This window comes from Microbacterium sp. B19 (genome assembly GCF_000333395.1).
Taxonomy (GTDB): Bacteria; Actinomycetota; Actinomycetes; order Actinomycetales; family Microbacteriaceae; genus Microbacterium.
This window is the reverse complement of record NZ_BADA01000026.1, coordinates 1-40,613: the sequence shown is the minus strand read 5'-3', so window position 1 is coordinate 40,613 and position 40,613 is coordinate 1. Positions and strand designations below refer to the sequence as shown.

At 70.2% G+C, this 40,613-nt stretch carries 43 protein-coding genes and 1 tRNA gene; 21 read left to right on the top strand and 23 right to left on the bottom strand.

Translation table 11 applies throughout. The features are described from left to right. Positions 1 to 721: 721 nt before the first annotated feature. The 3 genes from I5G_RS00905 to I5G_RS19805 are packed head-to-tail and all read left to right on the top strand — an operon-like array spanning position 722 to position 3,578. Positions 722 to 1,627 carry a DMT family transporter gene (locus I5G_RS00905; RefSeq protein ID WP_022877370.1) on the top strand — a complete coding sequence of 302 codons (906 nt, stop codon included), beginning with the start codon at positions 722 to 724 and terminating at the stop codon, positions 1,625 to 1,627. Between the two features lie 19 nt (positions 1,628 to 1,646). Further along, positions 1,647 to 2,366 (top strand): GntR family transcriptional regulator, encoded by a 720-nt coding sequence (locus I5G_RS19810; RefSeq protein WP_239642463.1) that lies wholly within the window; start codon positions 1,647 to 1,649, stop codon positions 2,364 to 2,366. A 42-nt stretch (positions 2,367 to 2,408) separates the two neighbouring features. Continuing rightward, positions 2,409 to 3,578 (top strand): Mur ligase family protein, encoded by a 1,170-nt coding sequence (locus I5G_RS19805; RefSeq protein ID WP_022877368.1) that lies wholly within the window; start codon positions 2,409 to 2,411, stop codon positions 3,576 to 3,578. Positions 3,579 to 3,593: 15 nt separating this feature from the next. Here I5G_RS19805 and I5G_RS25630 read toward each other — a convergent pair whose 3' ends face one another. After that, positions 3,594 to 3,833, bottom strand: a complete 240-nt coding sequence (locus tag I5G_RS25630) for a hypothetical protein (protein WP_022877367.1) — start codon at positions 3,831 to 3,833, stop codon at positions 3,594 to 3,596. 164 nt (positions 3,834 to 3,997) lie between these two features. Between I5G_RS25630 and I5G_RS25015 the strand changes: the two genes are divergently transcribed. The 4 genes from I5G_RS25015 (at position 3,998) to I5G_RS00875 (ending at position 6,643) form a co-directional block, all read left to right on the top strand. Then, positions 3,998 to 4,073, top strand: a tRNA-Met gene (locus I5G_RS25015). A 24-nt stretch (positions 4,074 to 4,097) separates the two neighbouring features. Then, positions 4,098 to 4,961 (top strand): helix-turn-helix domain-containing protein, encoded by an 864-nt coding sequence (locus I5G_RS00885; protein ID WP_022877366.1) that lies wholly within the window; start codon positions 4,098 to 4,100, stop codon positions 4,959 to 4,961. An 18-nt stretch (positions 4,962 to 4,979) separates the two neighbouring features. Continuing rightward, the gene (locus tag I5G_RS00880; RefSeq protein ID WP_022877365.1) at positions 4,980 to 5,774 is read left to right on the top strand and encodes an SDR family NAD(P)-dependent oxidoreductase; all 795 of its coding nucleotides are present in this window, start codon (positions 4,980 to 4,982) and stop codon (positions 5,772 to 5,774) included. Positions 5,775 to 5,812: 38 nt separating this feature from the next. Further along, positions 5,813 to 6,643: an alpha/beta hydrolase gene (locus tag I5G_RS00875; RefSeq protein ID WP_022877364.1), complete on the top strand. Its 831-nt coding sequence runs from the start codon at positions 5,813 to 5,815 to the stop codon at positions 6,641 to 6,643. A gap of 43 nt (positions 6,644 to 6,686) precedes the next feature. Here I5G_RS00875 and I5G_RS19800 read toward each other — a convergent pair whose 3' ends face one another. The 3 genes from I5G_RS19800 to I5G_RS00860 all read right to left on the bottom strand — a co-directional run bounded on the left by I5G_RS19800 (position 6,687) and on the right by I5G_RS00860 (position 9,004). After that, positions 6,687 to 7,967, bottom strand: a complete 1,281-nt coding sequence (locus tag I5G_RS19800) for a Fic family protein (RefSeq protein ID WP_022877363.1) — start codon at positions 7,965 to 7,967, stop codon at positions 6,687 to 6,689. A gap of 84 nt (positions 7,968 to 8,051) precedes the next feature. Further along, positions 8,052 to 8,567 (bottom strand): MarR family winged helix-turn-helix transcriptional regulator, encoded by a 516-nt coding sequence (locus tag I5G_RS00865; protein WP_022877362.1) that lies wholly within the window; start codon positions 8,565 to 8,567, stop codon positions 8,052 to 8,054. Positions 8,568 to 8,644: 77 nt separating this feature from the next. Beyond that, positions 8,645 to 9,004, bottom strand: coding sequence for a nuclear transport factor 2 family protein (locus tag I5G_RS00860; RefSeq protein ID WP_022877361.1), 360 nt, complete (start codon positions 9,002 to 9,004; stop codon positions 8,645 to 8,647). Positions 9,005 to 9,106: 102 nt separating this feature from the next. Here I5G_RS00860 and I5G_RS00855 point away from each other — a divergent pair, with 102 nt between their 5' ends. The 3 genes from I5G_RS00855 (at position 9,107) to I5G_RS26265 (ending at position 11,654) form a co-directional block, all read left to right on the top strand. Then, a complete protein-coding gene (locus I5G_RS00855; RefSeq protein WP_022877360.1) occupies positions 9,107 to 9,559 on the top strand; it encodes a nuclear transport factor 2 family protein in 453 nt (150 codons plus the stop codon). A gap of 312 nt (positions 9,560 to 9,871) precedes the next feature. Continuing rightward, entirely contained in the window at positions 9,872 to 10,828 is a 957-nt protein-coding gene (locus tag I5G_RS26110; protein WP_022877359.1) for a thermonuclease family protein, read from the top strand. Continuing rightward, complete coding sequence (locus I5G_RS26265; protein ID WP_022877358.1) at positions 10,818 to 11,654, top strand: HNH endonuclease; 837 nt, start codon at positions 10,818 to 10,820, stop codon at positions 11,652 to 11,654. Before I5G_RS26110 ends, I5G_RS26265 begins: the two co-directional genes overlap by 11 nt. Before the next feature lie 86 nt (positions 11,655 to 11,740). Here I5G_RS26265 and I5G_RS00840 read toward each other — a convergent pair whose 3' ends face one another. The 3 genes from I5G_RS00840 to ykgO form a co-directional block, all read right to left on the bottom strand. Then, positions 11,741 to 12,037: a hypothetical protein gene (locus I5G_RS00840; protein ID WP_022877357.1), complete on the bottom strand. Its 297-nt coding sequence runs from the start codon at positions 12,035 to 12,037 to the stop codon at positions 11,741 to 11,743. Then, the gene (locus I5G_RS00835) at positions 12,034 to 12,342 is read right to left on the bottom strand and encodes a helix-turn-helix transcriptional regulator (RefSeq protein WP_022877356.1); all 309 of its coding nucleotides are present in this window, start codon (positions 12,340 to 12,342) and stop codon (positions 12,034 to 12,036) included. Before I5G_RS00835 ends, I5G_RS00840 begins: the two co-directional genes overlap by 4 nt. A 71-nt stretch (positions 12,343 to 12,413) precedes the next feature. After that, the gene (gene ykgO / locus I5G_RS00830) at positions 12,414 to 12,536 is read right to left on the bottom strand and encodes a type B 50S ribosomal protein L36 (RefSeq protein WP_022877355.1); all 123 of its coding nucleotides are present in this window, start codon (positions 12,534 to 12,536) and stop codon (positions 12,414 to 12,416) included. A gap of 78 nt (positions 12,537 to 12,614) precedes the next feature. Here ykgO and I5G_RS00825 point away from each other — a divergent pair, with 78 nt between their 5' ends. The 4 genes from I5G_RS00825 to I5G_RS00810 all read left to right on the top strand — a co-directional run bounded on the left by I5G_RS00825 (position 12,615) and on the right by I5G_RS00810 (position 15,537). After that, a complete protein-coding gene (locus I5G_RS00825; RefSeq protein ID WP_022877354.1) occupies positions 12,615 to 13,607 on the top strand; it encodes a GTP-binding protein in 993 nt (330 codons plus the stop codon). 51 nt (positions 13,608 to 13,658) lie between these two features. Beyond that, positions 13,659 to 14,441, top strand: coding sequence for a hypothetical protein (locus I5G_RS00820; protein WP_022877353.1), 783 nt, complete (start codon positions 13,659 to 13,661; stop codon positions 14,439 to 14,441). A gap of 86 nt (positions 14,442 to 14,527) precedes the next feature. Further along, positions 14,528 to 14,728: a hypothetical protein gene (locus I5G_RS19790; RefSeq protein ID WP_022877352.1), complete on the top strand. Its 201-nt coding sequence runs from the start codon at positions 14,528 to 14,530 to the stop codon at positions 14,726 to 14,728. Beyond that, positions 14,725 to 15,537, top strand: coding sequence for a DUF72 domain-containing protein (locus tag I5G_RS00810; protein WP_026095548.1), 813 nt, complete (start codon positions 14,725 to 14,727; stop codon positions 15,535 to 15,537). Before I5G_RS19790 ends, I5G_RS00810 begins: the two co-directional genes overlap by 4 nt. A gap of 3 nt (positions 15,538 to 15,540) precedes the next feature. Here I5G_RS00810 and I5G_RS00805 read toward each other — a convergent pair whose 3' ends face one another. Genes I5G_RS00805 through I5G_RS00790 form a run of 4 tightly spaced genes read right to left on the bottom strand, consistent with a single transcriptional unit; the run spans position 15,541 to position 19,601 of the window. Beyond that, positions 15,541 to 16,620 carry an ABC transporter permease gene (locus I5G_RS00805; protein WP_022877350.1) on the bottom strand — a complete coding sequence of 360 codons (1,080 nt, stop codon included), beginning with the start codon at positions 16,618 to 16,620 and terminating at the stop codon, positions 15,541 to 15,543. After that, positions 16,617 to 17,582, bottom strand: coding sequence for an ABC transporter ATP-binding protein (locus I5G_RS00800; RefSeq protein WP_051038554.1), 966 nt, complete (start codon positions 17,580 to 17,582; stop codon positions 16,617 to 16,619). Before I5G_RS00800 ends, I5G_RS00805 begins: the two co-directional genes overlap by 4 nt. Before the next feature lie 53 nt (positions 17,583 to 17,635). Beyond that, complete coding sequence (locus I5G_RS00795; protein ID WP_022877348.1) at positions 17,636 to 18,565, bottom strand: NAD(P)/FAD-dependent oxidoreductase; 930 nt, start codon at positions 18,563 to 18,565, stop codon at positions 17,636 to 17,638. 46 nt (positions 18,566 to 18,611) lie between these two features. After that, positions 18,612 to 19,601 carry a glycerophosphodiester phosphodiesterase family protein gene (locus tag I5G_RS00790; RefSeq protein ID WP_022877347.1) on the bottom strand — a complete coding sequence of 330 codons (990 nt, stop codon included), beginning with the start codon at positions 19,599 to 19,601 and terminating at the stop codon, positions 18,612 to 18,614. A 144-nt stretch (positions 19,602 to 19,745) separates the two neighbouring features. On the opposite strand from I5G_RS00790, the gene I5G_RS00785 reads away from it, so the two are divergent. Continuing rightward, on the top strand, positions 19,746 to 20,633 hold the full coding sequence (locus I5G_RS00785; RefSeq protein ID WP_022877346.1) for a Bax inhibitor-1/YccA family protein: 888 nt from the start codon (positions 19,746 to 19,748) through the stop codon (positions 20,631 to 20,633). Positions 20,634 to 20,842: 209 nt separating this feature from the next. Beyond that, the gene (ligD, locus tag I5G_RS00780) at positions 20,843 to 22,066 is read left to right on the top strand and encodes a non-homologous end-joining DNA ligase (protein ID WP_022877345.1); all 1,224 of its coding nucleotides are present in this window, start codon (positions 20,843 to 20,845) and stop codon (positions 22,064 to 22,066) included. Positions 22,067 to 22,159: 93 nt separating this feature from the next. Here the strand turns inward: ligD and I5G_RS00775 are convergent, their stop codons facing one another. The 8 genes from I5G_RS00775 to I5G_RS19785 all read right to left on the bottom strand — a co-directional run bounded on the left by I5G_RS00775 (position 22,160) and on the right by I5G_RS19785 (position 30,260). Then, positions 22,160 to 23,512, bottom strand: a complete 1,353-nt coding sequence (locus I5G_RS00775; protein ID WP_022877344.1) for a glycosyltransferase — start codon at positions 23,510 to 23,512, stop codon at positions 22,160 to 22,162. After that, a complete protein-coding gene (locus tag I5G_RS00770; RefSeq protein WP_022877343.1) occupies positions 23,509 to 23,961 on the bottom strand; it encodes a nitroreductase family deazaflavin-dependent oxidoreductase in 453 nt (150 codons plus the stop codon). The genes I5G_RS00775 and I5G_RS00770 overlap by 4 nt, the downstream gene beginning before the upstream one ends. A 26-nt stretch (positions 23,962 to 23,987) precedes the next feature. Continuing rightward, positions 23,988 to 25,130 (bottom strand): MFS transporter, encoded by a 1,143-nt coding sequence (locus I5G_RS00765; RefSeq protein WP_368843829.1) that lies wholly within the window; start codon positions 25,128 to 25,130, stop codon positions 23,988 to 23,990. 350 nt (positions 25,131 to 25,480) lie between these two features. After that, a complete protein-coding gene (gene guaA, locus I5G_RS00760) occupies positions 25,481 to 27,061 on the bottom strand; it encodes a glutamine-hydrolyzing GMP synthase (RefSeq protein ID WP_022877342.1) in 1,581 nt (526 codons plus the stop codon). After that, on the bottom strand, positions 27,058 to 27,579 hold the full coding sequence (locus tag I5G_RS00755) for a DUF3817 domain-containing protein (protein ID WP_022877341.1): 522 nt from the start codon (positions 27,577 to 27,579) through the stop codon (positions 27,058 to 27,060). Before I5G_RS00755 ends, guaA begins: the two co-directional genes overlap by 4 nt. Positions 27,580 to 27,589: 10 nt before the next feature. Continuing rightward, positions 27,590 to 28,459, bottom strand: coding sequence for an SURF1 family protein (locus tag I5G_RS00750; protein WP_022877340.1), 870 nt, complete (start codon positions 28,457 to 28,459; stop codon positions 27,590 to 27,592). 12 nt (positions 28,460 to 28,471) lie between these two features. Continuing rightward, the gene (locus tag I5G_RS00745; RefSeq protein WP_026095545.1) at positions 28,472 to 29,587 is read right to left on the bottom strand and encodes a GuaB3 family IMP dehydrogenase-related protein; all 1,116 of its coding nucleotides are present in this window, start codon (positions 29,585 to 29,587) and stop codon (positions 28,472 to 28,474) included. A 58-nt stretch (positions 29,588 to 29,645) separates the two neighbouring features. After that, a complete protein-coding gene (locus I5G_RS19785) occupies positions 29,646 to 30,260 on the bottom strand; it encodes a TetR/AcrR family transcriptional regulator (RefSeq protein WP_022877338.1) in 615 nt (204 codons plus the stop codon). Positions 30,261 to 30,332: 72 nt separating this feature from the next. Between I5G_RS19785 and I5G_RS19780 the strand changes: the two genes are divergently transcribed. Continuing rightward, entirely contained in the window at positions 30,333 to 31,763 is a 1,431-nt protein-coding gene (locus I5G_RS19780; protein WP_022877337.1) for an MFS transporter, read from the top strand. A gap of 9 nt (positions 31,764 to 31,772) precedes the next feature. Here the strand turns inward: I5G_RS19780 and I5G_RS19775 are convergent, their stop codons facing one another. Beyond that, a complete protein-coding gene (locus I5G_RS19775) occupies positions 31,773 to 32,468 on the bottom strand; it encodes a TMEM175 family protein (RefSeq protein WP_022877336.1) in 696 nt (231 codons plus the stop codon). Positions 32,469 to 32,542: 74 nt separating this feature from the next. After that, positions 32,543 to 34,045, bottom strand: coding sequence for an IMP dehydrogenase (gene guaB, locus I5G_RS00725; protein WP_022877335.1), 1,503 nt, complete (start codon positions 34,043 to 34,045; stop codon positions 32,543 to 32,545). A 300-nt stretch (positions 34,046 to 34,345) separates the two neighbouring features. Between guaB and I5G_RS00720 the strand changes: the two genes are divergently transcribed. Genes I5G_RS00720 through I5G_RS00705 form a run of 4 tightly spaced genes read left to right on the top strand, consistent with a single transcriptional unit; the run spans position 34,346 to position 38,416 of the window. Beyond that, positions 34,346 to 35,677 (top strand): branched-chain amino acid ABC transporter permease, encoded by a 1,332-nt coding sequence (locus I5G_RS00720; protein ID WP_022877334.1) that lies wholly within the window; start codon positions 34,346 to 34,348, stop codon positions 35,675 to 35,677. Between the two features lie 3 nt (positions 35,678 to 35,680). Continuing rightward, positions 35,681 to 36,664, top strand: a complete 984-nt coding sequence (locus I5G_RS00715) for a branched-chain amino acid ABC transporter permease (RefSeq protein ID WP_022877333.1) — start codon at positions 35,681 to 35,683, stop codon at positions 36,662 to 36,664. After that, the gene (locus tag I5G_RS00710) at positions 36,657 to 37,664 is read left to right on the top strand and encodes an ABC transporter ATP-binding protein (RefSeq protein ID WP_022877332.1); all 1,008 of its coding nucleotides are present in this window, start codon (positions 36,657 to 36,659) and stop codon (positions 37,662 to 37,664) included. Before I5G_RS00715 ends, I5G_RS00710 begins: the two co-directional genes overlap by 8 nt. Further along, entirely contained in the window at positions 37,661 to 38,416 is a 756-nt protein-coding gene (locus I5G_RS00705; protein WP_022877331.1) for an ABC transporter ATP-binding protein, read from the top strand. Before I5G_RS00710 ends, I5G_RS00705 begins: the two co-directional genes overlap by 4 nt. Positions 38,417 to 38,765: 349 nt before the next feature. On the opposite strand, the gene I5G_RS00700 is transcribed toward I5G_RS00705, so the two are convergent. Both I5G_RS00700 and I5G_RS23810 read right to left on the bottom strand, forming a co-directional pair. Next, positions 38,766 to 40,076, bottom strand: a complete 1,311-nt coding sequence (locus I5G_RS00700) for an ABC transporter substrate-binding protein (protein ID WP_022877330.1) — start codon at positions 40,074 to 40,076, stop codon at positions 38,766 to 38,768. 182 nt (positions 40,077 to 40,258) lie between these two features. Next, positions 40,259 to 40,495, bottom strand: coding sequence for a hypothetical protein (locus tag I5G_RS23810; protein WP_239642464.1), 237 nt, complete (start codon positions 40,493 to 40,495; stop codon positions 40,259 to 40,261). Between the last annotated feature and the right edge of the window lie 118 nt (positions 40,496 to 40,613).

Genomic DNA, 40,613 nt, shown 5'->3' with positions numbered 1-40,613 from the left:
GCGTCCCGCGCGTCGGGGGCGAACGATGCGGTCGACTGACCGTCTCCCGCGAACGTGCCGTTCGTCGCCGTGAAGTTGTACGACGACACGTNGCCGTAACGGACGGGCACGAGTACTGCTGCCACGAGACCTGGATGGTGCTGCCGGCGGTGACCGAGGATCCCGGGAGAGTCGGCGTGCCCGGCTTGTCGAGCGGAGTCTCCTCACCGAACACGCGGAGCGTGATGATCGTCCCGGCGGGGACGCTGCCGGTCGGGCTCACGGTGTCGACCTTCCCGACCTGGTCGGGGCTGGTCGCCGCGTTGCCCGGCTCGCAGTTGGCGCCGAGCTTGTTGGTGCTGAGGATCGTGCTGGCTTCGTCGCAGGTCTTACCGGGCAGCCCGAGCGAGTTCACGTCGACGAGCTGCTGCGAGGTCTGCGTCGGGGTCGGGGACGCACTCGCGCTCCGCGAGGGCGCGGCCGAACTCGGGGCGTCGCTGGAGGGGGCGGCATCCGGGGTCTTCTGGTTGCTGAGGACCGCGAACAGCGTGCCGCCCAGCACCAGCAGGAGGAGCAGGATCAGCGCCACGAGCGGCCACGTCCAGGGGCTGCGCTTCTTCTGCGGACGCGTGTCCTCCTCGACGTGTTCCTCCGTGAGGAGCGACGGCGCGGGCGTCGGGAGCGATGGTGCAGGCACTTCGCGAAGGATGACGCGGGAGGCGGATTGTGTAACAATCTCCCCATGCTTCCCGCCCTCGCCGTCCTCGCCGCCGCGCTCTGCTTCGCCACGACCGGCACGGCGCAAGCGCTCGCCGGCGTCGACGCCTCCCCTCTCGCGGTCGGCGCCGCGCGGATCGTGGTGGGCGGCGGCATCCTGGGCCTCATCGCCCTCGCGCGTGCGCGCCCGCGCGCGAAGATCCCCGCGGCGAAGGGACCAACGGCGCTGCTGATCGCGCTCGGAGCGGTCGGCGTCCTCGCCTACCAGCCGCTGTTCTTCCTCGGCACGCGCGAGAACGGAGTGGCGATCGGCACCGTCGTCGCGCTCGGCTCCGCCCCCATCGCGACCGGAATCGTGGATGCCATCCGCTCACGGCGCACACCCTCGGGCCGGTGGATGCTCGCCACCGCCGTCGCCCTCGCCGGGGTCGTGCTGGTGTCCGGCATCACGGGCGGCGCGGTCGCCCTCGCCCCCGGCGGGCTCTTCGCCTCGGCGGGCGCGGGAATGTCGTACGCCCTCTATACGGTGTGCGGCAAGGCGCTCATCGAGAGGGGGTGGGACTCCACGCGCGTCATGGGAACCGTGTTCGGTGTGGCGGCCGTCGCCAGTGTCCCCGTGCTGCTCGTCGCGGGAACGTCGTGGCTGCTCACCCCGAACGGTCTCGCGCTCACGCTCTGGCTCGGGATCGTGACGACCGCCCTGGCCTACCTCCTGTTCGGGTGGGGTCTGGCGCGCCTCACCGCCGTGACCGTATCGACGCTGACACTCGCCGAGCCGCTCGGCGCCACGATCCTCGGGCTCCTCGTGCTGCACGAGCAGCTCACGGCCGTGAGCGCGATCGGCCTCGCGCTCATCGCGGTCGGCCTCGCCGTGGTTTCGGCTCCGTCCCGTCGCCATCAGGAGGTTCCGGATGCCACGGCCCCGGCGTGATCCCCCGATGCTGCCGCCCGTGCAGCCCCCCGCGTCCGGTACAGCCGAGCCGGCCGCGGCACGCGCAGCGCACAAGGCTGCTGCACCTCCCGCGGAAACGCCCGCGCGGGGCGGCACTCCCGGCCCCCGCACGGCCGACGTCGTCGCGGAGGCTGTGCGCGGCGCGATCCTCTCCGGCGAGCTCGCCCCCGGCACCCCGCTCCGCGAAGAGGAACTGAGCGCGACCCACAGCGTCTCGCGCCACACCGCGCGCACCGCGCTCGCGACCCTCACCGCCGAGCGGCTTGTCACCGCGGAGCCGTACCGCGGCGTCCGGGTGTCGGTTCTCGACGACGCGGCCCTCATCGCCCTGCAGGAGCTGCGCTGCGCCCTCGAGACCGAAGCGCTGCGGATCGTCCGGGGGCGTGGCATCCATCCGCCCGACGTCGACGCCGCCCTCGACGCGCTGGCCGCCGCCGAGGCATCCGGGGACTGGCCCGCCACGCTCGACGCGCACGCCCGCGTTCACCGCGCCCTCGTGGATGCCGCGGACTCGCCGCGCATCGCGGAGGAGTACCGGCGCCTCGACTCCGAGATGCATCTGCTGCTCACGCACGTCCGACCCGCGTACGCCCCCGGTGCACTGACCACCGAGCACCGCGCGTACGTCGAGGCGGCGCTCGCCGATCCCGAGCACGCGGTCCGGGAGCACCTGGAGCACTCGACGCGCATGATCGTGGAGGGACGGCGGACGAACTGACCCGGGTGACATGATGACCGGAAAGGGAGCGGTGGGGGCACCATGACTTTTCACATCCAGCCTCCGGTGGGGCGGCCGATCGTCACGGCGGTCACCGGCACGAACGGTAAGACCACCGTCGCGACGGCGACGCGGCAGCTGATGACCCTGATCGGGTGGCGGGCCGCCGGTTACGACTCCACCGGGGTGACCGAGGTCGACGGGACCCTCCGCGAGAGCCGGGTGCGACGATCCCCGGACTACCTGCCGGAGTTGATCGAGGCGCAGGCGCGGGCCGGCGCGGAGGCGGTGTCCCTCGAGGCGTTCGTCGGCATCCTGGCGGACGGGTTGTTCGAGCGGGTGCCGGTGGACGTCGCCGTCTCGACCGGGCTCGAGCGCGACCACATCGATGTGCACCGCAGCGTCGAGGGGTACTGGAACGCGAAGCTCCGACTCTTCCGCGAGTATCTCGCCCCGGGCGGAATCGCCATCGTCGCGAGCGGATCCGCGCAAGGTGACCTCGTCCGTGAGGCCGTGACGAGTCGTGGCATCCGGCTGGTCACCGTGGGCGAGGGCGGCGACCTCTCGGCGACGGACCTCGACGAGCGCGCGGGCCGCCTGGAGGGAACCCTCCGCGTCGAGGGGCAGAACCACCGCCTCTCGCTGCCCACGGTGCATTCCGTGGCGGTGACCAATCTGCTCCTCGCCGCGACCGTCGTCATCGCGGCCGGAGGCGATCCCGCGGCCGTGGCCGATGCGCTGTCGCGCGTCGAGCCCCCGCCCGGTCGACTGCAGCTGATCGGTGAGAAGGGCGGCGTGACCGCGATGGTCGACACCGCGCACAACCCGGGTGCACTGCGGGTCGCGTTGACCGCGGTCCGAGCGCGGACCACCGGCCGGGTCATCCTCGTCTTCGGAGCGGGCGGCGAGCGCGACCGCGGCAAGCGGGCTCCGATGGGCGCGATCGCCGCCGAGCTGGCGGACGTCGCGATCCTCACCGATGACAATCCGCGACGCGAACCGCCCGAGCGCATCCGGGCCGAGGTGCGGGCCGGCATCCCGGACTGCATCGAGATCCCCTCACGAGTGGATGCCATCCACGCGGCGCTCCACATGGCACGGCCGGGCGACCTCGTCCTCGTCGCCGGCAAGGGCGACGAGGACACTCAGCTCGTGGGCACGACCAAGGTCCCGCACGACGATCGTGAGATCCTCCGGCGGGCGCTCGCCTGAGCGAACGACGTGCGGTCAGGCGCCGCCGTCGGGGTCGTAGCCCCCGTCCGGGTCGTACCCGCCATCCGGGTCATAGCCCCCGTCCGGGTCGTACCCGCCATCCGGGTCATAGCCCCCGTCCGGGTCGTACCCGCCATCCGGGTCGTACCCACCATCCGGGTCGTAACCCCCGTCCGGGTCGTACCCACCATCCGGGTCGTAACCCCCGTCCGGGTCGTACCCGCCATCCGGGTCGTAGGTCGCCGCGTCACTCATGATGCCCCCAAGGTTTCGACTGCGTGTGCCACCGATTGAACGCCTCGCGGGCGGCCCAGCGCAACCACCGAAATGAAGGGACTGCGCCTCGCGGCGACACATCCCGTCATGTCTCGCAACGCCCGTTGGCGGCATCCGTCGTCCGGGTTAGCGTGGGGGCACATCGCGGCGATCCGGGCGGTCCCGGGCCTCGGTTCATAACCGAAGGCGTGGCGGGTTCGACTCCCGCCGTCGCGTCCACTTCCCCGGTCGATACAATGCGGCATGCCCGCCGGCCACCCCCTCGGAGATTACCTGCGCGCCCGTCGCGCACTGCTCCAGCCTGCCGATGTGGGGCTGGATGCCGGACCGGGTCATCGACGGGTCGACGGGCTGCGCCGATCCGAAGTCGCTCAGATCGCGGGCATCAGCACCGAGTACTACGTGAAGCTCGAGCAGGGGCAGGAGACCCGGCCGACCGACCAGGTCGTCGAGGCGTTGTCGCGGGCATTGCGTCTGGACGTGAATGCGACCATCTACCTCCACGCGCTGGCGCGGATGGGGCCGAGCCCCGCGGCCGGTCTGCCGACGACGGCCGTCGAGCGCACGCGATGGTTGATCGATTCGTGGCCCATGACACCGGCTCTCATCCTCGATCGCCATTTCGACATCGTGGCGATGAATCACGTCATGTCCCGGTTGATCGATTCGTACCGGGTGGGACTGAACGTCACGGTCGTGCTGCTCACGCGACCGGCCATGCGGCAGCTGTACACCGAGTGGGAGGCGCTGAGCGCCCGCACGATCGGGCTCTTCCGCGCGCGGGTGGGCCCGCACCCCGACGATCCGCGCACTCAGGAACTGATCGACGAGATGACCCGTGACAGCGCCCGTTTCCGCGACCTGTGGAACCGGCACGACATCGCGGGGATGAGCGAGGGTGCGCACGCCATGCGCCACCCCGTCGAGGGTGTGCTGACCCTGCACTACCAACATCTTCCGCTGATCGGCTCGGACGATCACACGATCTTCGTCTACTACGCCGCCCCCGGATCGTCGAGCGAGGCCACCCTCGCGCGCATCGCCGCCCTGGATGAGGGAGGTAGCCCCGCTACTAGTCAGGACGCGGGCACGCGCGATCCGGACTGAAGTCCTACCGTCAGCGCCATGGAACTGGGTCTGGCGGGAAAAGTGGCGGTCGTCACGGGGGCGAGCAAAGGCATCGGCCTCGCGATAGCGACGGCGCTCGTGGGGGAAGGCGTGCGGGTCGTCGCCGGCGCCCGATCGTCCACCCCCGAACTCGACGACCTGGCGTCCACCGGGAACGTGCTCTTCGAGAGCGTCGACCTATCCGACCCCGATGCGCCGTCGCGCCTCGTCAGTCGCGCGAGGGAGTTCGGCGGACTCGACATCCTGGTCAACAACGTGGGGGCCGTCACTCTGCGCACCGACGGCTTCCTGGCGATCAGCGATGAGGAGTGGCTCGCCACGATCACGCTCAGTTTCCTGGCGGCGGTGCGTACGACCCGCGCGGCGATCCCCCTCCTGATCGAGCGCGGCGGAGGAAACGTCGTCACGATCGGATCGGTCAACGCGTTCCTCCCCGACCCCGGCGTCATCGACTACTCAGCTGCAAAAGCGGCGGTCTGGAATCTGTCCAAATCGCTGTCGAAGGAGTACGGTGCCGAGCACATCCGCTTCAACACGATCAGCCCGGGCCCGGTGGCCACACAGCTGTGGCTCGGCGACAACGGCGTCGCAGCGACAGCCGCGCGGAACATGGGCGTCGACTTCGCCACGGCACGCGACCGGGTCGTCGCGAGCCAGGGCGGATTCTCCACCGGTCGTTTCACTCAACCGTCCGAGGTGGCCGACCTCGCCCTGCTCCTCGCCAGCGATCGCGCGGGGAACGTGACCGGCGCCGACTTCCTCATCGACGGCGGCCTCGTCAAAACGCTGTGAGTTCTGGCATCCACATCATCATCCGAAAAGGAGTCCTCATGTCCACTCACGTTCTCTTCATCCACGGCCTCTGGATCCACGCGAGCGCGTGGCGTCCCTGGCAGGACCTGTTCGAGGAGCGCGGGTACTCGACGTCGGCACCGGGATGGCCCGGCGACCTCGAGACCGTCGCCGCCACCCGCGCGAATCCGGAGGGTCTGAACGACGTCGGAATCTCGCAGATCTGCCATCACTACGCCGACATCATCGAGGGCTGGGACGAAAAGCCCCTCGTCGTCGGCCACTCGTTCGGTGGTCTCATCGCCCAGGAGCTGATCGCCAACGACCTCGTCGCAGCGGCCGTCGCCATCGACCCGGCCCCCGTCAAGGGCGTGAAGGTGCTCCCGTTCTCGCAGCTGAAGTCCGGGCTCCCGGTGCTCGGCAACCCCGCGAACAAGTCACGCACCGTGGCGCTCACCCCGAAGCAGTTCAAGTACGCCTTCGGCAACGCGATCACCGACGAGGAGTCGGATGCGCTGCACGCCGCATGGACGATCCCCGGGCCGGGTCGGCCGCTGTTCGAAGACGCGACGGCGAACTTCGTGCGCAACTCCCCCGCGGCCGTGGACACCCACACCGCCGTGCGCGGGCCGCTCCTGCTCACCTCGGGAACCGAGGACCACACCGTCCCGCGGTCGGTGACGCTCGCCGTGGCGAAGCTCTACGCCGACAACACGGCATCAGTGACCGAGTACCACGAGTACGAGGGCAAGGGCCATTCCCTGACCCTGGATGCCGGGTGGACGGACGTCGCGGAGGACGTACTCGCGTGGCTCGCCGCGCAGGGCTTCGCTCCCGCCGGTGCACAGGGAGCCGCCGCGGCGGGGTAGCGAGGTTCAGGCCTCGCCGTGGCACCACTTCGTCGCCGGGGTCCTACAGCTCGCGCCCGCGCAACCTCCCGACCTGGTCGATATCCGGTGCCGCCGGCGCGTTGCGCGTACTCTGGCCCGCGGTGTCCCCCGCACCGACGCGATTGCTGCGCTCCGTCAGCGCGACGAGGCCGAGGTGCTGGTCGGCGCTCCAGCACACGGTGCGGCCGCGCTGATCTTTCGTACGGGCCAGGATGCCGGCATCCTGGAGCTCGGAAAGCGCTCGGTGCGCCGCCGTCGTCGAAACCGCGTATCTTTCGGCGACGCTGCGAAGAGTGACGACCGGCTCGGTCGCGAACCGATTCAGAACCTTCCGCACCACCGCATCGCTTCGAGGAATCACCGGGGTCGTTCCCCGTTCCCGGCGGTGGTCGAGCAATCTCTGGAACGTCCGTTCGTCGAGTTCAGCGACGTCCTCAGCGAGGCGAACAGCGTTCTCCGCCGCCAGTTCGCTCGCGTGTGCGAACGAGACGACCCATTCGTCGAGTCGCCCGGCGCGGTAGGCGGTCAGCCCCGAGATGTACGCGCCCGTGTCGCCGGCGAAGACCGTGCTGATCGGAATCAGGATCGATCGCAACGCATCCGACCGGCGGAGCACGGTGTGGATCAGCGCTCGTCCCGTGCGCCCGTTGCCGTCGATGAACGGGTGGATCGCCTCGAACTGCGCGTGCGCGATCGCCGCGCGGATGACGGGGTTGCCCTCGGTCCGAGACACGAACGCCGCGAGATCGGCGACGAGCCGGCCCACTTCCGTCTCGGGAGGGGGAACGAACTCGGCGCGGATCGGACTCCAGCCCGAACCTCCCACCCAGTTCTGCTCCGTGCGCAGCCCCCGCGGGAGCGAGGGTTCGATGAGGTGCTGAAGGTTCACGATGTCATCGACGGAGATCGGGCGATCGCGGTCCGCGAGCGCGGCGACGGCATCCTCCGTGGCGCGGACGTTGGCGATGACATCCAGGGCGACGCGCGAACCGTGATGGAGAGACTCCGCGATCGCGAGGCGCTTGGGAGTGACGCGATTGCCCTCGATCCACGACGACGAGATGCTCTCGGAGCGGACGAGCAGGTGCGAGAGGTAGGCAGCCCGCGTCCCCAAGCGTTCGTCCGCGCGCGCCAGCGCCACGAGCGCGTCAGCTGCGGCGCTCCGCGCCTTTTCCCCCACGCTGGGGAGATCCGCCCCGAGCTCGTCGGGAATGTAGGCGAGGTAACGTCCGGGCGCGCGATCACGCCTACTGAGCTGCCCTCCGTCGGAGGGTGCCCACGTTCGCTCCTCGTACGTTGCCACCACCGCCTCCGTTATTAACTTTGACGGCAATAGAGTTATTAACGGCATTGTCGTCTGCACGTTGTGCGACGGGCACGGGTGCGCCTACGGGTGGTCCGCCGGCCGAGGCAGGGTCCCGTGCGCGATGAGCAGCTCGTACACCCTCTCGAACGCCTCGGACAGCGCGGCGCTGCTCTCGCCGTCGAGCGCGTCGAAGAACACCTTGCGGACGAACGCGATGTGCCCCGGCGACGCCCGCCGGAGAAGTTCACGCCCGGCCGGAGTCAGTGTCACGTCGGTGGCGCGCCGGTCGTTCGCATTGGATGCCAGCTCGACGAGGCCCTCCTCGGCGAGACGGCGCGTCTGGTGCGACACCCGGCTGCGCTCGGCGCCGATCCGGATCGCCAGGTCGGACACCGTCATCGTGCCGCTCGGCTCGCTCGTCAACGCCACGAGCACGTCGTAGTCGACCAGCGAGATCCCGCTGTCATCGCGCAGTTGCCGGTTCATCTCGTAGCGCAGACGCAGCTGCACCTTCATGAACGCGAACCATGCGCGAACGTCGGCGTCGTCCTCGAGGAACGCGTAGGGCGACTCGGCGGGGACGTCGTATCGACTCATGGGCTCTCCGTCCGTCGGCGCTCCCGTCCCGGCATCCGAGCGGGCCGCCCCCAGGCTAATCGCGCCCCCGCCGTCGCTCATGTGAAGAGCACGGTGTAGACCTTCGCGAGGAGGCCGTCGCGCAGGATGCCCATGTCGGCGCCGTGCAGCACCGGCGCCCCCTCCGGACCGAAGGCCCACGCGAGGTAGCCGAGGTCCTGCACCTGGTAGAACGGCCCGTCGGGTACGAAGACGAAGTCGGGACCCGCACCGTCGAGGATCTCCTGCGCCTTGGCGTCGAGCGCGTCGTGGCCCTGCACCTCGGCATCTGGATCCGCGAAGACGACGTCCTCCGTGTACGTGCGGCGGATGGCTTCGCGGCGCGCCTCGCGATCGCGCTCACCGAACACCTCCCGCAGGTTGGCTTCCATCAGTGCCTTCAGATCGCCGTGCGACATGCCACTCCCACCCACTTACGTGAACTTTCACCTAAAGTAGAACGAGGGGATGCCACGGTCAAGGTAGAACGCCGACCGACCGCGCTCCACCGGGAGGACGCCATGAACGTCGACGACGTGGCCGACCAGCTCGCCCTGCGGGACCTGGTCGCCCGATACGCCCATCACGCCGATCGGAAGCAGCCGGCGGAGCAGGCCGCGGTGTTCGCGGTCGACGGGCGGGTCCGCCTCTACGACGGGGATCCCGACACGACCGAGCCGATCGACATGGTCACGGGGCGCGCGGCGCTCGAGCGCACGTTCGCCGAGCTCATCGCGCGCTACGAGGTCACGACGTACCTGAACGGCCAATCGCTGATCGACGTCGACGGAGACACCGCGACCGGCGAGACGTACTGCCTCGCGATGCACGTGCTCGACGAGGGCGCCGGCCGCGAGCTGCTCACGATGTCGATCCGGTACCTCGACGCGTTCGTCCGCACGCCCGAGGGGTGGCTGATCGCCGACCGGCGCCTCGTCTTCGACTGGGTCGACAGCCGACCCTCGCACGCGTGATGTCCAGGCTCACCACTCCCTTCGGCCCCCGCACGACCGCCCGCGAGATCCTCGAGGGCGTCGAGCTCGACGGCCAACGCTTCATCGTCACCGGCGGCGCATCGGGCATCGGCGCCGAGACGGCGCGGCTGCGGCACGGGTCTGCAATTACCGCGGCATCAGTGACGCCTCCCGGCGCGCTATTGTTCGTTCTTATTGGGGATTCCGTCCCCCGCGTCGGGGGGCGCATTCATGACTCGTTCGAACGTGCGCGCAGGCGCAGAATTTCCATCGTCCGCGGCCGCAAACCGTCGGGGCAAGAGGCGCATTCCGGTGTGGTTGTGGGTAATCCTCGGCATCCTGCTGGCGATCGTCGTGCTGCTCCTGTCGCCAATTTTCGCCGTCGTCTTCCTGGCCATTCTCATCACGGGAATCGTCGCGCTCGCGAAGAACAGCCGGACGTGGTTGCGCTTTCGTAGCCGCAAAGCCGCTGCGTGGGTCACGGCCGTCGCCGCGGTGGGCTTCCTCGCCACGGCAGGAATCACGAACGCCGCCGTCGTCAACAGCCCGCCGAAGACGCCCGTCGCTCTGGTCGCCTCACCGGTGAGCGCCGCCACACCGGCAGCGTCGGCGACGCCTCGCCCGACTCCCACTCCCACCCCGACTCAGACTCCGACTCCGACTCCGACTCCGACACCCGTTCAGATCGTTTCCGTCATCGACGGCGACACGATCGACACGAACATCGGCAAGGTGCGCCTGATCGGAATCGACGCTCCCGAGTCGGGCTCCTGGGGATACGACCAGGCGACCACCGAGCTGACCTCGTTCCTCGCCCCCGGCGGCGCGGTCCTCGTCTCAGTTCCCGGCCGCGACGACAAGGACCAGTACGGGCGCCTCCTCCGATACGTCCAGGTCAACGGCGAGGATGCCGGCACGCACATGCTTCGCAGCGGCTGGGCGATCGCCCGGTACGACGGCCGCGACGGATACGGCTCGCACCCGCTGCAGGCGACCTACATCAGCGTGGACGACTCTGCTCCGATGCCGGCCGAGCCGGCGCCCGCCCCCGCGGAGCCGGCACCCGCGCAGCCTGCGCCGGCGGACCCCGCACCCCAGCCCGCCCAGCCCGAGCCCGCACCGGCGGACCCGGCTCCGGCGAACGATCCGCGCTTCAAGACGTGCAAGGAAGCCATCGCCAACGGCTACGGCCCGTATCAGAGCGGCGTGGACCCGGAATACGACTGGTACCGGGATGCCGACCACGACGGGTGGGACTGTGAGCGCTGAGCTCGTCTTCGTCATCGGAACCGGCGCGCTCCTCGTCCTCGCGGCCGCCGGTATCCCGCTCGGGCTCGCCTATCGGGCACGACGGATCGTCGAAGGGACCAGCGCTGCCCTCGCCGGACTCACCGAGGTGAACGCGCGATACGCCGAGTCGGTGATGCCTCTCCCCGTCCTCACCCGCCGCTATCACGCCACAACAACGTCGAAGTCGGCGTTCGACCGCTTTCAGCTCCGCACATTCCTCATGGACGCCGTTCTCGACGAGGAGGCACGACTCGCGTTCGACATCGAGGCGCGGCTCGAACGAATGCAGCGGTACTCCTCCTACACCAACGCCGTGACCGAACTCGGGAGCCGGTCGATCGGACGCTCGACAGACGAGCGAATACGAACCGATAGATACGCGACGATCGAGCGGCGCCTCTTCCACAATCGAATCCTGAGCGCTCCCACACCCCTGGCGACCGTGACGGCAGTCGTCAGCTATACGAGTCCACAGGGACGCAATTCCTACCGCAAACACCTCGACTGGAGCTTCGCGGAGCTGCGCGTGGGACTCGACGACGCACGACGTCAGCGTGCCGCGAAGTCCACCACGGAGTACCTCCGCCGTCGCGAACGCAGCCTGCTCACGCCGAAGATGCGGACCGATATCCTCCGCCGCGATGGTTCTCGATGCCGCATGTGCGGAGCGTCCGCATCGACCGGCGCAGTTCTGCACGTGGACCACATCGTGCCGGTGAGCCACGGTGGACGAACAGAACTCGGAAACCTCCAGACGCTCTGCCAGTCCTGCAATCTCGGCAAGAGCAACCGCTTCGTCGGCTGAAGACTCTGGCCTCTCAGCGAAGATGACCCGCCCTTCCCCAAAGGGAGGGACGGGTCATCGCCTGTATCCGCGCAGCGACGTGGGCGTCAGTGCTCGTCGTAGTGGTCGGCGTGCGCCGCGTGACGGTGACCGTCGTGGACGTAGTCCACGTGGTCGTCGTGCGCGACGGGCTCGTGTCCGCAGTCGTCGCCGTGTGCGTGGTCATCGACGCCGTGCTCGGCCTTCGACTCGTGCTCGTCGTAGTGATCGCCGTGGAGGGCGTGGTGGTGCGTCCCGTGCACGTAGTCCACGTGGTCGCCGTGCTCGATCTTCTGGTGGCCGCACTCGTCGCCGTGCGCGTGCTCGTCGACGGTGTGTTCCGCGTGCGTCTCGGTGGTGCTCATTGCTGGTTCCCCTGCTCGTTCGGTTCCTGGACGTGGGCGATCGCGTCGAGCACGACGTGAGCGACGTGCTGATCGGCGAGGGCGTATCGGATCTCCTTGCCCTCCCGCTCCGAGGTCACCAGCCCGGCCTGCCGCAATGTCCGGAGGTGCTGAGACACCAACGGTTGCGACAGCCCGGCCTTGTCGGCGAGTGCGCCGACGGTGAGCGGTCCCGTGCTCAGCAACCAGACGAGCGCAAGGCGCGACTCGTTACCGAGAACCTTGAACAGCTCCGCGGCGGCGGCGAGCCCGGCGATCTTGTCCACTCATCAAGAAGACCAGACACATAAGGGAATTGCAATGTGTCTACGTATTCGGGAATGGTTCTCGTTCGCGCTCAGCCCTGGCGGCCCTTCCACCGCGGGTTCAGCTTGTTGATCACGAACACGCGTCCGCGGCGGCGGACCACCTGCGCACCGGGCTGGTTCTTCAGCGACTTGATCGAGTTGCGGACCTTCATGGCATCCTCCTGTTGATAACCGTTCTCAATAACAAGATAGGCTGTCCCCCGATTCCCGACAAACGAAGGGCGGATGCCATGAAGACGACGATCGTGACGATGGGCGTGTGCGCACCCGAACGCCGCGCCTACGCCGAGCGCGCGGCCGTCGCCCTGGGCCGGCCGCTCCACGCGGTCGTCCGAAGCGCCGCGCACCCGCTCCCCCACCCGCGCTCCCGGATCGACGGCGAGCGCGTCGTCGTGGATCTCGGCACCGACGTCGACCTGATCCACGCGATCGCCGCGCGCGGAGGGGTCGAGGTCGAGGCGGTCTGCGTCGTCGACGCCCGGCACATGATGGGCGACCTCCTCGACGACGCTCCGCTCGTGGCATCCACCGCTCCGGGCGACCCCCGCGGCGACGTCGGCGCCCGTGCACGTCAGGCGGCCGTGGCGCTCGAGATCGCCACGCGCATCGTCTGGGTGAATTGGGAGCTGGTGCCGACGGCCGCGCTGGCCTTGCAGATGGCTCTCGCGTCGCACCTCAATCCCGGCGCGACGCTCCGACTCACCCGGGATGCCCGCGCCGACCTCTCCGCCACCGCCCCGCGCGAACACGAGACCGAGGTGCTCGAACGCGCCGGGTGGGTCCGCGCGCTCAACGACGAGCACGACCCGTACATGCGCGACAACCGCGTCAGCACGCTCCGCTACGACCAGGTGCGGCCGTTCCACCCCGCCCGCCTGCAGACCGCCCTCGACCGTCTCGACCACGGCGCGGCGGGGCGCCTGGTCCGGTCCGCCGGGTTCTGCCGACTCGCCTCGCGCCCCGGCATCCTCGCCCGGTGGGAGCACGTCGGTTCGGCGATGTGGATCGAACCGCTCCGCGCGGACGACGGAAACCTCGGCGTCGGGCAGGAGATCGCCTTCACCGGACTCGACATCTCGGCGCCGCGACTGCGGCACATCCTCGACCTCGCAGCGCTGACCGACGACGAGCTCGCCGCCGGGCCCGACGCGTGGGCCGCGTTCGACGACCCGCTCCCGGCCTGGCCGACGGTCGACCTGACGATCCCGGATGCCACCGACTGACGGCATCCGCTGGCGCAGCGGAAGTCCTGCACTCTCTGCCAGGATCGACCCGTGTCCGACGACATCGAGATCTGGGTGACAGGGCCGCTCGATCCTGCCGCCATCCGCGACGTCATCGGGAACACCCGCGGCTTGCACGTCGCTCGCCGAAGCGAAGAGACGATGGTGGTGACGCGCGGCCTTCTCCGGCGTCCTTCCTTCTCGATTCACGGCCCGGAGGCGGCGGACTTTGCCGACCACTATCCGCATCTCATCGTCACCGGTCTGGCGGGGACCCACCGTTACCTCCTCTCGCGTGACGCGGGATCGCCCGTCGACGACCAGAGCGCCAGCGAGGTGGCGCGCCGCGTGTCGGTGTCCGCGAACGGCTTCACCATCGACTCCCGCGACGGCGGGATCTGGCCGGCACCGCGCGTTGCGCACGTCGGTGTCGAGACGCCGACACGACGATCGACCTGGAGCCCCGAGGTGCTCGAAGCCCTCCGCGGCGTACCCCGATTCTTCGTCACCGTGTCTGAAACACAGATCGCGCGGAGCCTCTGGGACTACGCCGAGGACGCGCTCGCCGAGCGCGCCCTGGCGATGACGAGAACGGAACTGCTCGCAATCCGCCGGATCTGTGCTGTCTTCGAGAATCCGAGCTACCCCCTGCCCATCGAGGGACAGAACATCACCCATAACCACGTGTCGGCTATGGCCGCGATCGCCCTGTTCGAGGGCGGAATACGCCCCCTCGCACGCACCCGCCGTCGCCCGCAGAAACAGCGACCCGGGCGATTCACGCCGATCCCGTCGCCCTTCTCCGACAGCATCGGCGAACCCGACTGGTACTGACTGCCCTGACAGCGAGCTCCGGACGACATGTCATCCGTCCTGTCAAGCCACTCGCCGGGACGGTGCCCCTCCGGCACCGTGGCCGCATGAGCACTCCTGATCTCCCCTCCCGCCACGCCGACGATGCCCGCGCCGACAGCGGTGCCCCCACGGATGCCGTCACCGACGACGTCCGCGAGGATGCCGCCGAAGCCGAAGAGAACGTCGACCTCGACGACCACACGGGCGACGCCCTCGCCGACGGCGCGGCCGACGACGACGCCCCCGCCGCGGAGGGCCACGCCTGAGCGGCCGGGCCTTCGTCGGCACGTCGGGCTGGCGATACCCGAGGTGGAGGGGGGATTTCTATCCGCCGGGCCTCGTCCAGCGGCGCGAGCTCGAGTACCTCGCGGAGCGCCTGCCGAGCGCCGAACTCAACGGGTCGTTCTACTCGCTGCAGCGGCCGGAGAGCTACCGACGCTGGCGTGACGCGGTACCCGACGGCTTCGTCTTCGCCGTCAAGGGCTCGCGGTACGTCAGTCACATGCTGCGGCTGACGAACGCGCACGTCGCGCTCGCCAACTTCTTCGCCTCGGGGGTTCTCGCTCTCGGGCCGACGCTCGGACCGATCCTGTGGCAGCTTCCCGAGCGTCTGGAGTTCGACCCCGACGTCCTCGAGGCGTTCCTCGGCGACCTCCCCCGCACCACCGCCGCGGCGCTCGCGCTCGCCCGTCACCACGACGCGCGCCTCGACGGACGCGCCTGGCTGGAGACCGAGGCCGACGTCCCCCTGCGCTACGCGCTCGAGCCGCGGTCGGAATCCTTCCGCGACCCCCGCGCCGCTGAGATCCTCCGCGCGCACGGCGTGGCCCTGGTTCTCGCCGACACGGCCGGGCGCTGGCCCGCGTTCGACACGGTCACCGCCGACCACGTCTACGTCCGGCTCCACGGTTCCACCGAGTTGTACGCGAGCGGGTACACCGACTCGGAGTTGGACGGGTGGGCCGAACGCGTGCGCGGCTGGCTCGAGGACAGGGACGTGTACGTCTACTTCGACAACGACGCACGCGGCCGCGCCCCGCATGATGCCGTGGCGCTCGACGCGCGGCTGCGCTGAAGCTCAGGCGATCCGCGTCCCCGGCGGCAGCCGCCGCGCCGGCGTCCGCGTGCGGGCGATGCCCCACGCCAGAAGACCGGCGCTCAGCAGCAGTTGCAGGAAGAGCCCGACGAACCAGCTCGGGACTGTGCCGGCGATCTGATCCTCGGTCGACTCTCCCGGCATCGACGCGTTCGTACACGAGTCGTAGGAGACCGTGGCGTCGGGCGAGATCTGCGCGAGCCGCACGCCCGTCGCGATCTGCGAGAACAGATCGGACGGGTTGCCGTACTCGTCGTAGGTCGGCGGCGTAGCGTCGGCGAGGATCACGAACGGGTTCGCCGCGAGCACGCCCCACACGCGGTCGAACCGCGGCATCTCGCTCGTGTAGGACGAGGTCGTGCACCCGATCTCATCGAGCCGCGGGCACTCGGTCGCGTCGTTCTGGAGGTACGGGTCGCACCCGACCGGGACCGCGTTCCAGTCGACCTCCCGCGTCGTCACCGTCTGCTCCGACCGCAGGGCCGACCCGCCGAGGCCGAACGCGATCACCGTCCCGAGCGTCAGCGCCGCCACGATCAGGTACGTCGTCGCCACGGAGAAGACGGGACGCGCCACGATCGCACTCACACCGACCCCGATCGCCGCCACGACGCCGACTTCGAGGACCAGGATGCCGAGCGACGAAGCGATGACCGCGGGGTTGAGCTCGCCCGCGAACGTCGCGACCACGAGGAAGGGCAGCGCGACCACGAGGAATGCGAGCCCCGAGATCCACGCCGCCAGGAACTTCCCGAGCACGATCTCGGCCGTCGTCACCAGCGTCACCTGCACGGGGGCCAGGGTCGCGGCATCCCGGTCGCCGTTGACGGCACTGCCGCTCAACGTCGGCGACACCAGCAGCACGAGCAGCAGCACGAACATGATGACGAGCGAGTAGAACCAGCCGTTGCCGCCGTTGTTCAGCGAGAACGACGAGAGCGAGAGCGTGAGGAGCGCGAGGAGGATCACCGCGAAGATCCCGAGCAGCACGTACCACCCCACCGACCGCACGCGCTGGCGCAGATCGATGCCGATCACCGTGCCGAGCCGCCGGGCGTTCATTCGGGGCTCCCCTCGGTCGCGGCGTTCCCTCGCAGGTCGAGGAACGCGTGCTCGAGGTCTCCCACCGCGGGGGCGTACTCGACGACCGGGATGCCCGCTCCCACGAGGGCCCGCAGGCCTGCGACCGCGGCTCCCTCGTCGGCGAACGGCACCAGCAGGTCACGGCGATCGACGCCCACGTCGTCCGGAGCGCGTCCGAGCGCCGCCGCGACGGCCTCGCGGTCGAAGGCCGTTCCCCGGGAGGCGTCGGCCGCCACCCGCACCCGCCAGACCCGGACGCGGGTCGTCGCGGCGGCGACGCGATCACGATCGACCGTGCGGCCGTCGAGCAGGAAGACGGCGTCGTCGACGACCTCCTCCAGTTCGGACAGCACATGGCTGGAGATGAGAACCGTGCGGCCGTCGTCGGCGAGCCGCCGCAGCAGCACGCGCAGATCGATCCGCGCCTGGGGGTCGAGACCGGACGCGGGTTCGTCGAGCAACAGCACGCGCGGCTCGTGCACGAGAGCGCGCGCGAGCGCCAAGCGCTGCTTCTGCCCGCGGGACAGCACCCGCGCGGCGGAGCCGGCGAGCGGCACGAGATCGACGAGTTCGAGCAGCCGGTCCGCGCGTGCCCGCGCCTCGGCGCGGGAGAGGTCGTAGAGCTGCGCCGTCGCGACCAGCACCTCGCGCGCGGTCAGCGTCGGCCACGCGCCCAGGGAGTCCGGCATCCATCCGAGAAGTCGCCGTGCACCCGCCGGGTCGGCCACGGGGTCGACCCCGCCGATCCGGATCTCGCCCGCGTCGGGTCGCAGCAGCGACGCCAGCATCAGCAGCAGCGTCGTCTTGCCCGATCCGTTCGGCCCGACGAGGCCCGTGACCCGGCCCGGTTCGGCCGTGAACGTCACGTCCGCCACCGCCGTGACGGCGCCGAACGCCCTCTTGACCTGCACTGCTTCGATGCCCGCGCCCCCTGCGTCCATGCCCCCACCCTATGCGCGGCCTCCGACACGCCCCGGGGTTTGGGGGCGACCGTTCAGGATGCCGCGAGCGCGCGGCCGAGGGAATCGCCCGACGCCCACGCCGTGCGGACGGCGGGCGACTCGCCCCACGCGTCCCCGCACAGCGACAGCCCCGGTGAGCGGAAGAACGGCTCCCCGGTCGCGCGGAGCGGGCGCGCGAACGTCCACCGGTGGACGTGCGTCGCGACGGGTTCGGCGTCGATCCGGAGCAGTCGCCGCGTGGCCGCCACGACCGGTGCGATCGCGGCGTCCGGGTCGTCGAGGGACCGTCGCGCGGCATCACCGGTGGTGTGCACCACGAGAACCGGCGCGCCGTCGCCGCGACGGTCACCGTCGTCCGCGATGAACGCGACGTCGGGGTCACCGTTCACGAAGGCGCCGTGCAGATCGGCGGGCCAGCGCCGCTCCTCCCAGCGCAGCACCACGGCGATCACCGGCTCCCAGTCCTGCGGAGCGACCGGGATGCCATCCCCCAGGCGCCGCGCCTGCGGTTCCGGGATCGCGAGCACCACCTCGCCGGCATCCTTCCCGTCGACCCGGTAGGGAGCCACGCGCTCGACCTCCCGCCCCGACTCGACGTCGACGCCGTCGGCCAGGTCGAGGACGAGCGAGCGCGACCCGGCCGGCGCCGACCACCGCATCGGCCCGGTCTTGCGGGCTTCGGTTCCGTCGGCGTCGAACGCGGAGAACGTGTCGGTCCACGGCCGCGCGACGCCGCGCGCCTCCCAGTCCGCGACAACCCGCGCGAACCGCTCGTCATCGCCGACGACGAAGTACGACGCCCCGAGGTCGACCGCGCGCCCGTCGATGGTGCGGCTCGACAGCCGCCCGCCCGGTCGGCGCCCGCGGTCGATCACGCGCGAAGTCCCACCGGCATCCTGCACCGCCCGCGCACACGCGAGGCCCGAGATGCCGCCGCCGACCACCGTCACGTCCACCGTCATCCCGCCATCCTCCCGGGCACGGCCGCGCGGGTGTCGGGGCTTGCGCCTACGCGCCGAAGAACGCCACGCCCAGGTCGGGGTGGTCCACGAACACGCCGTCGAGCGCGGCATCCCGGAGCACCGCCCACTCCCGCTCGTACGCGCCGAACTCGGCCGGCCCGCCCGCCCCCTGGAACGCCGGGAGCAGGAACGCGTTCTCGGGCCGGCACGTCCACGTGAACACCCGCAGCCCGCGCTCGTGCGCCTCCGCGACGAACGGCGCCGGACCCCGCGCCGCCCCGGCCGCGTCGGGCGCGAGGATCAGCCGCTTGTCGGGACTGATGCCGTCGACCTCCCGCGCCAGCGCGTCGAGCCCCGCGGGTGTGAGCATCGACACGTACGACGCGGCATCCGCACCGTCCCGCTCGCGCAGGTCCCACGGAGCCCCCTCGGCCTCGATCAACTGCACGAGGGGAGCCTGGATGCCACGCTCCCGCAGCCTCTGCAGCACGAGGGGTTCGAACGACTCGATGACCAGCCCCGGGTCGTCCCACCAGGCGGCATCCCGCAGCTCCCTCTCGACGAGGGCGGCCATGTCGAAGCCGGCGAGAGCGAAGAACGCCGCGTGCTTGATCTCGAGCACCACCCCGACGCCGCCGGCGCGCGCGAGGTCGAGGACGTCGCGGAGGCTGAGCACCGGATCCTCGTCGTCGTGGGCCGCACTGCCCGGTCGCAGCGCCGGGATCCGCTCGCGGCAGCGGAGGGTGCGCAGCTCCGACCAGGTGAAGTCCTCGGTGAACCATCCGTCCAAGGGCTCGCCGTCGACGAGGGCCTCCCGGCGACGATCCGCGAACTCGGGACGCGTCGACACGTCCGTCGTGGAGCCGATCTCGTTCTCGTGCCGCACGACCAGAACACCGTCCCTCGAGGGCACGACATCGGGCTCGATGGCATCCACTCCCGCGGCGATCGCGCGCGCATACGAGGAACGGGAATGCTCGGGAAGGTATCCCGGCGCGCCGCGGTGACCGATGATCAGGGGGCGCTCGACAGGCACCGGGCCAGGGTATCGGCGCACTGTGAACACCCGCTCCGCTCAAAGCAGAATCCCAGTCCGCACGGGGATTCTCCCGGCCTGCTCGGCTAGTGTTGGTCTACAGCACGGTGCTGTGATCACCAGCAATTTGGAGTGTGAGTCCCTGTGGCCCTCAACAACCCGGCATTCAACAACCCGGCGTTCCAGGACCCTCGTGGCGGAGCCCAGACCCGTTACAGCCCCCCGCCCGCCGAGTCGATGACCGCAGCTGCTGCGGCCGCCGAGACGGCGAACATCGAGGGCATGTACGCGGCCCCGTCCGCGGGCGCGGTGCAGACCGACCGGATGACGGTCGAAGACACCGTCTTCAAGACCCTCGGCCTCTTCGCCGTCCTCGTCGTGACCGCCGTCGTCGGCTGGATCTGGACGATGAGCTCGGTCACCGTCGCCAACCCCAGCCCCAACGTCGCCCCGATGCTCATCGGCGGCCTCGTCGGCTTCGTGCTCGCGATGGTCGCGACGTTCAAGAAGAAGCCGTCGGTTCCCGTCTTCATCGCCTACGCGGCGTTCGAAGGCCTGTTCATCGGTGGCATCTCGGCGTTCTTCGAGTTCATCTACCCGGGCATCGTCGTTCAGGCGACGCTCGCGACCCTGTCGGTCGTGGGCGTGACGCTCGCGCTGTTCGCCAGCGGCAAGATCCGCGCCTCGGCCCGCGCCACGAAGATCTTCCTGATCGCGATGGTCGGCTACCTGGTGTTCAGCCTCATCAACGTCGGTCTGATGCTCTTCAACGTGCCCCTCGCCGGTGGAGCCTTCGGCCTGCTCAGCGACGTGAAGCTCTTCGGCATCCCGCTCGGTGTCATCATCGGCGTCTTCGTGGTCATCATGGCCGCGTACTCGCTGGTGCTCGACTTCGACCAGATCCAGCGCGGCGTCCGCAACGGCGCCCCGCGCGTCTACGGCTGGGTCGGCGCCTTCGGCATCATGGTCACCGTCGTGTGGCTGTACGTCGAGATCCTGCGCCTGCTCGCGATCCTGCGCGGCAACAACTGACGCACCGCCTCACACGGAGGGCCGTCCCGTTTCGGGGCGGCCCTCCGTCGTTCTGTCTCTCGTTCGTCTCTCGCCCGTCTCTCGTCGACTGTCCAAGACACGCCGCATCCGAGCGACGGCGCACGGCGTGTCTTGGACACTCGATCCCCGCGCACCGCGCGTCCCGCAAGGGGCGGACACCGCGGATGCCACCGGACTACCCTCGCGACATGAGCCCCGAGAAGACGCCTCCGACGGTCCTCGACGTCGACGGTCACGAGGTCCGCGTCACGAGCCCCGACCGCGTCGTGTTCCCCGAGCCGGGCCTCACGAAGCTCGACCTCGTGCGGTACTACCTCTCGGTCGCCGACGGCGCGCTGCGCGGCGCGGGCGGCCGGCCCATGGTGCTCAAACGCTTCGCGAAGGGCCTCGGCCAGGAACCGTTCTTCCAGAAGCGCGTGCCCGAGAACCACCCCGACTTCATCGACACCGCGACCCTGCACTACGCCTCGGGCACGTCGGCCGAGGAGACGGTCCTGCGCAACGCCGCGGGACTCGCGTGGATCGTGAATCTCGGATGCCTCGACCTCAACCCGCATCCGGTGCGCGCCGAAGACCTCGACCATCCCGACGAGTTGCGCATCGACCTCGACCCCATGCCCGGTGTGGACTGGGCGCAGATCGTCGACGTCGCGTTCACGGCGCGGGACGTGCTCGACGACCACGGCCTGGTCGGCTGGCCCAAGACCTCCGGGTCCCGAGGACTGCACATCCTCGTGCGGATCCGGCCGGAGTGGGAGTACCCCGACGTCCGCCGGGCCGCGGAGACCCTCGCCCGCGAGGTCGAGAACCGTGCGCCCGGCCTCGCGACCGCGCGCTGGTGGAAGGAGGAGCGCGGCGAGAGCGTGTTCGTCGACTTCAACCAGAACGCGAAAGACCGGACCGTGGCATCCGCGTACTCCATCCGCCCGCTCCCCGATGCCCGGGTGTCGACGCCGCTGACGTGGGACGAGGTGCGCGAACGCCGTCCGGAGGAGTTCACCGTGCTGACGGTGCCCGAGCGCTTCGCCGCGATTAGCGACCCGCACGCGGGCATCGACGCGGCCGCCGGATCGCTCGAGGTCCTGCTCGCGCTGGCCGAGCAGATGGGACCCGCGGAGAAGCCGCCGCGCGGCTCCGACGGCTCGGGCCGCCGCGCCTCGACGATGCCCCTCATCGAGGTCGCCCGGACGAAGACGAAGCCCGAGGCCCTCGACGCTCTCGAGGAGTGGAAGCGTCGGTATCCCGAGGCGACGGCGGTTCTGCATCCCGCCGATGTGATGCTCGACGGCATGCGCGGCTCGAGCTCGCTCTGGTACCGCGTGCGGGTGAACCTGCAGCACGTTCCGGATGCCACCCGGCCGCCGCAGGAGCCGTTGATCGCCGACTACGACCCCTGGGCCGGCCGCGGCTGAGGCGCCCCGCCCCCCGGTTCGCCCCGGTCGAGTGTCCAAGACACGCCGCTCGGCGGCACCCGCCAGCGGCGTGTCTTGGACGCTCGGCCCGACCTACCGCCGCGTCGGGCGCGACAGCGCCGCGGCGGCCGCGGCGGCGAGGGTCTCCATCGCGCGCGCGGGGGCCAGCGCGACCGCGGCCGCGCGCGCCTCGGCGGCGAGCCACTGCCGCAGGGCCGCGTCGCGAACCACCCGCACCAGAGCGTCGGCGAGCGCGGACTCGTCGCCGTCGGGCACCAGGATGCCACCCCCCTCGGCGAGCATGTCGCGCGGGCCGTACCGGATGTCGTAGGCCACGACGGGAACGCCGTGCGCGAGAGCCTCGGCGAGCGCGAGTCCCTGCCCTTCGAAGGCCGAGGTCGTGAGGTACACCGACGCCGCATCGAGCACTGCGCCCGGGTCCAGGGTCAGCCCCGGCAGCGCCACCGCGTCGCCGAGCCCGAGCTCGGCGACGAGCGTCTCGAGGGCCTCGCGTCCGGTGCCCGCTCCCCACAGCTCCAGCCGGGCGCCGGGCACCTCCTCGACCACCCGCGCGAAGGCCCGGATCGCGTGGTCCAGCCGCTTCCCCGGCGCCAGCCGCCCGAGCACCACGACGGGTCCGTCCGCTGCGTACGTGACCGCGTCAGGCATCGGGATGCCGTGCGGCGCGATGACGTCGACCCGGTCGTCGCCGAAGCGCGCCCGCACGTCGTCGTGCTGCCAGGGCGTCGGCCAGAGCACCGCGTCGAAGCGCGGCGCCACGGCGAGCCACCGCTCCCACAGCGCGTTGACGGGCGCGTCGGCCGTGAACGGCGGCTCGAGGTGGATGGTGTGGACGGTGTGGAGGATCCGCACGCCCGGATCGTCCCAGTCGACGAGGAGTTCACCGAGCTGCCGCGACTCGCAGATCAGCACGACAGGACGGTCGACCTCGGCGCGGAGCTCCGCGACGACGTGCGCGAGCCACGCGCGGTACAGCGCCCCGAAGCCGTCGATCACGCCGACGGCATCACCCGCCCCGTTCCGCACGACGATCGGCGCCGTCGCGAGGTGCCAGTGCGGGTCGATGACGTTCGGCAGGTCCACGGTTCCCGCCGCGACGCTCCGGTACTCCAGCGTCGGGTCCGCCTCGCCCGGCCGCGCGGCCGCCCGCAGCCACTCCGCGGCTCCGCCGTCGGGTCCGACCGCCTCGTCGAAGAGGTTCCGGAACACCTCGGATGCCATCGCCGCGCCGCGCTGCACGAACTCCGCGCGATGCTCGGCGTGCGCCTGCGCCGCGCCCGGGTCAACGGTGAGGAGCAACGCCGGGGCGCCGGCATCCGCCATCTGACGCGCCCGAGCGAGGGTCGAGATCGTGTACCCGCCGTCGAGGTCGGGGATGAGCCGGCTCGAGAGGATCAGGTACCACGCGTCGGGGAAGCCCGTCATCGGCGCCCCTCCGAGCGGAGCCGGAACACCGGGAACCCGGGCGCGATCTCGCGCAGCCGTTCGTCGGGCGAGTTCTTGTCGACGCCCTCGAAGAAGCGCCCGACCTCCCACGCCCACGCGACAAGGTAGGCGCGCAGGATCGGGGGTTTCTCGGCATCCGGGACCTCCTCCGCACGGAAGACCTCGACCGCACGTCCGGCGCGCAGCTCTCCCCCTCCGGCCGCGCGGAGATTCCGCACCCACTGCGTCGTCCCGCGGGGCGCGACGAGGTACCGCTCTCCGGCGACGCGCAGGGGGTTCACCGGGGTGGTCCGCCACTCCCCCGACGTGCGACCCCGCACGGCGAGCACGCGGCTCCCCGCGAGCGGCAGCCCGACGCGCGTCAGCGCGGCGACCGCGGCGTTGAAGATTGTGTCGAGCCGGGTCGGGCGCACGAACCTCTCACTCATGCCCCCATCCTCCCCCACGCCGTCGTTCAGGACGAGCGGAGGGATGCCACTCTCGGCCGGGCCGACAGCAGAGCCTCGCCGATCACGCCGAGCACGAGGATCGCCACGCAGCTCACGGCCATCACCGTGAACCCGAGCACCGGGCCCGCGGCATCCAGGCCGATTCCGGCGAGAGTCGACCCGAGCGGGATGCCGGCTCCCACGCCCAGCGACGGGTACGCGAGGAGTTCCGTGACGCGGTCGCGATCCGCCCGCGACTCGACGAGGGCGAAGCCCGCGACGAGCACCGGTCCGATGAGCGCCCCGACCACCGCGGCGACCACCAGGGCCACGAGGCTGTCGGCGACGAACGGCAGCGCGAGCCCCGCGACAGCCAGCAGCACGCTGCTCCCGAGCCAGCGGGCGCGCAGCGAGGCGCGGTGGCGCAGCGCTCCGTAGACGAGCGCCCCGACGGTGTTGCCGAGGGCGAGGGATGCCATCATCAGGCCGGCCAGCCACGGCGACCCGAACCGGTCGGCCCAGGCGATGCTCGTGACGTCGAAGGAGCCGAACATCCCGCCGACCCCGATCCACGCGACCGTCACCGGCAGGATGCCGAGCGGGGGCAGGAGGCGCGGACGCGGGCCGGTGAGAGCGACGCGGGGCGGTTGCGACCCGCGCAGGAGGCCGAGCCAGAGGAGCCCGACCGCGCCCACCATCACGATGACGGCGATCCCGATCTGCGGAGCGGCCGCCGCGGCGATCAGCGTCAGGACGGGCGGGGCGATGACGAAGACGCTCTCGTCGGCGATCGATTCGACGGCGTAAGCGCTGTGGCGCCGCTCGGGCGAGACGAGGGCGCTCCACCGCGCGCGGACGGCCGGCCCTACGTCGACCGACACCGCCCCCGCGACCACGGCGAGCACGAACCACGTCGCCACGGGCATCCCGACGAGGACCGCGGCCACGAGCACGGCGATCGCGAGCGACAGCGTGAGCGCCGCGAGCAGGAGCACCGGTCGCTGTCCGCGGCGGTTCATGAGCCGCGACCACAGCGGCCCCGCGAAGGGCATGCCCACGACGAAGGCGGCGCCGACTCCCGCGGCGAGGCGCGAAGCTCCCGTTGGCCCGTCGGGACGAGGAGGACGATGCCGAGATTGAGCGTTCCGCGCGGGAAGCGCGCGACCCATCCGGCCAGTGTGAACCACGGGGCTCCGGGCGCACGCAGCACGTCGCGGTAGCCGGAGAAGTCGATACGGGTCACTCGAGACCTGTGCCGTTGTGGCCGACGAACCCGGGACATTCCCGAGGGCTGATCGTCGATGCCGCCAGCCTACCCGCCCACACCTCGCCGCTGACGCTGCCGCCGCGCGCACCGCAGGTGCGCCCCCATACCTTCAGCGGACCGACAGAGCGCCGACACCGACGGACGACGAAGGGGCATCGTCCTCGGGTCGATCGGGGTAGGGGCCCTGTTCTCGATCCGAGGACGATGCCCCGTAGTCGGCCGACGATGTCGGCGCGGGAGCAGGCGGAACGCCTACTCCCATTCAATCGTCCCCGGCGGCTTCGACGTCACGTCGAGTACCACGCGGTTCACTTCGCGCACTTCGTTGGTGATGCGGTTGGAGATCTTCGACAGCACGTCGTACGGCAGGCGCGTCCAGTCGGCGGTCATCGCGTCTTCGCTGGAGACGGGACGCAGCACGATCGGGTGACCGTAGGTGCGGCCGTCGCCCTGCACTCCCACCGACCGCACGTCGGCCAGCAGCACGACGGGGCACTGCCAGATCTCGGCATCCAGACCGGCCTTCGTTAGTTCCGCGCGGGCGATGGCGTCGGCCTCACGCAGGATCTCGAGACGGTCAGCGGTGACCTCGCCCACGATGCGGATGCCGAGCCCTGGCCCCGGAAAGGGCTGGCGGCCGACGATCGCTTCGGGGAGGCCGAGTTCGCGGCCGATCGCGCGGACCTCGTCCTTGAAGAGGGTGCGCAGGGGCTCGACGAGTTCGAACTGGAGGTCTTCGGGCAGTCCGCCGACGTTGTGGTGCGACTTGATGTTCGCGGTGCCCGCGCCGCCGCCGGATTCGACGACGTCCGGGTACAGCGTGCCCTGGACGAGGAAGCGGATGGGTTCGCCGTCTGCTTTGGCTTCGGCGACGAGGTCGGCCTGCACCTTCTCGAACGCGCGGATGAACTCGCGGCCGATGATCTTGCGCTTCTCTTCCGGGTCGCTGACCCCGGCGAGGGCGTTGAGGAACGTCTCGCGCGCGTCGACGGTGATGAGCCGGACGCCGGTGGAGGCGACGTAGTCGTTCTCGACCTGCTCGCGCTCGCCCTTGCGGAGGAGCCCGTGGTCGACGAACACCGCGACGAGCTGGTCGCCGACGGCCTCGTGCACGAGCGCCGTGGAGACGGCGGAGTCGACGCCGCCCGACAGCGCGGACAGGACGCGGCCGGTGCCGACCTGCTCGCGGATGCGGGCGACCTGCTCGGCGATGACGTTGCCGCTGTTCCAGTCGGCCGGGAGGCCGGCCGCGCCGTGCAGGAAGTTCTCGATCACGCGCTGGCCGTGGTCGGTGTGCTTGACCTCGGGATGCCACTGCACCCCGTACATGCGACGGGCGTCGTTCGCGAAAGCAGCGACCGGCGTGTGCGCGGTGCGCGCGAGCACCTCGAAGCCCTCGGGCGCGCGCGACACCTGGTCGCCGTGGCTCATCCACACGTTCTGTTCGACGGGCTGCCCCTCGAGCAGGGTGCCTTCGGTGACGACCGTGGCATCCGTCGCGCCGTATTCGCGGAGGCCGGTGTTCGCGACCTCGCCGCCGAGGGCCTGGGCCATCACCTGGAAGCCGTAGCAGATGCCGAGCGTCGGGACCCCGAGGTCGAAGACGCCCTCGTCGAGGCGCGGCGCACCCTCTTCGTACACCGACGACGGTCCGCCGGAGAGGATGATGCCCACCGGGTTCTTGGCCGAGATCTCGTCGGCGGTCGCGGTGTGCGGGACGATCTCGCTGTAGACGCCGGCCTCGCGCACGCGGCGGGCGATCAGCTGGGCGTACTGGGCGCCGAAGTCGACGACGAGGACGGGACGCTGCGACGTTTCGGTCTGTTCGGTCACCGGGGTCCTTCCGGGGCGGGGACGGGAGCGGATGCCTCGGCGGCTTCGCGCTCGGCGAGGTAGGTGCGCACGCTGCGGGCGGTGCGCACCTCGAGAATGAAGGAGAGGAAAGGCACGACGCCGCCGAGCGCGAGGAAGACGAAGCGGCGGAACGGCCAGCGCATGAGGCTCCACACGCGGAAGCACGAGAACAGGTACACGACGTAGAACCAGCCGTGGATCACCAGAATCGCGAGCGACAGGTTGAGGCCGTCACCGGTGGAGAGGATCTCGCATCCGCTGCCGCCGGGCACGAACAGCGAGAACCACTGGCATCCGGGACCGGGGATGGCATCCGCGAACCACAGGAATCCCCCGGATCCGCCCAGGAACAGCTCCTTGTGGATGGGCGTGTACTTCACGATCATCTCGGAGACGAGCAGCAGCAGGCCGACACCGGTGATGATCGAGCAGATCTGGTAGAACTTCAGGGCTCCGCGGATCGCCGGGAACGTGGCGAGTTTCGGGGCGCGGGGCATGGAGGCCAGTCTAGTCGCGGGATTCCGCGGAACCTGCCGCGAGCGCCTCGGACTGTTCGTCCTCGAGGTCTTCCACTTCCTTCTCCCACGCGTCGCGCGCGAGGCGGTACCAGAGGTACAGCGCGAAGCCCGCGAAGATCGCCCATTCGACGGCGTAGAAGATGTTGAGCCAGTTGACCCCGGAGCGCTCGTCGGGCGCCGGCGAGTCGATCGCATCGAGCGGCCCGATGGCGGTCTGCGAGGCGAGGTACGGCCGGTACACCGCCACCCCGTCGATGTCGTGCCACCGCCCGAGGAGGGCGGCGGGCGACATGCGGGTCATCGTCTGCGGGTCGACGCCGGCCGGCGGACGGGACGGCCCCTCGTCGGCGATCACGCGCCCCGTCACGTCGACGCTCGCCCCGGGGTTCGCGGCGACCTGCGCGTCGAGTTCCTGCACGGCGTTCTGCGCTGCCGCGGCATCCTTCGTCCAGCCGAGGGCGACGGCGATCGACGTCGGCGTCGCCGTGCCGTCGAGGCGCAGCTGACCCGTGACCCAGTACCCCTCGACGTCGTCGTTGAAGCGCGACGCGACGACGAGGAAGTCGGACGCGATCCAGTGGCCGGTCGCTTCGACGCGCTGACCCACGAGAGGGTCCGTCAGGTACTCGCCCGGCTTCACGACGTCGGCGAGCGGCCGCACGATCTCGGTCTGACCGGGCTCGACGGGCGCGGTGTCGATGGCGCGCCCCAGCTGCCACTGCCCGAGCCACGCGAGCGCCCCCGCCACCACGAGCGAGAACGCCAGCAGCGCGAGCCACCGCGGGCGCAGCATGACCTCGCGCAGGGTCGGCGGGAACACCTGCCGGGGTTCCTGCTCGATCGCGGTGGGAGAGGTCACGCGGTCACCGCGTCAGTGTCCGTACGGCGCCACGACGACCTCGACGCGCTGGAACTCCTTGAGGTCGGAGTACCCGGTCGTGGCCATCGACTTCTTCAGCGCACCGATGAGGTTGGCGGTGCCGTCGGCCACGGGGGCCGGGCCGTAGAGGATCTGCTCGAGGGGGCCGACGCGGTCCACGGCCACGCGGTGGCCGCGGGGCAGCTTGGCGTGGTGCGCCTCGGGGCCCCAGTGGAAGCCGCGGCCGGGGGCGTCGGTGGCACGGGCGAGCGCGACGCCGAGCATGACGGCATCCGCGCCCATGGCGAGAGCCTTCACGATGTCGCCCGACGTGCCCACGCCGCCGTCCGCGATGACGTGCACGTAGCGCCCACCCGACTCGTCGAGGTAGTCGCGGCGCGCGCCGGCGACGTCGGCCACCGCGGTCGCCATCGGCGCGTGCAGCCCGAGGGTGACGCGGGTCGTCGAGGCAGCGCCACCACCGAAGCCGACGAGCACGCCCGCGGCGCCCGTGCGCATGAGGTGGAGCGCCGCGGTGTACGTTGCGGCGCCGCCGACGATTACCGGGACGTCGAGGTCGTAGATGAACTTCTTGAGGTTCAGCGGCTGGGCGACGCTCGAAACGTGCTCGGCCGAGACGGTGGTGCCGCGGATGACGAACAGGTCGACGCCCGCGGCGACCACGGTCTCGTACAGGTCGTGCGTGCGCTGGGGGGTGAGGGCTCCGGCGACGGTGACGCCGGCGGCGCGCACCTCGGCGAGACGGTCGCGCACGAGCTCGGGCTTGATCGGCTCGGAGTACAGCTGCTGCATGCGCCGCGTTGCCTCGGAGTCGGGCAGCCCCGCGATCGCGGCGAGCAGCGGCTCGGGGTCGTCGTAGCGCGTCCACAGGCCCTCGAGGTCGAGGACGCCGAGACCGCCCAGGCGGCCCAGTTCGATCGCCGTGCGGGGGCTCACGACCGAGTCCATCGGCGCACCCAGCACCGGGATCTCGAACGGGAACGCGTCGATGGTCCACGCCGTCGACACGTCTTCCGGGTTGCGCGTGCGGCGCGACGGAACGACGGCGATGTCGTCGAAGGTGTAGGCGCGGCGGGCACGCTTGGCGCGTCCGAGGTCGATCTCCATGGTCACTCCCCCAGCCTACCCGCCCGCATTTTCCCGGTCCGCGTCCTCACCGGGTTCCTCACCACGGTTCATCCGCACGCGGGGCCATCGACAGAACCCGCACCTTGTCGGTCGGGAAGCACGCATCGAAGAGCTCGTGCACGCGCGGATCCGTGTCGTAGTCGTCGGCCAGGCGCAGCCCGAACAGCGAGTTGATCATCATGCCCTGCGCGAGGAACGCCTGGGCGGTCGCGACGTCGAACCCGGCCTCGCGCAGGAACTCCCACACCCGCGCGAAGCCGTCGCGTGCGCGCGGCCCGATGACCGGATGCGCGCCGAGCAGGAACGCGTGCGACAGCGTCTGGTGCAGGCCGCGCACCTGCAGCAGCTCGATGTAGGCATGGCCGACGCGCTCGGCCAGGTCGTCGGGGGCCGCGCCGACCGCGGCCTCGCCGAACGCCTGGAGCAGTCGGCCCAGCGCGTCGTCGAGCGCCGCGACGAACAGGTTCTCCTTCGTCCCGAACAGGCGGACCACGTAGGGCTGCGAGACCCCCGCCGCCCGGGCCACGTCGTCGGTCGTCGTGCCCACGTACCCCTTCGCCCCGAAGACGGCCAGGGCGGCGGCGAGGATCTGCTCCCGACGCTCCTCCGAACTCATGCGGCGAGCGGTCGCGGGCTCTGTCGGTGACGGCATGTTGACAGGTTATCAGTGGATTACTACAGTGCTCTCAGATTTGTTATCAGTCGATTACAACAAGGAGCCCTCGTGAACCCCTCACCCCGCTCGCGCCCCTTCGCCTGGGTCGTGATCGCCGCATCCCTGCCGATGTTCATGGCCACCCTCGACAACCTCGTCATGACGAACGCCCTCCCCGCTCTGCACCGTGAGCTGGGTGCGAGCATCGAAGAGCTGCAGTGGTTCGTGAACGCGTACACGCTCACCTTCGCGAGCCTGATCCTCGTGGCATCCGCCCTCGGCGACCGTTTCGGACGCCGCACGGCCTTCGTCGCCGGGATCGTCGCGTTCGGCGTCGGCTCCGTGCTGGCGGCCCTGAGCGTCGATCCCGCGCAGTTGATCGCCGCCCGGGCGGTCCAGGGCCTGGGGGCGGCCGGTGTCATGCCGCTCTCGCTGGCCCTGATCAGCGGGGCGGTCGCGCCGGCGCTTCGACCGCTGGCCATCGGTATCTGGGGAGGGATCTCGGGTCTCGGCGTCGCGGTCGGCCCGCTGGTCGGCGGAGCCGTGATGGAGGGATGGAACTGGCAGGCGATCTTCTGGCTCAACGTCCCCGTCGCGGTCGTCGCGATCCCCCTCGCTCTCTGGGCTCTTCCCAATACGTTCGGCGACCGTTCACGCATCGACATCGTCGGAGCGCTGCTCGCCGGCGGAGGGGTGCTGGCGCTCGTGCACGCCATCGTCCGGGGGAACGACGACGGATGGGGCTCGGCATCCGTCGTCACGGAGCTCGCGCTCGGCTCGCTGCTCGTCATCGCGTTCCTCGGCTGGCAGCTACGGACCCGGTCGCCGCTCGTCCCGCTGCGGCTCTTCCGCGATCGGTCGTTCTCGGTCACCAACGTCGTCGGATTCGCCTTCAGCTTCGGCACCTTCGGAGCAGTGTTCCTCCTCATCCAGTTCCTGCAGGTCGTCCAGGGGTCGAGCCCGTTCGAGGCGGCGCTGCAGACCACTCCGTGGACGCTCGCCCCCATGGTCGTCGCTCCCCTCGCGGGGATCTTCGCGCCGCGCATCGGCACGCGCCCGCTGATGATCGCCGGACTCCTCCTGCAGGCCATCGCGCTCGGCTGGATCGCGCTCACGATGTCGGCCGACGTCGAGTACGCGACGCTGGTTCCCCCGTTCGTGTTCGCGGGTGTCGGCATGGGCCTCGTGTTCGCCCCGTCCGCGACCGCCCTGCTCGCGACGCTCGATGTCGTCGACCACGCGAAGGCGTCGGGCGTCAACTCGACGGTGCGCGAGATCGGACTGGCCCTCGGAACCGCGGTGATGACGGCGATCTTCGTCGGCGCCGGCGGCCAGCTGGTTCCGGATCTCTACGTGGATGCCGCCCGCCCCGCGATCTTCGTCGGTTCGGCCGTGCTGCTGGTCGCCGCCGGCCTCGCCCTGCTCCTCCCCGCGGGCCGGTCACCGCGGCCCGCGGTCGAGGCGGAGGCGGCGGCCGCGGAACCCTCCCTGGCCCACTGAACCCGTCGCTCAGCCCTCTCGCGGGTCCGCCCCGCGCGACGCCCCCGGCTCCCCCGGGGGCGTCGCGCGCGCAGCGACGGGATCGGTCGGGGCGTCCGCCCCTCGGAGCAGCCGCGTCAGCGGCCCGTCGAGGAAGAACAGGAGGAACCCCGCCGACCCCACCAGGGGGCTCACGGCGACCGCGAGCCCGCTGATGATCACGGCGCTGAGGGCCGCGCGTCCCAGGCGTCTCGCGTCGTCGCGCGAGAGGTCGGGGATCGCACCCGAGCGGAGAGCCCAGGTCCACTGGAGCCAGCCCACGAGGATCGCCAGGAAGAAGTTCACCGGCAGCAGGACGCGCCCGAGCAGGTAGGCGGAGTAGTCGGTGTCCAGCGAGGTCGTGAAGGGAACGAGGACGACCAGCAGGAGGCGCAGGTTGTTGATCCACATCCCGGCGTTGTCGATCCGGACGATCCACTCGAACTGTCGCACGTGCGTCATCCACATGATGCAGAGCACCAGGAAGCTGATGACGAACGAGAAGACCGGATGCAGCATGTCGCGCAGGGCGCGGGCGAGATCGGCATCCGATCCCACCTCGCCGAGCGACTGCGACGTGAGGTCAAGGACGAGCAGCGTCGCCGCGATCGCGAAGACGCCATCCGTGTACGCCTCGGTGCGTCGAGCCGAGACCGTGACCGAGGGATGCCCCTCACGTCGGATCATGCGCACAGCGTAGCCGCGCACCCGGGAACGCCGAAGGGCCGGGCGGTCACTCGCCCGGCCCTTCGAAATCAGGCTTACTTCTTGTAGTTCGGCGCCTCGACGACGATCTGCACGTCGTGCGGGTGCGACTCCTTCAGACCCGCCGAGGTGATGCGGACAAACTTGCCCTTGGCCTTGAGCTCTTCGACCGTGCGCGCGCCGACGTAGAACATCGACTGACGCAGGCCGCCGATGAGCTGGTACGCCACAGCGGACACGGGCCCGCGGTACGGGACCTGGCCCTCGATGCCCTCGGGGATGAGCTTGTCGTCGCTCGGGACGTCGGCCTGGAAGTAGCGGTCCTTCGAGTACGACGTCTTCTTGCCGCGGGTCTGCAGCGCGCCGAGCGAACCCATGCCGCGGTACTGCTTGAACTGCTTGCCGCCCTGGAAGACGATCTCGCCCGGCGACTCGTCGGTGCCGGCGAGGAGCGAACCGAGCATCACGGTGTCGGCACCGGCGACCAGCGCCTTGGCGATGTCGCCCGAGTACTGGAGACCGCCGTCGGCGATCACCGGGACACCGGCCGGGATGGCGGCCTGCGCCGCCTCGTAGATCGCGGTGATCTGCGGCACGCCGACACCGGCGACGACTCGGGTCGTGCAGATCGAGCCCGGTCCGACGCCGACCTTCACGGCATCCACGCCCGCGTCGATGAGCGCCTGCGCGCCCTCGCGCGTCGCGACGTTGCCGCCGATGACGTCCACGTGGTCGAAGGTGGGATCGGCCTTGAGTCGGCGCACGATGTCGATGACGCCCGCGGACTGACCGTTGGCCGTGTCGACGACGAGGACGTCGACGCCCGCGTCGCGGAGCGCCTCGGCGCGCTGCCACGCGTCGCCGAAGAAGCCGATCGCCGCACCGACGCGGAGGCGACCCTGCTCATCCTTGGTGGCGAGGGGGTACTTCTCGCTCTTGTCGAAGTCCTTGATGGTGATGAGTCCGGCGAGCTTGCCGTCCTCGTCCACGAGGGGCAGCTTCTCGACGCGGTGCTTGGCGAAGGTCGCGATGACGTCGTTCGCGTGGATGCCGACCGGCCCGGTGATGAGGCCCTCGCTCGTCATCACGTCCTTGACCTTGGTCGTCTGGCGCTCGAAGCCCGACACGAAGCGCATGTCGCGGTTGGTGATGATGCCCACGAGGACGCCGTCCTCGTCGATGACCGGCAGGCCCGAGATGCGGTACTGCGCGCACATCGCGTCGACCTCGGCCACGGTGGCATCCGGGGTCGTGGTGATGGGGTTCGACACCATGCCGGACTCGCTGCGCTTGACCTGGTCGACGATCGCGGCCTGGTCTTCGATCGAGAGGTTGCGGTGCACGATGCCGATGCCGCCCTGGCGCGCGATCGCGATCGCCATGCGGGCCTCGGTCACGGTGTCCATCGCCGATGAAAGCAGCGGGGTGGCCACGGTGATCCGGCGGGTGAGTCGCGACGACGTGTCGGCCTCGCTGGGGATGACGTCGGTGTGCCCGGGCAGAAGGAGGACGTCGTCGTACGTCAATCCGACGAAACCGAAGGGGTCGTGCTGCTCCATGGATCCTCCTGCGCGCGCGGCGCCTGCTCGAAAGGGGACGACGTCGGCCGGTGCGCACGAAGCGCTCCGCCTTGAATTCTAAGCGCCGAGAGGGGCCGGATCATTCCCGAGAATGCGTTTCGGGAGAAGGATCGCCACGATGCCGTTCGGTAACGGCTTCGGGCCGAAACACGAACGACACATTACGCTCGTAGCGTCGATCGTCGAAGCTGACGAGAACGACATCGTCAGCGCTGCCGAACTGGAGACTCCGTGGGTCATTCCTCTCCCACCGCGACACGATCGCGGACTCTACCCCGCATGGCCTTGATCTGGGCGTTCTGCGCCGCAGCGCTCGCGATGCTGCTGGGTGCCACGCTGTCGGCCGGGCCCGCGTTCGCCGCGACCACCGCGCCGGTCACCACCCAGACCGAAGCCTGCACGCCGAGCCCGGAGATCGGTTGCCTCAACGGCACGCTCGCCGCCGCCGGCGGTGGCGTCACCGTCACGGCCACCGGCCCGGGCGGAACCGCTTCGGCCACGACCGACGACAGCGGCAAGTGGTCCATCGGATTCAGCGAGCCGGGCGAGTACTCGGTCTCCGTCGACCCCGAGACCCTGCCGGACGGCGTCACCCTGCGCACCGAGGACCCCTCGGTCCGCACCGTGAACCTCGGATCCCAGACCGCCGTCCTCATCGGGCTGAACGGCAGCGCGGGCGGCAGCGGCGACGCGGCCGCCGGCTCCGACACGGCCAGCGCCGGCGGATTCGACTGGGGCCGTCTCGCCCAGCAGGCCGCTTCCGGGCTCCGTCTCGGGCTCCTTCTCGCCCTCGCCGCCGTCGGCCTCTCGCTCATCTACGGCACGACCGGCATCTCCAACTTCGCGCACGGCGAGCTCGTGACCCTCGGCGGTCTGCTCGCGTACCTGTTCGCGAACGTGCTGGGCCTCAACATCTTCGTCGCGGGCATCATCGTCGTCGTCATCTGCGCGGCGTTCGGCTACTTCCAGGACGTCGGCATCTGGAGACCCCTGCGGAAGCGCAGGCTCAGCCTCACGCAGCTGATGATCGTCACGATCGGCATGTCGCTCGCCCTGCAGTACACCTTCCAGTTCTTCATCGGCGCCTCCACGGTCCGCATCATCACGGCCAACCCCGTGCCGGTGCGCCTCGGCCCGGTGAGCCTGAGCGTCGACTCGCTCGTGTCGATGGGCATCTCGGTCGTCGTCCTCATCGGCGTGGGCCTCTTCCTCCTGAAGACCCGCGTCGGTCGCGCCACGCGCGCGGTCAGCGACAACCCGGCCCTCGCCGCCGCCTCGGGCATCAACGTCGACGGCGTCGTCCGGCTCATCTGGACCACCGCCGCCGCCCTCGCCGGCCTCTCCGGCATCCTGCTCGGTCTGGTCCTCAACGGCGTCAACTGGATGACGGGCATGCAGCTGCTGCTGCTCCTCTTCTCCGCCGTCACTCTCGGTGGTCTCGGCACCGCGTTCGGCGCGCTCTTCGGTGCGCTCATCATCGGCATGACCGTGGAACTCACCAACATCTGGCTGCCGGGCGACTTCAAGTACGCCACGGCCCTCGTCCTTCTCATCCTGCTGCTGCTGGTGAGACCGCAGGGACTCTTCGGACGCAAGGAACGGGTGGGCTGACCCATGATCTTCCTCGATCTTCTCCGCGAGATGGCCTCGACGGCCATCGCACCCACGACCGCCGCACTCGCGATCGCCGCGATCGGCCTCAACATCCACTTCGGGTACACGGGCCTGCTCAACATGGGCCAGGCGGGCTTCATGCTCCTCGGCGCGTACGGCTTCGCCGTGTCGGTCCAGGCCGGGCTGGGCTTCGTCCCCGCGCTGATCATCGCCCTCGTGGTGGTGCTGATCTACAGCTTCATCCTCGGTGTCCCGACGCTGAAGCTCCGCGGCGACTACCTCGCCATCGTGACCATCTCGGCTGCCGAGATCATCCGCATGGTCGGGCGCTCCAGCGTGCTCGGACCGATCACGAACGGCAGCAACGGCATCCCGGGCGACCGGTACCGCGACCCGTTCAACGGGCTCTCGTTCTTCGGCGACGGGCAGACCACCATCCTGTGGTGGACCTACGACAACACCGGCGTCAGCGGCTGGTGGGTTCGGGCCGTCGCCTGGGCGGTCGTCGCCGTCCTGCTGCTCCTGGTGTGGCTGCTGATCCGCAGCCCGTGGGGCCGTGTCCTCAAGGGCATCCGCGAGGACGAGGATGCCGTCCGCAGCCTCGGCAAGAGCGCGTTCTCGTTCAAGATGCAGGCGCTGATCCTCGGTGGCCTCATCGGTGGCATCGCCGGCGTCATCTACGTCATCCCGAGCTCGGTCCAGCCCGACGCCCTCGGACGATCGATGACGTTCTTCATCTGGACGGCGCTGCTCCTCGGTGGAGCCGCGACGATCTTCGGGCCCGTGCTCGGAGCCATCCTGTTCTTCGTCGTCCGCATCTTCATCCAGGGCATCACGCGCCTGATCGTCCCCGAGGGCGTCTGGTCGGGACAGCAGACCGAGCAGTTCTCCTGGATCCTCATCGGTATCGCGCTCATGCTGCTGGTGATCTTCCGACCGCAGGGCATCCTCGGTAACAAGAAGGAGCTGAGCTTCAATGTCTGAGCCGACCGAGGCGACCATCCGGACGCGCGCCGCGTTCTCCGGGGTCCCGCAGGAACCGGGCGCCGCCAAGCCCGACCCCATCCTCGTCGTGGACAACATCGTCCGCCGCTTCGGCGGCATGACCGCCGTCGACGTCGAGCACCTCGAGGTGCAGCGCGGCGGCATCACCGCCCTCATCGGCCCGAACGGTGCGGGGAAGACGACGTTCTTCAACCTCATCACCGGGTTCGACAAGCCCACGTCGGCCCGCCGTCTCATCGGCGGCCCGCCGGCCGACCGCGTCGCGCGCTGGTCGTTCGACGGTCGGACGCTCGGTGACACCGCGGCATCCAAGGTCGCGCGACTCGGCATGGTCCGCACGTTCCAGCTCACCAAGGCGCTCTCGCGCATGACGGTGATGGAGAACATGCTGCTCGGGGCGAACAGCCAGCCGGGCGAGAACATGGCCGTCGCGCTCATCCGCCCGCTGTGGAAGGCCCGCGAGCAGGAGATCACCGCGAAGGCGGAGGAACTCCTGCAGCGCTTCAAGCTCTACGAGAAGCGCGAGGATCTCGCGGGCTCGCTCTCGGGCGGCCAGAAGAAGCTCCTCGAGATGGCGCGCGCGCTCATGAGCGACCCGAAGATGATCATGCTCGACGAGCCCATGGCCGGCGTGAACCCCGCGCTCACGCAGTCGCTCCTCGGACACATCCAGGCCCTGCGCGACGACGGCACCACCGTCCTGTTCGTCGAGCACGACATGCACATGGTCCGCCACATCTCGGACTGGGTCGTCGTCATGGCCCAGGGCACGATCGTGGCGGAAGGCACGGCCGGCGAGGTCATGTCGCAGCAGGCCGTCGTGGACGCCTACCTCGGCGCCCACCACGACACCGACCTCGGCGACGATGCGCTGCTCTCGGACACGACGGCGATCGCCCTCGCGGAGGAAGCCGCCGAGGAAGACGCCAAGGAGGAGGCTCGCGTCGACGAGGCTCTCGGAAAGGAGACGCGCTCGTGAGCACGCCCACCGAATCGCAGCCGGTTCTCGTCGCCAAGGACCTGCACGCCGGCTACCTGCCCGGTATCAACATCCTCAACGGCGTGAACATCGTCGCCCACCCCGGTGAGCTCATCGGCATCATCGGTCCCAACGGCGCCGGCAAGTCGACGTTCCTCAAGGCGGTGTTCGGCCAGGTGTCGATCCGACAGGGGTCCGTGTCGCTCAAGGGCACGGACATCACCGGGTGGAAGCCGAACCGTCTCGTGAAGCAGGGCGTCGGCTTCGTCCCGCAGACGAACAACGTCTTCCCGTCGCTGACGATCGAAGAGAACCTCCAGATGGGCATCTACCAGAAGCCGCGGGAGTTCCAGACGCAGCTGGAGCGTATCTTCGAGATCTTCCCCGTGCTCGCCGACCGTCGTGGTCAGCGCGCGGGTTCGCTCTCGGGCGGCGAGCGCCAGTCCGTCGCCATGGCCCGCGCCCTCATGATGGACCCGTCCGTGCTGCTGCTCGACGAGCCGTCGGCCGGCCTCTCCCCCGTCCGCCAGGACGAGACGTTCATCCGCACGCGCCGTATCAACAAGGCCGGCGTCTCGGTGATCATGGTCGAGCAGAACGCCCGTCGCTGCCTGCAGATCTGCGACCGCGCGTACGTCCTCGACCAGGGGAAGGACGCCTACACGGGCACGGGCCGCGAGCTCGCGAACGACCCCAAGGTGATCCAGCTGTACCTCGGCACGCTCGCGACCGACGTCGAGGGCGCCGCCTGACCCGCCCCTCGCTCGTTCGATGCCCCCGGCTCCGGCCGGGGGCATCGTCGTTCCGCGGAAGGGATGGATGCCACTCCCCCACGCCTCCACCACCTCACGGCCCCCTCCACGCGGGCGTACCGCCGTCGGCATCCTGCTCCCGCCAGACCGCCGATGTCCCGCCCGACGCGCCCCCGGCCCCACGCCGCGGCATCCTGCCCCCGCCAGACCGCCGAAGTCCCTCCCCGACGTACCCGACACAACGCCGCGGCATCCCGCGCCGCACACGCGCCCCCGCAGGTGCCCCACCGGACACGCGAAAGGGCGGCCCCGGCGAACCGGGACCGCCCTTCGGCGTGAAGCGGGGTGCTTAGGACTTGCCCTCGACCGCGCTCTTCCACACGGGCTTGTTGTCGGCGTCGAAGTCGTAGATACCGATGAAGGCGCTCGACGGGTCGTTCTTCGCGTTGAACGGGCCGACGCCGGAAACACCCTTGTACTGGATGCTGTCGCCCTTGGCGATCAGGTCCGCGCACTCCTTGTAGGTGGAGCACTCGGTGCCGCCGGAGGCACCCGAGACGGCCGCCAGGTTCTTCTGGATGGTCGTCGGGTCGGTCGCGCCGCCCTTCTTGGCCGCGAGGGCCGCGAGGATGGTCGCGTCGTAGGACTCCGCACCGTACGAGTAGTCGGACAGGGCCGAACCCTCGACGCTCTGGTGCCAGTCGGAGAGGCGCTTCTTGAAGTCGTCAGCCGCGTTGGCACCGGGGATGGTGCCCTTCGCGCCCTCGAGCGTGCCCTTGTCGAACACCTTCGAGTAGTCCGACGTGTTGCCGTCGGTGTAGTACGTCGACTTCATGTCCCAGCTCTGCGAGACGAGCTCGGGCACGATGGCCTTGGTCTCGTCGAACGCGATGACGACGATGGCGTCGGGCTTGGAGGCGATGGCCGCGGTGACCTCGGACGAGAACGTGGTCTGTCCGGGCGGGAACTCCTGGCCCTTGCCGGTGCCGCCGTACGTCACCGTGCCGCCGGCCTCTTCGACCGTCTTCTGGATGACGTCACGGAGACCCGTGCCGTACGCGTCGTTGAAGACGAGGAACGCGACGTTCTGGTGGCCGTCACCGACGATGAGCTGACCGAGCGCCGAGCCCTGCACGGTGTCCGGCGGAGCGGTGCGGAAGTAGAACGGAGACTTGCCGGACAGTTCGGCCGACGTGTTGGCGGGCGAGATCTGGACGATCGGCGCGGCCGCGAGCTTGTCGACGACGTTCAGCGAGACCGAGGAGGACGCGGCACCGATGGCGACGGAGACCTTGGCGTCGATGAGCTTGTCGGCGGAGGCCGAGGAGACCGCCATGTCGGTGGAGTCACCCGAGTCGGTCCAGAACGTGCAGGCCGAGTCCCCCGCGTCGACGATGTCACTGACGGCGAGGCCGACACCCGCGATCTCGGGCGGGCCGAGGAAGGCGAGCGTGCCGGTCTGCGGCAGGATCGTGCCGACCTTCAGGGTCGTCGCGCTCGTGGCGTCGCTCGCGCAGTCCTGGCTCGTGTAGCTGCCCGCGGGTGCGGCCGACTCCGAGGATCCGGCGTCACTGCTCCCGCCGCCACAGCCGGCGAGCGTGAGGGTGGCTGCTGCAGCCAGCGCTGCGACGGCGAACCACGCCTTCTTGGATTGAACCATCTGGCTCGTCCTTTCGATGATGGTGCGCGGCCACGCCACGCAAGTGGCTCGAACCTAACCGGCATGTGTTACGAATGTGTTTTCGCTGGACGACTGCGCCGAAATCGTTATGAAGGGCACGTCCGTTGCGTGGAAATCGTCCGCCTTCGCGGCCGGATCGTCCGCCGTGACGCGCGCCGCGACTAAACCGGTTCCGCGACGTCCGAGACCGCCAGGCGACGCCCCCGGGCGGCGATCAGCGAGTCCGCGCTCAGCACGACGAGCGCGAGCCAGACGAGTCCGAATCCGATCCACCGCTCGACGGTCATCGGCTCGTGGAGGACCCACACGCCGATGCCGAACTGGATGATCGGGGCGACGAACTGGATGAGCCCCATCACCGTCAAGGGCGCACGACGCGCGCCCGCGGCGAAGAGCAGGAGCGGGATCGCCGTGACGGCGCCTGCGGCCAGGAGGACCGTCTTGTGCAGGGGCCCGTGGGCGCCCCATCGTCAGCCCGGAGGTGATCCCGACGATCGCGAGCTGCACGATGGCGAC

Excerpts from the sequence above, each read along its gene's own strand:
- I5G_RS00905 (WP_022877370.1), top strand. The coding sequence starts at position 722 with ATGCTTCCCGCCCTCGCCGTCCTCGCCGCCGCGCTCTGCTTCGCCACG.
- I5G_RS19805 (WP_022877368.1), top strand. The coding sequence starts at position 2,409 with ATGACTTTTCACATCCAGCCTCCGGTGGGGCGGCCGATCGTCACGGCG.
- I5G_RS25630 (WP_022877367.1), bottom strand. The coding sequence starts at position 3,833 with ATGAGTGACGCGGCGACCTACGACCCGGATGGCGGGTACGACCCGGAC.
- I5G_RS00885 (WP_022877366.1), top strand. The coding sequence starts at position 4,098 with ATGCCCGCCGGCCACCCCCTCGGAGATTACCTGCGCGCCCGTCGCGCA.
- I5G_RS00880 (WP_022877365.1), top strand. The coding sequence starts at position 4,980 with ATGGAACTGGGTCTGGCGGGAAAAGTGGCGGTCGTCACGGGGGCGAGC.
- I5G_RS00875 (WP_022877364.1), top strand. The coding sequence starts at position 5,813 with ATGTCCACTCACGTTCTCTTCATCCACGGCCTCTGGATCCACGCGAGC.
- I5G_RS00865 (WP_022877362.1), bottom strand. The coding sequence starts at position 8,567 with ATGAGTCGATACGACGTCCCCGCCGAGTCGCCCTACGCGTTCCTCGAG.
- I5G_RS00860 (WP_022877361.1), bottom strand. The coding sequence starts at position 9,004 with ATGTCGCACGGCGATCTGAAGGCACTGATGGAAGCCAACCTGCGGGAG.
- I5G_RS00855 (WP_022877360.1), top strand. The coding sequence starts at position 9,107 with ATGAACGTCGACGACGTGGCCGACCAGCTCGCCCTGCGGGACCTGGTC.
- I5G_RS00840 (WP_022877357.1), bottom strand. The coding sequence starts at position 12,037 with ATGAGCACCACCGAGACGCACGCGGAACACACCGTCGACGAGCACGCG.
- ykgO (WP_022877355.1), bottom strand. The coding sequence starts at position 12,536 with ATGAAGGTCCGCAACTCGATCAAGTCGCTGAAGAACCAGCCCGGTGCG.
- I5G_RS00825 (WP_022877354.1), top strand. The coding sequence starts at position 12,615 with ATGAAGACGACGATCGTGACGATGGGCGTGTGCGCACCCGAACGCCGC.
- I5G_RS19790 (WP_022877352.1), top strand. The coding sequence starts at position 14,528 with ATGAGCACTCCTGATCTCCCCTCCCGCCACGCCGACGATGCCCGCGCC.
- I5G_RS00805 (WP_022877350.1), bottom strand. The coding sequence starts at position 16,620 with ATGAACGCCCGGCGGCTCGGCACGGTGATCGGCATCGATCTGCGCCAG.
- I5G_RS00800 (WP_051038554.1), bottom strand. The coding sequence starts at position 17,582 with ATGGACGCAGGGGGCGCGGGCATCGAAGCAGTGCAGGTCAAGAGGGCG.
- I5G_RS00795 (WP_022877348.1), bottom strand. The coding sequence starts at position 18,565 with ATGACGGTGGACGTGACGGTGGTCGGCGGCGGCATCTCGGGCCTCGCG.
- ligD (WP_022877345.1), top strand. The coding sequence starts at position 20,843 with ATGAGCCCCGAGAAGACGCCTCCGACGGTCCTCGACGTCGACGGTCAC.
- I5G_RS00775 (WP_022877344.1), bottom strand. The coding sequence starts at position 23,512 with ATGACGGGCTTCCCCGACGCGTGGTACCTGATCCTCTCGAGCCGGCTC.
- I5G_RS00770 (WP_022877343.1), bottom strand. The coding sequence starts at position 23,961 with ATGAGTGAGAGGTTCGTGCGCCCGACCCGGCTCGACACAATCTTCAAC.
- I5G_RS00765 (WP_368843829.1), bottom strand. The coding sequence starts at position 25,130 with ATGGGTCGCGCGCTTCCCGCGCGGAACGCTCAATCTCGGCATCGTCCT.
- I5G_RS00755 (WP_022877341.1), bottom strand. The coding sequence starts at position 27,579 with ATGCCCCGCGCCCCGAAACTCGCCACGTTCCCGGCGATCCGCGGAGCC.
- I5G_RS00745 (WP_026095545.1), bottom strand. The coding sequence starts at position 29,587 with ATGGAGATCGACCTCGGACGCGCCAAGCGTGCCCGCCGCGCCTACACC.
- I5G_RS19785 (WP_022877338.1), bottom strand. The coding sequence starts at position 30,260 with ATGCCGTCACCGACAGAGCCCGCGACCGCTCGCCGCATGAGTTCGGAG.
- I5G_RS19775 (WP_022877336.1), bottom strand. The coding sequence starts at position 32,468 with ATGATCCGACGTGAGGGGCATCCCTCGGTCACGGTCTCGGCTCGACGC.
- guaB (WP_022877335.1), bottom strand. The coding sequence starts at position 34,045 with ATGGAGCAGCACGACCCCTTCGGTTTCGTCGGATTGACGTACGACGAC.
- I5G_RS00720 (WP_022877334.1), top strand. The coding sequence starts at position 34,346 with ATGGCCTTGATCTGGGCGTTCTGCGCCGCAGCGCTCGCGATGCTGCTG.
- I5G_RS00715 (WP_022877333.1), top strand. The coding sequence starts at position 35,681 with ATGATCTTCCTCGATCTTCTCCGCGAGATGGCCTCGACGGCCATCGCA.
- I5G_RS00710 (WP_022877332.1), top strand. The coding sequence starts at position 36,657 with ATGTCTGAGCCGACCGAGGCGACCATCCGGACGCGCGCCGCGTTCTCC.
- I5G_RS00700 (WP_022877330.1), bottom strand. The coding sequence starts at position 40,076 with ATGGTTCAATCCAAGAAGGCGTGGTTCGCCGTCGCAGCGCTGGCTGCA.